The sequence below is a fragment of the Paenibacillus sp. tmac-D7 genome (assembly GCF_006519665.1).
Lineage (GTDB): Bacteria > Bacillota > Bacilli > Paenibacillales > NBRC-103111 > Paenibacillus_G > Paenibacillus_G validus.
The window spans coordinates 1-57,016 of sequence record NZ_VIDW01000023.1 but is presented as its reverse complement, the minus strand read 5'-3'; the positions used below and the strand labels follow the sequence as shown (position 1 = coordinate 57,016).

Genomic DNA, 57,016 nt, shown 5'->3' with positions numbered 1-57,016 from the left:
CGAAGCGCTGAAGAACGTCCCACGTTACATAACCGATATGAGGGGTCAGCACAACATTCGGGCAGTCCGCAAACGGATTAGACTTCAGCGGTTCTTCTTCAAACGTATCGATTCCCGCACCTCGAAGATGTCCTGACTTTAATAAGCCAACAAGCGCTTCGGTATCGACAAGGGCACCTCTTGAAGTATTGATAACTATACTTCCCTGCTTTAGTTGGCGAAGTCTCTCCCTATTCAACAAACCTTTTAAAGCAGGAACGAGACGGAGATGGACGGAAACCACATCCGAAGTTCCAAGGAGCTCATCGAGCTCTAACACCTGAACTCCATAGGAATTTTCATCCCCCTTGATCCCCGTCGGGCGCCAAGCTGTCACTTCCATACCGAGGGCGGAGGCAATTTTCGCCACCTCTTTGGCAATTTTGCCGAAGCCCAGCAGACCAAGCCGCTTTCCTTTTAATTCAAACCCCGGCGTTTGGATCCAGTTTCCTTCTTTTAAATGAGCCTGATGAACCGGGAAATGTCGTGAACAGGCGATCATCATACCGATTGTCAGTTCCGCAACAGACGAAATGGACAGGCCCGGCGAGGTGAATACTTGAATCCCTCTTTGGTTCACTGCATCCAGGTCAATATGAGACACTCCGGTACCGGCCTGCGAGATGGCCTTCAGCCGTGGCAGTTGCTTCAAGACATGGTCAGGAAGGGGAACCCTCTCTCGAACGAGAACAACGACATCGGCCTCCCGCATCAATTCCACGGCTTCGGCTTCTGTAACCGGATCGTGTGAGAACGTGATTTCAAACCCCCGCTCCCTACATGGGTTCGCATAAGGCGAAGTAGGGAAGACCTTTTCATAATCGCCTAAAACGGCCAATTTTTTTACAGCGTCCTGAGCACTCACTAGTTTTCATCCCCTTTTAACCTCTATAGTTCTCGAATCGCTTCAAACTGTTCGTGATAGGTCGACGGATCAATCTTAGCTTCTATGATGGAAGGCATGCCGTTAGTGGAGGCAAGTGCCTGACGGATAGCCAATCTGAGCTCGTCTTCCGTCTCGGCGCTCCACCCGTTAGCTCCTAAACTTTCGGCAAATTTGACGTAATCCGGTGCCACAAACTCGGTACCAAACGGCTTGCTGTAGCCTTTCTTAACCTGCTTAACATCCATCAGGCTCAACCTGCGGTCGGAGAATATAATTGAAATCACAGGCCATTTGTTTTGCACAGCGGTGGCGATTTCCGGCAATCGCATCATGAATCCCCCATCACCGGTTAGAGAAGCGACCACCTTATTGGGATAAACATGCTGCAGAGCCATTGCAGCAGGCAGCCCAAAGCCCATAGTTGCCAATCCGTTTGAGATAAAAAAGGACTGCGGGTTCATCGACTCCCACAATTCAATAACCAGCAGCTTGCTGGCTCCAACGTCGGCGGTCATCAAAACATCCTTGGGCAGTTCCTCCTGCGTGATCATGATGACCTTGTCTGCGGTGAGAGCAGGACCCGATGTCTCTAAGGTCACTCTTACCAGATTACGATAGCTGGCTACTTCATCCAGCTTCCATTGATTACTGCAGTCCGTCATATATTCACGAATGGAATGTAAGGTATTTCCAATGTCCCCCACCGCTTCCACAACGGCACGGTACATTTCTTGATCATTTGAATCATTGCTTATGTAGACAACGGGCTGCGTGTACCGCCATTTCTTAGGCAGCAGTTCAACAGGGTCAAGACCAATTCCAACAATCAAATCACATTTATCCATGATGGAAGTCTCGAGTCTTCCGCCCATGAATACACCTAGCGACAGTTCATGATAATCACTTAAAGACCCTTTAGCCTTAGCTGTTTTAAATGTTGGAATGCCAAATTGTTCGATAAACGCTTTTAAATGTTCGTACTGTTCCCCATTACCTGTATTAATGCTTAGACCCACAATAGCAACGGGGAATTTAGCTTTTTTAATGAGAGCGGCCGCAGCTTTCAAGCTGGCCTCATCAGCCGTCAGCCGATAAGCATCACGGCAGAAGCTGCCGGTGTCTTCGTCGACATCCTTGTTAATGATGTCATTCGGAACGTCGAAGTGTACAGGCCCTCTCTTGGGAGTCATGGAGACAGTGTATCCTCTATTTAACATGCTGCTCCAATTGGAAACCGACAGGCTGCTGGCGAGCTTGGTTAGCGGTTTAAAAGCCTCAATGTGGGACACCTTTTGCCGCAGCGCGTAATCTACGCTATCGTGACCATATCTGTCACTCAATGAGATTAACGGCGCACGGTCCAATAAGGCGTACGCAATACCCGTTGACATAGATAAGGCTCCCGGCCCGAGGTCAGAAAGGCATACGCCTGGCTTACCGGTGACCTCGCCGTACACACTTGCCATAATGGCGGCTGTAGTTTCGTTCTGAGTCAGTACAAATTCCATATCAAGATCACCCATATAACATAGCAAATCGGAACTGCTTCCCCCTCCAGGAAGGCCGAACACCGTATTGATTCCTGAATTTCCTAATTTCCTGGTAATCGCTTCTCCTAATTTCAAACTCGTCACCTCTCCACTATTCTGAGCTCACATTTGTATCGAGAACGGATCCCGCGTATCGTCGGATAAATTCAACATGATATTCTTGATCTGTGTGTATTCCAACAGCGCATGCCAGCCTCTTTCTCTCCCATGGCCGCTCAATTTTACCCCTCCGAACGGAGCTTGAGCTGCCGATGTCCTATATGTATTCACCCAAACGGTTCCCGCCTGAATTTGTCTGGCTAACCGGTGAACCCGCTTCACATTGGACGTCCATATCCCGGATGCCAAGCCATACTTGCTGTCATTGGCAATCTGTACAGCTTCGTCTTGATCTGTGAATGGAATAACAGACAGAACGGGTCCAAAAATTTCTTCCTGCGCAATCGTACTTTTATTATCAACATCGATGAATATCGCGGGGGCAATAAAATAGCCGTTCTTCAGCTCATGATCGGTTACTGCATGGCCTCCATAAACTAATTTTGCTCCCTCGTCTTTCCCCTTGCTGATCATCCCGAGAATCCGATCATACTGAGGCTTATTCGCGGCTGGGCCCATTTCCGTTAACGGATCTATAGGATTGCCTAATCGAATCGTTTTTGCTTTGTCCACAATCTTTTGAATCACTTCATCGTAAACGGAGTGCTGTACAAGCAGACGCGATCCGGCAATGCAGGTTTGGCCGCTTGCGCCATAGATGCCCGCTACCGCTCCGATTACAGCCGCATGAATATCCGCATCGTCGAAAATGATATTAGGGGATTTCCCTCCGAGTTCAAGGGTTACCGGAATCAAATTCTGGCTTGCATTGCGGGAAATGAGCTTACCGGTTTCCGTCCCGCCGGTAAAGCTGATCTTGTTTACGCCCGGGTGCTGCGTTAAGTAATTTCCTACCCTGCCGTCCCCTGTGACGATATTCACCACACCATCCGGAAAACCGGCCTTTTGAATCAGCTTGCCCAGCTCTAATGTAGTGGCGCTTGTGTGCTCAGAGGGCTTAATCACAACCGTGTTCCCTGCAGCCAGGGCCGGCGCAAGCTTGTTGGCCAATATGGCAATAGGCGAGTTCCACGAGGTGATAAGAACGACTACGCCGACGGCTTCCCTTAGGGTATAGTCGAACATCAACGGATTATCGAGCGGAATGACTTCGCCATATAATTTGTCGGCGTAACCTGCGAAGAAACGATAATTTCTAGCGGCAAAATGCATCTGATTTGTTGTTTCGCGAATCACTTTGCCGTTATCGGTTGTCTCCAGTGCGGCCATTCGCTCCGCATCTTCGTCTAATAGATCAGCGAATTTCATTAACAATCGGGCTCTCTCTAAACCGTTTACATGTTTCCAGGACGTATCAAACGTTGTACGCGCCGCTTCGATCGCTTCGTTCACATCCTCTTCCGAAGCTTGTGGAATCTCCGACCAAACTTCTTGATTGAACGGATTGATCGACGGGAAACGTTCCTTGGTTGAGCTGTCCACCCAGCGTCCCTTGATTAGCATTTGGTAATGAGCTGCCATGTTCCTGTTCACCCGCCTCTATATTGAAATGTCTTCTTTTTTAACAGATCTCTTTTTCAAAAATTGAAAAAGCATGTTGCCTACAAGAAGGGCTATCAAGCCTACAAGGACGATGGAGTACCCTCTGGAGACAAAAATGCTGTAACTGCCATCAGATAACATCAATGAGCGCCTTAAGCTTTTCTCCAGCATCGGGCCAAGCACGAATGCCAATATGAACGCGGGGAAAGAATAATCCAGCTTTAAAATAAAGAAGCTGACCACACCGACGATGATCGTAACCCACACATCAAAAAGGGAGCCCCTCGCGGCAAAAGCACCGATCAAAGCTGCAAAAAGGATGATCGGAATCAAAATATAGTTTGGAATGGTTAACGTTCTAGCCCACAAGGACGTAGTCCATTTGCCCAAATAATACATCGCAATCGTCGCAACCAGAAATCCCCAGAAAATCCCGTAGATCAGATTGGGATCATTCTTAAACACCTGCGGGCCGGGTTGAATGCCGTGAATCATAAATGCGGATAAAATCACGGCTGTAGCGGCTGACCCAGGAATCCCCAACGTTAATAAGGGAATTAAGGCTCCGCCCACAACCGCATTGTTGGCTGCTTCAGGGGCGGCAATTCCATTCGGTTCCCCCTTCCCGAATTTTTCCGGATTTTTCGAAGATCTTTTAGCATCCGTGTAGGCAAGCCACGAAGCCGGACCCGCTCCTAATCCCGGGATAATCCCCGCCAGAGTTCCGATAATCGATCCCTTCCATACACTTTTATTGACTGATTTATACTCCTTCCATGTTAAATTCGTCTTCAAATTCTGGTTGTCTGTTACGTAGCGCTTATTCAGATCATCTGTCAACATCGACAATACTTCCGAAATGGCGAACATCCCCGTCAGCATGGCAATCATCGAGAGTCCTTCCATCAAATCCATGCTTCCCATTGTAAATCTTTGAGATCCCGTAAAGACATCCATGCCGATCATGCCGAGAAGCAGCCCCAGCAGTACGGACACAGCGCTTTTCATCGCATCCTTCGAGCTTAAACTGATAATGCATACGAGTCCTAAAACCCCGATTAAGAAAAATTCCGGGTCGGCAAACTTGATGGTCAGTTTGGTTAAAGGGATGGCCAGCACCATCAATATTAAGGTTCCGAATAATCCCCCGATGGTGGATGAGGTTAAAGAATAGCCTAACGCCTTGCCTGGAAATCCTTGTTTCGCCATGGCGTTGCCGTCAAGTGTTGTCGCGACAGCCGCGGCATTACCCGGTATGCCTAGTACAATAGACGAAATGGAACCCCCATATTCAGCGGATTGATAGAGGGATACCAGCATGAGAATAGAAGCCAACGGGTCCATATTGTAGGTAAGCGGTAATAGCAGAGCGATGCCAACCGTGGGTCCGAGTCCTGGTAGAACTCCGATAAATAACCCGAATATGGCGCCAAAAATAATGGCGAACATATTTCCCCAAGTAAACAGAAGGGAGAAATCAAAGGAAAAAAACTCCATATACGAACCTCCATACCCGGTTTTTAGAAGGTGATGCCCAATAGAAGTTCAAAAGTTCCATACACCAGCAGCACCATTAGCAGTGAAATACCCATGGCTTTACATACTTTTATAAAAGAAGGTTTGGCTTGATCGTACAAATATATGAGAATGGCAAGAAAAACAAACGATACGATGTAAAACAAGCCCATCCATTCCCAAACAGCTGTAAATAAGGCGGACAGTACTATCGTCCAAATGATATAGCGAAGATTAGGCAGCGGGATGTGTTGGTCATTTTTCTTCATTGTCGTAAAAAAGCTGAGGATACAGCACAGAATGAGAAGGACACTCACTATGCCGGGAAAGTAGGCCGGCCCGATTTGCCCGCTGGATGACTTGGGCAATGTTTGAGAGGAGATGAAAAAAAACGCTCCAATGCCGATGAAAAAAAGCAAAGATATATAAGTTGCTAATTTATAGCCCATCCCTACGCCTCCGTTGCCATGTAATGGTTGGGGAATCAGCCTGTGCTAATCCCCCTTTCAATTAGTTGGGCAAGCCTTTGAATACTTCTTCCCCATCTTTCATAAATTGTTCAAAGTATTTGGCGAAATCGGCGCTGTTCTTGTAAAAGTCGATTTGGTTTTCTTTTTTCTGATATTCCTGCCACTCCGGATCCTTCATGGCCTGTTCAAACGCCTTTTCCAATTTTTCCAGTCTCTCTTTGGGAATGCCCGGCTTTCCGAAGAAACCTCTCCATATATTTTCATCTGCGATTTTCGTGAGACCGAGCTCTTTCAAGGTAGGAACGTCTTTACGGTTCGGAGCCCGCTCACCGCTGCTCACGGCTAACAAACGAAGGTCACCGGAATCGACCTGCGCATTCACAACCGAACTGGATCCTACCAGGACATCCACATTTCCTCCTAACAGTGCAAGCACCGACTTGTTTCCCCCGTCATAAGGAATATAGCTCGCTTGAATTCCAGCCTCTTTGAATATTTTTAAAGCGAGTACATGATTGGTTCCTTTAACCGTCGAGCCGGAAAACTTCAGCTTACCGGGATTTTCCTTGGCGAATTTCACCAGCTCCTCAAATGTTGTAAATGGGCTGTCTTTCTTTACGGCCACAGTTTGATAATCCGCGTTGATCGTTGCGATGGGAAGGATATCCTTCGATTTAAGAGAGACTTGGCCCGCTGCCATTGTGTAGGCAAAGGTCGAAGAGTGATAAACAATGGTGTAACCATCAGCCGGCTGCGCTAACATATGCGTTACGCCGATTGCGCCGCTTCCGCCCTCTTTATTGACGATAACGAGGGATTGTCCGAGGTATTTCTCGGCAATCTTGCCAAAGGTTCTGGAGAACACATCGCCGGGAGACCCGGCTGTGAAAGGAACTACCAAGTTGATGGCTTTGTGAGGGTAATCATCCGCTTTATTGGCTGAACCGGTATCCTTCGACATCACTTCCGTCGAATGGGTCGATCTCTGTGCACCGCAGGCCGCAAGTGCCAGTACCAGAAATAAAATAAAGATAGGAGAAACCGCTTTTTGAATTTTTTTCTTCAAACCAATTACCTCCCTAACCTCATAAATGTATTAGAAATACCGGTAACCGTCGTTATGGGTAGTCTCATCTAAGAAGAAAGCCTTGTTCCTTTAAAAAGGACTTCATGAACAATCTTCGGGATGGCTTGCGTTTCATGGTTTGCGTTTCTGTCCAAGTCTCAGATCGGCTGCCTTCGGTCCTGTTGAGATAATATTGTTTCATCACTTCGTCATATTTTCGAATATGTAGGGACGTATCTTCGATTCGTTTATACTCATTTTCAAAATAAAACGCTTTCAAAGGAAGCCGGGGCTTTTTTTCCGGGATTTCCTCGGGATAGCCGATACACATCCCAAAAACCGGGTAAACCCGCCTCGGTAAGTTCAACAGTTGCGTTACTTCATAGGGATAATTTCGCAGCCCTCCGGTATAAACAATCCCAAATCCAAGCGCTTCAGCGGAAACAGCGGTATTTTGCGCTGCGAGCGCGGCATCGATCGTTGAAATCAGAAACATCTCTGTAGTATCCAGCGATTCGGCCATATCCACCCCGCTGAGAAGCGAGATCTGTTCCAACCGATATAAGTCTGCACAGAAAACGAGGAACTCAGCGCAGGTTTTCACGTGAGTTTGATTGCCGGCATACACTGACAATTTACTTCTCTTCTTAGGATCGGTCACCCTAATAATCGAATAAGATTGGCCGTGGCTTGATGAGGAAGCTGCTTGGGCCGACCTAATGATGTGCTCCAAATCGGATTCAGCAATTTCTTTATTTATGAATTTACGTACGGATCGATGATTTTGTAATAGACGGATCACATCGGGATAATTTTCAGCATTCATCGAAGTTCATTCCCTCCCTCTTGGCACCTTTGTGCGATGGAAATAGCTTGATCTGCTCTTCATTTCAAAGCAGTAGATTCAAACCGAATGATAGCGCTTTCCTTTCTCTGTTCCTCATCACTTCCTTTTCCAGTTTTAGGCTTTCACTGCAAATTTACTATTATTTCAACATTTAGACAATTATTCACAAATTCCTTCTTTTACTTGTGCATCCCCCGGCATCCAGCTTCGAAGCAGTGCGGCTGGAACATGGGCATAGCCCTCCATTAATCTTCTGGCCGTCCGTCCATTCGCGGCCCTTGTCACTCTCCAGTTATTACCGTCTTGTACGACAACGGATTCCACTTCTAGGATTCCGGACGGATGGCCAATCTTTACCTCCGGGTTAGGCGAAGAAAATAATTGATTAGGAATCGTATCAGGGATTTTGGTAGCCGTGGCGAGAGCCATCGCACCACTGACCGCATAGGCCCTGTGCAGCGACCCCATCGAAATGTAACGGGATACGATATCGACTTCGGTTTCCTGGATCAGCTTGTTTTTATTTGTGGTATATTCACTCGATGAGGAGACTAAGGCTATTTTGGGAAGCGCATGAGTCGACGGGGACACTGCTGCCCGGTCTTCCTCCTTTATAACGCCAATTAATAGTCCACATTCCACCCTAATGTGTTCCAATGTGTCCAGCAGGTGTGGATGACCGTTAATTTCTGTTTCTGACTCAATACCCTTCAGCCCCAGATCTGTCGCCCGAACAAAAATCACAACATTCGCACAGTCAATAATCGTGACTTGAAAATCCCGCCCATCTTTAAGTTGGACTAGATCAACTGGATTTCCAGTGGGAAGAGTTCTGCCGGTAAATCCACCGCCCGAGTCCAAAAAGTTGATCATGATTCTCGATGATGCTCCGGAAACGCCGTCAATTACATAATCGCCCTCATATTGGATTTGCCCGTTCTTGACCGGTATTTCCGCAACTATGATTTTATTCGTATTCGTATTATAGATATGGACGTGAGTGGTGGGCTCCTTCAATTCCACGTAGCCCTCCTCTGCAGCATACAAGCCTACAGCAGTAACGAAATTCCCACAAGTTACGTTATAATCAATTCTTTTGCTCTTCAGGCTGACTTGACCAAATGTATAATCAATATCCGCATCCGGATGTGAGGGGCGTCCGACCAGCGCGAGTTTGCTTTGCAGAGGCGTACCTCCGCCAAGCCCATCAATTTGATTAATGTCAGGAGTACCGTATAATCGTATAATGACTTCATCCCGCAATGCAGGATCCCAAGGAAGATCTGAATTTCTCAGTACCAAACCTTTGCTGGTTCCCCCCCTCATGATGACGGCTGGAATTTTATGAATTTGGCCAAAATCGTACATAGCCTTACCTCCATTGGGTAAATTTGTTCATACAATTATGGTAGCACCCTGTGGAGAATAAAAAAAATACATTTATTCTTTGTTTATATATAAAAAAATTCGATGTTAACATGTCATGTTTCACTGTCTTACCTTTAACAGACAATCTACTGCGTAAGGCAGGACGGCTACAGTCGGTGGAGCGGAACATTTCATTTTCGCACTTTGAAATGCCTGTTCGATAGACTTCGAGGGATAGAAAAACATAGTTTTCAATTGTGACGGATCCAAATGATGCGATATAAAGTAGACATTATGCTTGAGTAAGGCGCGGGCATACATATAAGCTTTCGAAGAATGGTTATGGTTGTCAAAGCCGGACTGCTTAAACCGATCGATCACTTCCTGCGGATCTCTTGACTCTATCAATAATTTCCCAAACGATCCTATACCATCCGGACATTCAGCAACCAAAATAATCGAGCCGCCGGGTTTCGTTATGATTTCAGCAGATGCGAGAGCTTTTTGCGATTGATGCATGTCAAAATCTTTGGGATATCCTCCGGGAGAAACAATGGTAATGTCATATAGATGAGGCACTTCCAATTCCCAAGCCTGTCTGCAAATCGTTACTCCGGCTTCATGAGCTTCTTCCAGATCACCGGCAACAGTAGCTACAATTTCCCCGCGATGATTTTTGACAACATTAACGATGAAATCAACGCCTACGGTTCTCGCGGCCTCGACAGCTTCCTCATGAAACCTGTTGTTTTCGGTAATTCCCATAACGGGTTCTTCCGAACGTATTGGAAAAGAATGATGCTGCAGCAGGCTTGTCACGCCGGCTACACCCGGCACGATACTTTTTCTGCCGCCGCTAAAACCAGCCGTTTGATGTGGAGTGATAATTCCCGTAATAATCGTCAAATCCGCTTCTACTACCAAACGGTTGACTTCGATGTCCAAACCTCTTCTTGTTTGCCCGAGGTAAACCAGTTGGGAAGGATCCGATGCGTTGTGATTGACTATTAAAAATCTTTGGAAATTTTCATACCCTACCATCTCTTGGAGTTCTTCATTCGTGTTCGGGCGATGGTTCCCAGTTGCAACAAGCAAAGTAATCGATGTATCCGGGATCCCGCCTTCGTTTAACTCTTTTGTAATTTCCTCCACTAATAATTTAGTTGGAGTCGGTCTTGTAATGTCATTGATCACAATGACTGCGTTCTTTTTGCCTGCTGCAAGATCGGCCAAGCGCTCACTTCCAATCGGGCTGCGGACCGCTTTCCGAACCTCTTCCCTTTCGTCTAATACTTGGGCCAAAGATTTCACAGCCAGCTCAGCGACAGGAACTTCCAACTCAAAATGCAGTAATCCTTTTCCATAAGGAATTTGATAGATCATCGGTACTTTTCAACTCCCCGGATTATTTGTACTCTATCGCCTCCATTGCTTTCCCCCCATTTCATTGATCCTTTAGAGTTAGCGCTGATAGATTAACGATATCCTTCTCATCGTAAAATGACCCGTGCTGATGAAAATGATTGATATGGCGGCACGCTTTATCCAGCACGTTATGCATCGCCTCCACGGTTCCCCCTCCGATGTGCGGCGTGAGCACCATATTGGTCAATGTAGTAAAAGGATGTCCTCGTTCTATCGGCTCCTGCTCGAACACATCGAGACCGGCACCGAGAATGTGCTCGTCGAGTAAACATCTATACAAGGCCTCCTCATCCACGATCCCGCCTCTGCAGGTATTGATGAGAATGGATGCCGGCTTCATTAATTTAAGTTTGTGTTCGTTGATCAAATGGTACGTCTGCTCATTTAGCGGCGTATGCAGGGAGACGACATCGGACTCAGCCAGAAGCTGGTCCAGCTCCATATAACGAACGTTATTCTGTAACTCCTGTTCGTCGGTCAGACGGTACACATCGAAATAGCGAATATCACAATCAAACCCCTGCAATAGCTTAGCGACCTCCTTTCCAATGGCACCAAAACCAACCAAGCCCACTTTTTTGTGAGACAGCTCATAGGACCGATCCCGCAGTTCTGTCTTTAACCAGCTGCCCTTGTTTACAATTTCGTTATGGGCGATATTCATTTGCTTGAAGACCATCATCATCAAAGCAACGGCATGTTCCGCCACCGACCGGGCATTTCCCCCCTTTGTCATACTTACGGGAATCCCTCTGTTCGAAGCGGTTTCAAGATCAATGTTGTTTACACCGGCACCTAATTTTTGAATAAACCGGCAGGTTTCGGCTTGTTCCATCCATTCCTTAGAAATGCCTCTTGTAAAAGTAATGAGTACGTTAGCCGAAGAAATATGGTTGTGCACGTCGCGGTCATTTTCACAAAACACGATTTCAAAATCGGCGTGCAGCTTACTTCGAATTAAACTTTTCATGCGATCAGAAATTTTATCGAGCGAGACCACTTTGGCCTTCATCTTTCCCGTCACTCCTTCGTTGACTGGCGGATAAAATAAAAATAGTCCTCACTGCGCTGGCAGTTGAACTATCTTTATTGAAAAAAAATCTTTATTGAAAACGTTATTGGTTAACGATATCTTTCGTTTTCCCCCTTACATAACGGCTTGCGGAGGCTCCCGCGAATTTGCCGAAAACGGCACCTGACATCAGGCCGGATCCGCCGGGATAATTTTCATAGAATAAACCGCCAACCATTTCACCTGCTGCATAGAGCCCGGAAATAGGTGCACCCTCTTTGTCCAGCACCTCGCCGGTCGGATTCACATGCACACCGCCAAAGGTAAATGTAATGCCGCAAGTAACGGGAAACGCATAGAAAGGTCCCTGGTCCATACGCAGCGCCCAATTAGATTTCGGGGGCGTAATGCCCTTTGTTCCTTTACCGTCCTTCACTGTAGGATTATAATCGCCTTCCTGCACGGCTTGATTGTATGCCTCGATCGTTTGGAGGAATTGCTCCTTATCTATTTTAATAAGGTCCGCTAATTGTTCCAGGCTATCCGCTTTAAAGAAGGTGGCTTCCTCTAGGAAATACTCCTTGCGAAGCATGGGGTGCACCTGCGCATCGAAAATCTGATAGGCCATGTGGCCCGGCTGTTTTAAGACTTCCCGTCCATATTTCGCATACGTATAGTTTCTAAAATCCGCGCCCTCATCCACGAATCTATTCCCCTCATTATTAAAGATGAGTCCTAGCGGAAAAGAGGACTTTTTGAAGATGTCTCCCGGCTTCGTGAAATCTCCTACTTTAGGTGCGTTAAGGTCAGTTCCGATCGAATGACATCCAGACCAGTCGCCGTAAGCCTGAGCTCCGGCTTCTAACGCTATCTTAAGCCCGTCTCCAGTATTATATTCGGAGCCTCTGACAATTGCTGCATCCCATTGGGAGCCAAGATGCTCGGAACGCATCGTTTGGTTTGCCTCAAATCCGCCGCAGGCCAAAATAACACTACCCGTACGCACCGTTACAATGCCTTCCGGTTGTTCGATTTGAATGGCTGTTACTTGATGATTTTCCATCTCCAGCTTGATGGCACGTGATTCGTACCACACATCGATTCCGAGCTCTGCCACGCGCTCGTTCAATTGGGCAACAAGTCCCACGCCTTTATTTTTGGTTTTCAACGGAAGGCCGCCCCAGAAGTGTGTTTTGCCATCTTTCTCAAAAGATTGATTTTCGTTAAGCTCGAAAATTACTCCATTTTCGTACAGCCATTTAATCACTTTCATGGATTGGGATACTAGTTGTTTGGCTAATTGGGGATCACTTTTTCCTTCTGTTACCCTCATCAAATCATTGTAATAATCTTCTTCATTGTAGACAGGCATATAAATTCTCGCTGCTTCTTCATCCGTTATTCCGGGAAGCACCTCCCTCAGTTCCTCCAGATCACGATAGGCAGTACGTATAGCACCATCCGTGAAAAAGGAATTACCTCCCCGCTTTTGAATCGGCCCTTTTTCAAGTATCAATACTTTCGATCCATTTTCTTTAGCTGATATACCGGCACATAATGCGGCATTCCCTGCCCCTACAACAACCACATCGTAAGTTAAAAAATTTTCATCGGCCATATTTTTAACCTCCACAGTAGGAATAAGTTTATCTGCTTATAAGTGTAATACGGGCATAATCATAATCCAAATATTTAGTTTTTATGATTTAGTATAAGTAATTTTTATCATAAGGGTAGAAATAAAAGCTGTATCATTTTCATTTTGCAAAACAAATAAGCCCGCCATGGCTGGCAGGCTAGACCCTATTGTATATAACTTATTCCAACCGGGATAGCAGAAACACGACTAATTATGGAGTCACAGCAATTTTCTGTTGATCTCTTAGCGAGTCAGGTACATTTACGATAACCAGACTACCTGCTTCAAGTCCCTTTTTCACTTCGATAAAAGCCTCATTTTTGATGCCTGTCTCAATAGGAGTTCGGACTGCCCTTGTTCCTTGTGCCGTCCATACATAGCTTGTTCCGTCGTCGTTTTGCTTCACGGCGGCGTAAGGTACTTGCAAAGCGGATTCAGTTCGGCCGCTTACAAAGTTAACATCCACATTGTATCCGGGAAGCAGCTTAGCGGTGCTTTCGTCCAAGGACAATGTGACAGCGACGACAGCTTTTTTGCCCTGGTTATCTTGAGACGCCTTGGCAATAGGGGCCATTTTGATGACGCGTGCCTTGTATTGCTCTTCACCAAGAGCAGAGCCCTCAATAACGGCTGCTTGATTCATAAAGATTTGAGATATTTGTGCTTCCTTAACATCGGATATGATCTCTATTTGTGAAAGATCCGCTAAGGTCAGCAGCTCCCTGCCCCTTTCTACAATTTGACCCTCCTGTACTGTCAAATCTATAACGGTTCCACTCCTATTGGATACAACCTGCATATTCAAAAGATCCTTTTCCAGTTGTTCCTGTTGAAGTTGAATCTCTTTTACTTTCGCGTCGTACTTAGTTCTGTCTATCAGGCTTGGTCCTTGTTGTATTAAGGCAAGATTATTTTGGGCGGCATTTAAAGCAGATTGGGCCAGCTTCATTTCATCTTCTTTTTGCTGTAATTGCGTGTTAAGTGCTGTACCTGTATCATAATCATTCCTCAATTTATTCCATTCCCTTGTTATCATAGCTAATTTTATTTCTCCCTGATGAATGCTCTCTTCTAGTAGTTTCACTTCCTCCGGCTTTGGTCCTTCCTGCATTTTATTCCAATCAGCCTGCACTTGTTCGAGCTGAAGTTCGAGCTGCTGCAGCTTGAACTGGGTATCGGAAGGATCAATCTCTGCAAGCACTTGCTTCTCTCTTACTTTATCCCCGGCCTTTATGTATACATGAAGCAGTTTTCCATTTGTCTGGGCATAAAACTTACGCTCATCTTTCGGCTTCACCTTGCCGGTTGCCTGGACGTATTGGACCAGATCTGCCTGTGTAACGGATATTACTTTCACTTCCTCTCCTTTACTAAACATGTACAAGACTCCGCTAGCCGAAATTAACAGGACGGCCAGCAGCACGGCCCAAACCATCCGAATCGCCGTCATCCGCTTCCTCTAATGACAAGGGGATGCCTTTATCATAAAACGAATTCTCGAATCCGGATTATTTTATCCCATAATTTGATACAAACCGTATGAGCGTGAAAAAAGCCTGATAAAATCAGGCTTTTTTTGCATAGTTATTGAGAGTTTTAGGCCTGCAAAACTAACTTATCCCTCTCAATCGCATAATGATTGCGAAATCCTCCAAGTGCTCAACAATGGGTTATGCAGAATCTACTTCTAGCTTGCTTCCACTTCTCTTTTCCCGAATTAGGATATTATAGCCAAAAATAAATATCATTATTAGATATATTGAACAATGACTTTCCTTTGACCCAACCCTTATAATTTGGATAAAAAATACGAGATGTAACGAAACATTACACCAAACTAAAGATCGGGCCGGCAAACGCGTGTGGCGCTGTGCCAAGGGTCACTGGGAGGAACCGTTATGGAGGGTAAAGTCACATTCTCGCTGCATGACAAATGCGAAATCATAGAAAGCATTACTGAAGAAATCGAAGAATTCATGCTCTGGATGGGTTCTTTTGGAAAGCAGGAAGAAGGGGGCGTCACGCGCCTGTTGTACTCGGAAGCTTGGCGGGATGCCCAGCTTGCTTTAGCTGCTGCAATGGAACAAGCAGGTTTGGAGGCTTCCTTTGATTGGGTAGGCAATCTGTTTGGAAAACTGCCGGGAACGGAAACGAACAAGACGTCGATTATGACGGGCTCGCATGTGGATACTGTCAAAAACGGCGGGATGTACGATGGCACCTTCGGTATTGCGGCAGGCGTGATTGCCCTGAAATATTTGAAGCAACATTTCGGCATGCCGAAGCGGAGTCTGGAGGTCGTTTCCTTGTGCGAAGAAGAAGGGAGCCGGTTTCCGATGACCTACTGGGGCTCGGGGAGCATTACGGGCCGCAGACATGTTGAAGAAATCGCCTTATTGACCGATGAGAACGGCATTTCTTTTCGCGAAGCGATGGAAGCTGCAGGCTTCGGTTCCGGTACGTTACGGGACAGCCGCCGTCAAGATATCGGCGCGTTTATTGAACTTCATGTGGAGCAAGGCATCGTGCTGGAAAGAAATAACTTGAATATCGGGATTGTCGAGGCCATTGTGGGACAAAGACGCTACACGATCGAAGTAACGGGAGAAGCGAACCATGCCGGGACTACGCCTATGATGTGGAGAAAGGATGCTTTGGGCGGAGCTAGCGGGATGACTCAATATTTGCTGAATGCCGCAAGGGAACAGGGAGCGCCTTTGGTGGCGACGGTAGGCCGGTTTGAGGTCAAGCCCAATGTTGCGAATGTGATACCGGAGAAGGTCATTTTTACAGTAGATGTACGGCATCCGGATGCCACCGTTTTAGAAACGTTTTGTCATCGGTTTTTAACGGAATTCAGAAAAATTGCTGAAGAGCAGGAGCTTCATGTCCAAACCCATTTATGGATGAATGCTTCGCCCGTAAACATGGACAAAGAGTTGTCTGCAAAGATTGAGCGGATTTGCAAAAGCCATGATATTTCTCACCTTAGCATGGCCAGTGGCGCAGGACACGATGCTCAAATGTTTCAACACATCTGTCCGTCGGCCCTTATTTTTGTTCCAAGCCATTTGGGGATCAGCCATTCCCCACAAGAATACACGTCTCCCGCAGATTTGGCCGTCGGCACCGCCGTGTTGATCGAATTATTATATCTGCTGGGCTATAAGGAGGAGGAAATATGAAAATGTATAAGGATTTGTCCCCGTCCCTGCGTACGATCATGACACCCGGTCCTGTGGAAGTGGACCCCAGGGTTCTCAGAGCAATGTCCTTTCCGATCCTGGGCCAATTTGATCCTGAATTCACCGATTTAATGAACGAGACGATGGGGATGCTTCGTCAGGTGTTTCAAACCTCCAATCAGTGGGCATATCCCGTTGACGGGACCTCCCGCTCGGGAATTGAAGCGGCATTAACCAGTTTAATTGAACCCGGGGATAAAGTGCTTATACCGATTTACGGACGATTCGGGTATTTGCTTATGGAAATTGCCGAGCGCTGCGGCGCGGAAATAGCGACTCTGGAAACGGAATGGGGAAGCGTATTCGATCCGGAAGAAGTGATACGGGCCATTCACCGGGAAAAGCCGAAGCTCGTTGCGATCGTGCACGGTGAAACCTCTACGGGACGTATGCAGCCGCTTGCGGACATTGGTAAGGTGTGCAGGGAACTCGATATTTTGCTGGTCGTTGATGCTGTGGCCACGATTGGGGGAACACCGGTTGAGACCGACGCCTGGGGGCTTGATGTGGTCATCGGAGGAACGCAAAAATGTCTTTCCGTGCCTTCGGGCATGTCCCCGCTCACCTATAACAGCCGTGCGGAAGCGAAAATTTTACGAAGAAAAACAATCGAGAAAGGGTTACGCGATCCGATGTCCCAGACCCTTTCGGCAGGAACTGCGATTCGAAGCAATTATTTCGATTTGAGCCAGCTCCAGGATTATTGGAGCCCCGCCCGATTGAATCACCATACGGAAGCGACATCCATGCTTTACGCACTCAGGGAAGGGTTAAGAATTGTTTTGGAAGAAGGCCTGGAAGTTCGTTTTGCGAGACATGCACTAAACGAGAAGGCTTTAATGGCAGGAATTCAAAGCATGGGGCTGCAGCTGTACGGAGACCCGAAATGCAAATTGCCTATGGTTACCTGTATCCGGATTCCTGAAGGTATCGATGGCGAAGCGGTGAGAGCCATGCTGCTGGAGCAGTTCGGAATTGAAATTGCCAGCTCTTTCGGCCCGTTAAAGGGGAAAATATGGCGGATCGGTACGATGGGATTTAGCTGCAGAAAGAAAAATGTGCTGCATCTGCTCGGCGCTTTAGAGGCCGTCATGATCTGCTTCGGTGTGCCAATCCATGCAGCTGCAGGCGTTCAGGCGGCACTCCAGGTTTATCGGGAAGGAGAGGTTCCTGTTGAATAACATCATGCCGATGGGGCATCAAGGTATGGTCGCTTCCCCGCATTATATGGCCAGCACCGTCGGAAGCTTCGTCCTGCGCGAGGGAGGGAACGCTTTTGACGCTGCGGTTGCGGTTAGCGCAACCTTGGCCGTAGTCTATCCTCACATGACGGGAATCGGGGGCGATAGCTTTTTCTTAATGTATTCGGCGAAAGATCGAAAGGTCATCGGTCTTAACGGAAGCGGCCGTTCCGGCCGGGAGGTCTCTTCATCCCTGTTTAAGGATAAAGGGTTATCCCGTATTCCCGATCGCGGTGTTCTGAGCGCCATAACGGTACCCGGTATGGTCGATGCCTGGTGGGAGGTGTGGACCCGATTTGGCCGACTGCCTTGGGATAAGCTTATTGCCCCGGCTGTCCAATATGCCGAACAAGGCTTTCCGGTTTCCAGAGATCTGTATCGCTGGATGTGTAAAGACGAGCAATGGATCCGCGAGGATAAGACTCTGAAGGAAGTATTTATGGATGGAGGCCGATTAAAAAGCGAGGGTTCGCGTCTCGTTCAATCCGAATTGGCGGCGACCTTGCGTCTTCTGATGAAGGAAGGAAGGGATGCTTTTTATAAAGGGCCGTTCATGGAAGCTATGGTCCTGGCCATTCGGGCTGACGGGGGGCTTCTGACTGAAGAAGATTTCCTCTCCCATCGAAGCGATTGGGTCGAGCCATTGTCGACAACGTACAAAGGCGACCGGATTTACCAAATGCCGCCGAACTCCCAAGGATTTTCACTGCTGCTCATGATGAATATATTGGAGCATTTTGACCTGGCAGGCATTCCGCGAGATTCGGCCGCATTTTATCACCTGATGGTGGAGGTCGTCAAAAAGGCATTTCAATATCGGGATCGTTACTTGACGGATCCGGATTTTGCGCATATTCCTGTAGACCAACTGTTGTCAAAAGATTTCGCAAGGCAATTAAGCGAGCAAATATCATTAACGCCCATGGAAGCCAGCCCTTTTCTATCTTCGCCCATGGGGCAGGATACCGCTTATGCCGCTGTCGTGGACGATGAGGGGAACGCGGTCTCTTTCATCCAAAGCTTATACTATGATTTCGGGTCGGCCTACGTTCCGGAGGGTACAGGTGTGATTTTGCAAAATAGAGGTTCATTTTTTTCGCTGGATGCAGAGCACCCCAACGCCTTGCTTCCGAACAAACGCACCTTTCATACGTTGATGCCGGGGATGGTGCTGCGCGGGGAAAAGCCATACTTATTACTTGGAACCCAGGGCGGCGAAGGGCAGCCGCAAACACAGTTATCCATATTGACCGGTGTTTTGGATTATGGCTGCACGATTCAAGAAGCGATCGCTTTGCCGCGTTGGGTGTATGGGCGGACTTGGGGTCAAGCGAGCGATTCGCTGAAAATGGAAAACCGGAATTTGCAATCGGCCGCGGAGAAGCTCATGCAGTGGGGGCATCGCGTGGAACTCGTGTCCGGTTGGGACGGTATAGTAGGCCAGGCCCAAGGAATCTGTATCGATACGAACGGGGTTATGTACGGCGCCGCCGATCCCCGAGGAGATGGTCTTGCCATCGGTTGGTAAAGTTCGGCAATGAAAGGAATGAAGGAGCAGGATGATCAAGACGCTGTTGGATTTATTTATCGCTTTTGGGAGATCGACTATGCTGGGGTATGGCGGAGGCCCGTCGATTATTCCCTTGTACCAGAATGAAGTGGTGAACCGGTTTGGCTGGATGGGAAACGAGGAATTCGGACAAGCGCTTGCATTCGGCAATGCGCTTCCGGGTCCTATCGCAACCAAGCTTGCGGCCTATATCGGATTCAAGGTTGCGGGATGGAGCGGTGCTGTTGTTGCGGTCGGAGCCGTCGTGCTGCCGACCGCACTGCTCATGGTTTTGCTCGTGAATGTGATGTATAAATTGCAGAGCAATATTTATATTAAGGGTATGATCAAAGGGATTCAACCGGTCATTTTTGTCATGTTGGCCATGTTGGCGTTTGATTTTGCGAAGTTTGCTTTTCAAAAAGGAAGCGGGATGTTTTCTTTTCTGCCTTTTTTGATTGCAGCCCTTTTTTTTATTTCGGTGCACTATTTGGGGCTGAATCCGATCTGGGGGATTGTGGCTTCTCTGGTCATCGGCGCTATTTTCATGCATGGATAGACTGCTGATGAGGCAGCTGCCTAACGCCTGGCGATGACCATAACGCGTATGCCCCCCCTGTTATCCCCTTGGAATGTATGCTCCATAGCAAGCGGAATCCACGATAGCGTTCTTCCACGACTTTAATGGGCCGGGTACCTTGGCAGCCCGTTTTCTGTAAAGAAAAATGACATGCAGCCGTTGCCGGCTTGCATGTCATTTTCCGTTGTCCACCATTTTATGCCCGTTAGCCATACATGCAGCGCCGCACCTCAGATGATGAAAATGGTTAGAATCCGTCCATAATGCTACTACGGCTGGGAGAGGATCGATGGCTGACTTCATCCCTTTGTGCGACAGCAGTCGCTCGTCCTCGACGATCTGTTTGACAAGATTCAGTTATTCGCTCACCGAGCCTTCATGGTCAGGCAGCAGCTTCTTCTCGAGCTTCGGATGCCGCTTGACCACAACGCGAAGCAGACGCTTTGCCGCATCCCGCCGTACGTCGAGCGGACTTTGTTCCGGCTGTGCCAGCCTGCGTGCGGGTTTCTTGTACGATACGTTCGTCTGATAGATGGTACAGGATTTGCAATAACTGCAAACGAAACAGCAGATCCGGCTCATTTACCGATCTGCTGTAATACTTAACACAAGGATTGTTCTACCAGCTCGTGAATGAAACCAAAATCTTTCATGGGAGTTTTCATCCCCTCTTTTTTCACATGATATGCCGGGTCAGAACGCTTGCTTCTTAGTTGCATCGGCAAGGTTAGTTTCGCCGAGAGCATACGCAAGTCTGCCGTCAAGCACGTTTTCCGCCTGATGCTTATTAAGCAAGCCCTCCCAACGCGCAACGACGAAGGTGGCGACAGCATACCCAATAATATTGACTGTTGTCCGATAATTTCCCATGAATCGGTCAGGCGCAAGCATCAGGGCGACTGCGGCCATTGGTATGGAGCCTGTTGCCGCCGCGGTTGCTGACAGTGCAACAAATGCGGACCCCGGTATTCCGGCCATCCCCTTGGACGTTAACAGCAGAACTCCCAGAAGCACAAGCTGCTCGGCAATGCTCAAATGAGTGCCGGTCGCTTGGGCGAGAAAAACCAGTGCCAGCGATAAATAGATTGAGGCCCCGTCCAGATTGAACGAATATCCTGTAGGCACCACCAGTCCGACAACGGCGCGGTTGCAGCCGGCGTGCTCGAACTTATTCATCAGCTGCGGCATGACCGCTTCCGTCGAACCTGTTGCGAACGCGAGAAGAATCTCCTCGCGGACGTAGAGAATTAGTTTCCAGAGACTGAGACCAACGTATGCCCGCATGATGATGGCTAATATAATGAGAAAGGCAACACATGCGACGGTCATGGCAATAAACAGTTTACCGAATGAAAGGAGCGTGTTAATCCCGTACTGGCTGACCGCGAAGGCCAATGCGCCGAATGTCGCTAGCGCCGTAAGCTTCATGATATAGCTCATAATTTGAAACATGACTTTGTTGGCATGTTCGAAGAAATCGACCAGAACCTCCGACGTCCGTCCGCCAATATGGATGATTGCAAAACCGCACAAACAAGATATTAGCAATACTTGCAATATCGAATTGTTTGCGAACGCTCCGATGGCGCTTTCCGGGATCATATTCAGGAAGAAATCCGTCGTGCTGGGAAGCTGCGAGCCCTTGGTCGCTTTGGTGACTGCATCCGTTGATAGGGTAGCGGTATTGACATTCATTCCTGCACCGGGATTCATCAAGTTTGCAACTACCATGCCTATGATCAGCGCGATGGTCGTTACGATTTCGAAGTAGAGGATCGTTTTTCCTCCCATTCTTCCGACCGCTTTTATGTCACCGACCTTGGCAATACCAACGACAACAACTCCAAAAACAAGCGGTGCAATGATCATTTTGATCAGTTTGATGAAGCCATCGCCTAGCGGCTTCAGGGCAATGCCAATGGTCGGCCAAAAATAGCCCACTAAAATACCCGCGACGATCGATGCAATAATCTGAAAAAAAAGTCCTTTGTAAAAGGGCCTCTTTAATATCTCAGTTTGCGTTTGCGAATTCATACTCTCTTTCTCTCCTTCCAACCATTTAACGTGACCTTATATCACATATATTGTTTGTTTATATAACAGATTATAATGAATTTATTTGACTTATTCATCATACAGAATAAACAAAATTAAAATTCCCTTTGTTCATATTGCACAAAATCCGCCCTATGTGATATATTTTTGTTAAATTATATCACGCATAATGTAATGAAGGAGAGGTTGTCCATGATATTAGCGGATCTTCTGAAAATTCCCTGCTTGTCCACATCCAGAGTAATCGCCGGGGAAGAGGGGTTGAACCGCATCGTCTATTCTGTCAACATGATGGACGCTCCGGATATTATCGACTTTTTAAAACCTCAGGAGCTGCTGCTAACCACAGCATATGTCATAAAGGATCGTCCGGAAGCACTGGAATCTCTGGTCTCCAATATGGCCAATGTCGGCTGCGCCGGACTCATGATCAAGACGAAGCGCTTTTTACCGGCAATCCCTATTCGTGTTGTAGAAGTCGCCAATAAGCTGAACTTTCCCATCATTGAGCTTCCTCTGGATTTTTCTCTTGGAGAAATTATGAACCAGTCGCTCAGCTATATTCTCGAAAAAAGTGCCGACGAGCTGCGATACGCTTTAGAAAGCCACAGACATTTCACCAGTATCGTGCTGGAGGGAAAAAGCATTCCGGAGATTGTGCAAGAGCTCTCCAAGTTGCTGGATTCCCCTACACTGCTGTTAAATCATAAACTGGAGCTCATTTCTTCATCCCGACATTTTCAAAGCGCACCTTATATGGCGTTGCTGCCCGTCATCCAGCATGCATTAACGGCCTTGCCGGCCACCCGCTCCACCCAATCTTTGTCCTTGGTGGCGGATGCCGATTCACCATGCCGAAACGTAGCCGTTCACCCTATTCAAACCTATCAGCCTCAAGGATTCCTGATTTCGTTCATTGACAATCCGCCAACCAATAAACATCCCTTCATGGCAATGGAGCAAGCGGCCAACGTGATCAGCTTCGAAATGCTGAAACAGCAGGCGGTAAAGGAACGCTCAAGAAGGTACAAGAATGAATTTTTTTCGGATTTGGTGGAAGGGTTCGTAACCTCCGAACAGGAAGTGATTCATCGGGGAAAAAGATACGGTCTAAACGAACACAGCACCTCTTTGTGTATCGCAGCCAAAAAAGACGCGCCGGCGGAATCAAACGGCATAAACCCCGCTTCGCTTGAAGACAGCAGATTTACGGAGCGCGAGGAACTCTATCAATTAATTAAAAAAGGATTTACGGATCATGGAACGCCCTTTGTCATTTTCACGAAAAACGACCTGTTTGTTGTCATCCTTTCCTATAATCCGAATGAGCCTTATCTTCAAGAAACGGAAATGGAACTGGCGGAGCTATTAAAAAAGATTGCCGATGAGATCTATAAGAGGACTCAGATTGCCGTCTCCTTCGGAGTTGGTAATCCCGTGCAAAAGCTCTTGGATATTTCCGTCACCTACAAAGAAGCGTTCGATGCCCTGCAAACCGGATATCTCAGTAAGAAAAGGATGTTTGTCCAATTCAATCACATTAAAGAATTGGCGGATTTATTACGAATGGTTCCCATAGGAGAGTTGAAGAAATTTTACTTGGACACCTTTCAAGATCTGAAAGGACTGGAGGAAAAAGAACGAAAAGAACTGATGAGAACACTGATGGTCTTTTATGAGAATCATTGCCAAATCGCTGAAACCGCCAAACAGCTTTTTGTTCATCGAAATACCGTTATCTACCGATTGGACAAGTGCGAGCAATTAACAGGACGGAGTTTGCGCACCCCAAGCGATAGTCTTCGCTTCCGGGTCGCTTATCTGATTGAACCTCTACTCCATTAGCTTGATAGAGAAGAACGTTCTCTTTTGCGTTGTATCGAAAGGTTTCTTAACATCTTAAAATCCGAATTCTTATACACACAGGAATTTGAGAGTATTGAACCATTCAAAGTGGAACTAGAAAAATAGATACTACTATAATCACAAACGAATTAAGACAAAACTAAAAGGCATGAGCCCAGTACAGTACCGAACTCATGCCTTAAAGGCAGCTTAACTATATCGTGTCTTGAGGATTACGATTAAACTCCAGGTCCCCAAGGATCTCTTTGTCCTCAACGTTGTCGCGGATAACTTTCTGCACACCGATAGCGCTGTACGAGATAAGGAGAACCACGGCAATGTAGTATCCTTTGACGTTCAATTCAAAGGGCGCATTATATAGTCCAATAAAGAACATTGCATAGCCAATCAATAAACCGATATATGACATGCCAGTAAAGGCTGTCGTATTACGCATTTTATGCTTTGGGTTATCTTGCTGCAAAAATTTGTCTTCTGCGTTGTCTCGGGCAACCTTCTGCACCACAATACAGGTCATCGTTATGAGAACCACACAAAGGATATAGTACCCTTTGACATTAAGCTGCCAATCCGCGTTATAAACCCCAATTGCAAATAAAAACAATCCTGCTGCAAAAGCGAAGTAAGATACAGCTGTAAAAGCAGGTGTATTCCTTCTTTGATATTTTTGATGATTCATATGCGTTTATCCTCCATAGCAACCATTTTTGGTTAATACTTGAACTACTTATAATTTAAATAATTTACCAATATCCTACAAGTACTATCTTTTTTTAGTACCACACTAAGGCCCAGGACAAGCAAAATCAACTCATTGAAAACACTTGCTCTTTGCATTTGGTTGTCGGTGTAGATATTGCCCAGGAGGCTCACGTTGCTCGTTCGGTCAGCTATTGGGGAATTGCACTGGGATCGCCGCTGGAGTTCGGCAACCATGACGAGGGCTTTCAACTGTTCGGTCGTTGGATTCAAGATCTGCTCAAGTCTTACAAGTTGACCAAAGTCATCGTCGGCATGGAACCTCCCCACCTATCGGGATATGTTGCGCAAAATGGACCCGTTCCGTTAGAAAAACCGACCTCCACCCCTTAGTTAGATGTGACGAAGCATGTAAGGGCATAGACCCGTTGAGACATGGGAGGGAGAATCGCTAGGGCTACGTGGAGACGTGCACAATATGGAACAACTTGGGTGTTGGACACCACACCTTTGTTCTCGCATGCCCTTTCTACGGATCTAGCCACCGGCTCCTCCGTGTGACTCTCTTCTCTCATCTTACACAGGGTGAAATCCTGCGAATTCATGAGTCTCAGTGAGGAAACTGAATCATATTGAGGGAGCGTAATAAACTGGAGTTTGAAATTGACGTGAGAAAATAAATTTCATGCCGATGTTATTAGGAATCCCGGGAGGCCACAAGCATCAATTCAAAAAAAACAGACCATTGGCATGGTCTGCGTGATAGCATTAACGGGTATCACCGTTTAAGCATTGAATCCACTCAAGTCTAATCGAGTCACGGACGTGCCGATGTCCCGTCCGGCAAACGGGCCAACGTCCATTTTGGAAGTACGTTCGTACACGGATACTTCTTTGCTTTTTCTTCATCGATATCGATGCCGAGTCCTGGAAGGTCATTCGGATATACATATCCGTCTTTTTCTACGGGGCATCCGGAGAATACTTCGTAAACTTCTTCCTTGAATCCGTTCCACTCCTGAATACCGAAATTGATGCTGCTTATGTCCAAATGCACGTTTGCGGCATGACCTACCGGAGAAACATCTCCCGGCCCGTGCCACGCAGTGCGGATGCCGAAAGCCTCTGCCATGGACGTCATTTTTTTAGCCGGAGTTATTCCGCCTACTTGGCTAACGTGCACACGGATAAAGTCAATCAAGCGATTGGACATAAGCGGAAGCCATTCATTCGGATTGTTAAACAGTTCCCCCATGGCGATTGGAGTCACCGTATGCTGACGAATCGTGCGATACCATTCGATTTGTTCCGGCGGCAGCGCGTCCTCCAGATAAAACAGCCGGAATGGTTCCATCTGCTTAGCGAACGCGACCGCGTCTATAGGAGACAGCCGTTCATGAACATCGTGCAAAAATTCGATTTCCCAGCCAAGCTTGCCACGCAAGTGCTCGAACAATTCGACGATCCCTCTCATATAAGCCTTCGGATCGTAATAAACGCCGTCCAATGCGTTCTCAGGTTTGATAATTTTTTGGTCCCGACCGCCATATAGCCCCATCTGACAGCGCACATAACGGACGCCCTGTTCCATATAAGACCTTACATTTTCTTCTACCTCTTCTTTGCACGATCCGTCAGCATGCTTGTATATTGCAGCGCCTTCGCGGCATTTGCCGCCAAGCAGCTGATACACCGGTAAACCGGCAATTTTCCCTTTTATATCCCATAACGCCATATCGACGCCCGAAAGAGCATTGTTAAACTCCGGACCATTGCGCCAATAGCCGCTTACCATCGCAGTCTGCCAAATATCCTCGATACGGTGTGCGTCTTTTCCGATTAGAAAAGGCTTTAAGTAATCCTCGATAGCTGAGGCAACAGTCAAATATCTTTGGGTAAACGTAGCGCATCCCAAGCCATACAAGCCGGGTTCCGACGTTTCGACTTTGACCACCACCAGGTTGATTCCCTCCGGGGCAGTCAGTATCGTTTTCACATCGCGTATAGTAATCATCTTCGCTGCTCCTATCCGAACATACTCTATTGTTTTACGGCTCCTGCCGTCAGACTGCTGATAAAATACTTTTGCAGGAAAATAAACAGGATGATTAGGGGCAAGCTTGATACAATGGAAGCCGCCATCAAATCGTTCCACACAATCTTATAAAACCCGTTCAATTGACCGATGCCGATCGGCAAAGTTTTCATCTTCTCTGAGGTCGTCAAAATAAACGCAAACATGTATTCGTTCCAACCTACGATGAATGAGTAAATCGCCGTAGCCGCCAAGCCGGGTAACGACAAGGGAAGAATAATCTGCACAAACGTGCGGACCCGGCCGCATCCGTCGATTGTCGCCGCCTCATCCAGCTCCTTAGGTATCCCTTGAAAAAAGCCAAGCATTAACCATGTGCAGAACGGGACTGAAAATGAGATGTACACCAAAATCAAACCCCAATGGGTGTCTACCAGACCAAGCGTTTTCAAAACCTTATAGAACGGAATCAGCAGCATGATAGACGGAAACATTTGCGTAACGAGCAAAAAGGTCAGGAACGCCCCCTTCCCGCGGAATTGAAAGCGAGATGCCCCGTATCCTGCCAGTGCGGAGAATACTAGGGAGATTCCGGTAGAAACCAGCACAACGATAATACTATTGTAGAAATAAGTACCGAACGGATAATCCTTCCAAATTCGAGAGAAAGCTTCAAAAGTGATGTGTTCCGGGATCCATCTGGGCGGAGTAACCATAACTTCATCCATCGGCTTGAGTGCTGTCGACAGCATCCACAACGTCGGAACCAATACGCATAAGGAAGCAATTGCCAATATTAGATACATGAGCAGGTTGAACAAGCGTCCGTTTCCATTAGTCGTTGTCATTGCCGAACAGCCTCCTGTATAAAAATCCGATTAAGAAGCACACAAAGAACACGATCACTGCCATTGCCGCAGCTTTGCCAAAATCGAAGAACTGGAAGGCTTGCTTGAAAATATCGATGCTGACAACGTTTGTGGCGTCCCCCGGGCCCCCCTCCGTCAGCAGCCAAATCATGGTGAAGTGTTTGAACCACCAGACGGTATCAAGGATCAGTGTGACCACGAGCACCGGAAGCAGACCGGGCAGCGTGACGTAACGGAACGACTGAACCCGATTACAGCCATCGATCTTGGCCGCTTCATACGTGTCCTGCGATATCGACTGAAGCCCGGCGAGGACCATCATCATAACCATCGGGTAACCCTTCCATACGCAAACGATGACGATCGCGATAAAAGCGTAAGATGCGTCACCCAACCAGGAAACCGGACTATCAATCACATGAAGACGCATCAGGATATCGTTGAAGAGGCCGTACATCGGGTTGAACAACCACTTCCACAACAATCCGACTACTACTTCCGGGAGCAGCCAAGGGAGGATTAGAATTGTCCGAAAAATTGTTATGCCCGGCAACTTCATATTCAGTATGAGCCCAAGCACCAGTCCGATCGCGAAGTGACCGATAACGGTAAACAACGTATATTTCAACGTGACTACAATATTTCCGACAAACTGAATGTTTGAAAAAATGCTTACATAATTGTTCAGTGCAACAAAGTCCCATTTGTTGACCAAATTGGTATTAAAAAAGCTAATGTATGCGCCATACAGTAGAGGATACGTAACCAACAACAAGAGCGTAATGGCAGCCGGCAAAATGAAACCATATGCGGCCCACCACTCTTTTTTGACGATTGCGTTCTTCACTGTCCCCCCTCCTTTCTTTTCATGATGCCGCCAGCTTTCTGAAGAAGGAACTCCCTTCCTCAGAAAGCCATCGGTGTAATTTGTATGCTTACTTGCCTTCTTTTGCAATCAATTCATTTGCACGTGCAGCCGCTTTTTTCATGGCTTCGTCAGCCGTTACTTTCGAATTCGAAGCCAAGAGGACTTGATAAGATTCGGCTACGATATCATAGAATTGCGAATACGTAGAAATGGTCGGTGCATGATAAGCGTACTGCAGCGCTTTTACGAATCCGGCCTTATCCGGAGCGCTCAGCGACGGGCTTGATGCCAATTGGGCTTTAGTCGGCAGCGGGCCGGTTGCTTCAGTGAATTTCAGTGCATTTTCATTGTTAAGGAGATACTTCAGGTAATCTGCAGCCACTTCCTTGTTTTTGCTTGTTGCCGAAATGGAATATCCCAGCAGCCCGAATGTTGCAGAGTGCTTTTCTTTCATCGGTATAGGAGCGCTGTACAGTTTTCCTTTCATATCCGGATTTTGCGAGATGATGGTGCCGAGAGCATTCGGTCCGCTGATCAGCATGGCCGCTTTACCGGAGGCGAGCATGCTGGCCGCTTCCGGGAAGCCGGTTTCCGTTACGCCCGGAGGAACCACACCGTATTTATTGTTCAGATCGGTATAAAATTGCAGGGCATCCTTAGCTTTCGCAGTGTCCAAATCAGTTACCCATTTGCCGTTCGCATCTTTGCGGACTTCTTCCGCGCCGAAAGAGCGAAGCACAGGCAGGAAGCGGGTTCCTCCAGATGTATTGCGGGTACCGATCATAGCGAAGCCCCATTGATCCGGTTTGCCGTCGCCGTTAGTATCCTTTGTAAGCTTTTGAGCCGCAGCGAGAAAATCGTCCCAAGTTTCCGGAGCCTTCAGCCCTTCCTTCTCGAACAAGTCCCCCCGATAAATCAATGCTTGAGGCGTCGAGGTCCAAGGAATGAACTGCAGCTTGCCGTCTATGCTGGATTCCTCAATGACATTCGGATAAAATTCCTTCAGATAATCCACCCCGAGGAGCTTGCTCAAATCCTCCGTGGCATTCATTTGATAAACGTTGTACATAAATTCCGGCGTGTTTGTAAAGACGTCCGGCATTTGATTGGCAGCGGCAAGTACAGATATCTTTTTGTACATGTCGTTCATCGATACACCCATGAATTCAATTTTTACATTCGGGTGCTCTTTCATATAAGCTTCCGCTATTTGCTTCTCAATGTCTCCCCCGGGTTTTTCCGTTTGGACAGCGGACATAATGGTCAAAGTAGTTTGCTTAGATCCTGTTCCCGCCGCTCCCGACTCGGAATTCTCCGCTTTTGACGAACAACCGATCATGCTTGCGGTTAAGGCCAAGGTGAGAGTTGCTGTAGTAATGCCTTTCAATTTCATAGTTTACCCTCCAACTTGTTGTCATTTATTTGTTCAAAACGGGGTTGCCTTTATGTAGGAACAGGCAGCGGACCGCTTAAAACCAAATTTAGGTAAAGTCATAACACATATCATGTCATACAAGTATAAAGAAAAAAATCAAAAATGATTTTTTAATTGCGCGATTTTTCGGCGGTTCTCTTCCATCCCGATAGCGATCAGCTCTTTCGCTTTTCCTGCGTCTTTATTACGGATTGCTTCATACTGGGCAATATGCCCCTGCAGGCTTTCTTCGTTAACCCCAAAGACGCGATTTAACTCTTCGAGATAGTAATAGTACGCATCCTTAACTGCATTCATAAGTTTGAGGAACAACTCGTTTTTGGAAGCCCTTACAATTGCGAAGTGAAATTCCAGATCACTCTGGGAATATTTTACAAAGTCATCTTTGTTCGCAATCATTTTCTGCAAGGCTTGACCGATTTGCTGAATATCCTTCTCCTCCGCCCTCTCAACGGCCAAATCAATACACTTGAACTCAATCGTCTCACGAAATTCCATCATGTCCAAAAATTCTTGTTCGCTTAAGTTCATGACAGGGATGAAGCTATTGAGAATGCTTTCATTTATGGAAGGAGACACAAAGGAGCCCTTTCCATGGTGCGTGGTAATGATACCGACAGCCCTTAGCTTTTGAATAGCGCTTCTGACACTAACGCGGCTGACATTAAACATTTGGCACAGTTCGTTTTCAGACGGTATCTTGTCGCCAGGCTTCCATTTTGCGGTGATAATGTTGCTTTTGATCTGATCATAAACCTCATCTACCACATTTTGCTTTTCAATGGCCTTTATAATTATTATCCACCACCGATCTTGTAACTTGTGATACAAGTCTAACAAAAAATTCGAATTCGCACAATATGTATTTTCATGTTTGGTACTTCAGACCTATTAAAACCGTCCTGATTTTAAGTTCTTCTTAACGCCATTAGCGTTTCCGCTGAAGGTTTACTTTTCCCCTTTTCGATCTCACTTAAATTGCCTTGTGATATACCAAGCGAAGCAGCAAATTCAACTTGATTTAGTCTGTTTAGTTTTTCTTAGAACACAAATTTTATCCCCAATCATACAGCACCGTACCTTAATCGTATTTTCACTAATGATGACAAAAAATAGCCCGACAAATCAAGGTTTTTTGACTCATCGGGCTATCTTACTTATGACAAATCTACGTTCCAAACCCGTGACAAACAACGTTCCAATCAGTGCCAAACTGAATTACAACTCACAACAACAGAATAATCGTTCACTTACCCCAGCCGCTGCCGCATCGCCTCAAACAGCACAACCGTCGCCGCCATCGCAGCGTTCAACGACTCGGCCCTTCCGGCCATCGGAATAAGCACGCGCTGCGACGCCAGCCGGTCGACTTCGGGCGACACGCCCTGGCCTTCGTTGCCGATCACGAACCAGGTCGGCGGCCGGAAGTCGCAGTCATAGAGCGGAACAGCGCCCGCCAGGCTCGTACTCGCCACTTGAATGCCGGCGGCCGCGGCTTGCGGCAGCCATTCCCCGAGATCGCCCTGCGCAATCGGAAGATGGAAGAGCGATCCCATCGTGGAGCGCACAGTTTTCGGATTGTACAAATCGACCGTGCCTTTGCCAAGCAATACGCCCGTTGCGCCGACAGCGTCCGCGCTGCGAATGATCGTCCCCAAGTTGCCGGGATCTTGAACGCCGTCGATGACGACAACGAGCCCGTCCGGCAAGCTGGCCCTCATCAAGTCCGCCGGCCGCCATGGCAGCTTGGGAACGACGGCGAATACAGGCTGCGGCGTCTGAGTGTCAGTGCACTTCGCCAGCACCTGTTCCGTCACGGGGACGCACTCGACTCCCGCCGCTTTCGCCTTCCGCAGGAGCGGCGAAACGACGTCGAACCTTTCCGCCGTATACACTAGCGTCTCCGGCATCGACTCGGAGCTCAAAGCCTCCTCCACCAAATGGAGCCCTTCGATCACGAAGCGGCCGATTTTATCCCGCCCTTTGCGGCTTAACAGTTCCGCCCACTGTTTCACGCGCGGGTTTTGCGCCGAACGGATCGTGTCTGCCGCGGCAGCGTTTTGTTCATAATATGATGTCAATTCGAGCAACCTCTATTCCGCGAACGTCTTTTCAAAATGCTGCAGGTCGGTATTTTTGCCGACAATGACGAGTATGTCATTCGCTTGAATTAAATCTTCGGCATGCGGCGCAATATTCATTTTCTCTCCGGTTTTGATCGCCATGACGTTGCAGCCATATTTGGCCCGAATATCCAGCTGCCGCAAGCTGCGCCCGATCATCCTTCCCGAGGCCGCAATTTCAACAATGCTGTAATCTTCGGAAATTTCGATATGATCGATAATATTGGATGAAATCAGATGATGGGCCACGCGTTGTCCCATGTCCCGTTCAGGATAAATCACCTTGTCCGCCCCGACCTTGCGCAGTACCTTGCCTTGAAGCTCGGTTTGGGCCTTCACAATTAAGCGCGGGACCCCGATTTCCTTCACAATAATGGTTGTCAGAATGCTCGCCTGAATGTCTTGGCCGATCGCCACCACGACAACGTCGAAATTGCGCAAGCCCAAGGAACGGAGCGCTTCCTCGTCCGTCGAATCGGCCTGCACCACGTGAGTCACGAGGTTAGCGACCTCTTGTATACGCTGTTCGCTGCTGTCAATGGCCAATACTTCAAAACCAAGGTTGGATAACGTCACAGCTACGCTGGAACCGAAGCGTCCCATGCCGATAACAGCAAATTGTTTTTTCATGCGTTTCCGCCTCCACCGTGCGATTCTGAATCTAAACCTGAGCCTTACTTTCATTATAAATATAAATGCAAACCGAAGTCCAATCGTTCAACGTCCTGCTGAAAAAGGCATGAATCCGAACGATTCGGAGCATATTAATGAAAGTGAAATCGAACGAAAAGCGGAGGGCGGGCATGAATTTGAACTTGAGACAAGCCATCGTACAACGGATGCACGATAAATCGAACGAGGAGCTGATGGGGGTAATCGAGGATTCGATCGACGGGGAAGAACGCGTGCTTCCAGGCCTCGGAGTGCTGTTTGAAATCATTTGGAAAAACAGCGAAACCGAAGTGCAGACCCAACTCATCTCAACGTTAAAAGAGCACTTGGCCTAGCCGGTTATAGCTCTTGCCGGGAATGGAAGCAGCCCGACTTTCGCCGTTGCGGCAAAGCCGGGCTCTATGCGTTTAGAACCGCGTTCCCTCAAGCCGGCACGAACGGCGGACGACAAGCCGGGTATCGAGCTTCACCCCGATTGGTTTCATCCGCACGTTATCGTCCGCGTTCAGGCGGCCGATCACTTGTTCGGCCGCGATCCGTCCCATTTCGAAGAAAGGAACGGCCACACTGGAGAGCGGAGGATCGGTCACGCGGGCTGCATCCGAATCGTCGTACCCGATAATCGCATAATCCCGTCCGGGCTGAAACCCATGCTCCCGCAGCCCTTGTATCAACCCGATCGCCATCCGGTCGTTGGAAGCGAATACCGCATCGATCCGCTCCATATGCGGCGCCATAGCCGAGGCGGCTTTGTACCCGCTTGTCCGGCTGTAATTGCCTTCGTAATACAAGCCGGCCGGCATCTCGGCAGGGATGTTCACATGCGCTTCCAGCAGGCCTGCTTCCTTCATCGCTCGAAGATACCCCAACCACCGGTCCCCGCTGTTCGAATACTGAACGGAGCCGTTCAAGAAGGCGATATGCCGGCAGTTCCCTGCAATCAAATGTCGAACCGCCTGATAGCTCCCCTCCACATGATCGGCATCCACCAGATTAAATTCGGCTCCCGGAAAATGCTGATTCACCACGCAATAAGGAAATCCGTTCTCGTGCAGCTTGGCAAGCTCCGCCCGTTCCTGCGCCGTATCCGTGGCGCCTAGCAGAATACAAGCATCCACCTTGTGCGATCGGAACAACCGGCTGTAATCGTTCTCCTCGCCGGGAGTACGGAACATTAACAGCATGTCGTAGCCGGAGTTCCTCGCCTGCTCCCCGATGCCGCTAAGCACCTCGGCAAAATAATAAGTCGAAAAAATATGCACTTTGGGCACATACGGAAGCACGACGCCGATGTTCCCGCTGCGCCTTCTGGCGAAGTTTTGGGCAATCGCGTTCGGATGATAATTGAGCGTCTCGGCCGCTTCCAGTACGCGCTGCTTCGTCTTCTCCCTCATCGGTCCGACCCCGTTGAATACCCGGGAAACCGTTGCTTCCGAGACCCCCGCCAGTATGGCGACTTCTTTGCGGGTTACGATGTAGACCACCCCCGTTCTTTATCGCGCTACGCCAGTTGCGCTCATTATCTCTCGCGCGGCCCGCACTGTCAACCTCAATCGTCCGCTCAGGTCCCTCTTCACCGCTTGCCCTGCTACACTATCAATATGCTTGACAGTACGTTACGGCCGTCTGAATCGGTCCTGCCCAGCCCCCCGGATAAACCAAAAAAACCTTTCGCCAACCGCTCTTAAAGCAGCGGGGGACGAAAGGTTTTGGCAGATACGCCGTCCCTTACGGGGCCGTCTCCAAAAACTTCAAATTCGGATTTTTCTCCATCGCCGTACGAAGCGCATACTCGTTCTCGAACAGCGCTACATAGTTGTCCTTCTTGTCCTTCACGAGCTGCGAATTGATCCGGAATTTGCCCGGATCGATATCGTCGCCGACGAGCCAGCGAGCGAACTGATACGTCATGCGGGAGAGCTGTACGTCAACCCCGTACTCGCCTTTCATCCGGTACTCGAACACCTCGAACTGGAGCTGCCCGACGACGCCGAGGATCAGATCCTCGAAGCCGATCGTTTTGAACACTTGAATCGTGCCTTCCTCCGTCAGCTGATCCACGCCTTTTTGGAACTGCTTGTGCTTCAAGGCGTTCTTGACCGTCACCTTCGAGAACAGCTCCGGCGAGAACGTCGGCAGCTCGTCGAACTCCAGTCCCGGGGTTTGGCTCAGCGTATCGCCGATGCGGAAGATGCCCGGGTCGAACAGCCCGATAATGTCGCCGGGGTACGCATCCTCGACGATATCGCGGTCCTGTGCGAGAAATTGCTGCGGCTGCGACAGCTTGATGTCTTTACCGACCCGCACGTGCTTGACGCTCATCCCGCGCTCGAATTTGCCTGAGCAAATGCGGAGGAAGGCGATCCGATCACGGTGCGCCGGGTTCATGTTCGCTTGAATTTTGAAAATGTAGCCCGAAAATTTCTCATTCAGCGGATCGATCTCGCCTACGTTGCTTTTGCGCGATGTCGGTATCGGTGCAAGCTGCAGGAAGTTTTCCAGGAACGTCTGCACCCCGAAGTTGTTGATCGCGCTCCCGAAGAATACCGGGGTCAGTTCGCCGGTACGCACCTTCTCCATATCGAACTCGTCGCCCGCAACATCGAGCAGCTCCAAATCCTGCACGAGCTGCTCGTAGAAAAATTCGCCCGCAATCTCCTTCACGATCGGATCGTCGTAACCGCTGACAGGCTGAACCTGAATTTCACGGTGATCATCGCCCTGGAACAGCTCGACCTGCGTCAGCTTCCGGTCGTACACGCCGCTGAATTGTTTGCCCGAGCCAATCGGCCAGTTCATCGGATAAGAGCGAATGCCGAGCAGGTTCTCCAGCTCCTCGAGCAGCTCAAACGGATTGCGCCCTTCGCGGTCCATCTTGTTAATGAACGTAAAGATCGGAATGCCCCGCTTCCGGCACACCTGGAACAGCTTCTTCGTCTGGGCCTCGACCCCTTTGGCCGAGTCGATCAGCATGACCGCGCTGTCCGCCGCCGTCAGCGTCCGATACGTGTCTTCGCTGAAGTCCTGGTGACCCGGCGTATCCAGAATGTTGACGCGATGACCCTCATAATCGAACTGCATCACGGACGAAGTGACGGAGATTCCGCGCTGCTTCTCGATCTCCATCCAGTCGCTTGTCGCGTGGCGGCTCGCTTTGCGCCCTTTGACCGTACCGGCCAGCCGAATCGCTCCCCCGAATAAGAGCAGCTTCTCGGTTAATGTCGTTTTCCCGGCATCCGGGTGAGAGATGATCGCGAACGTCCGGCGTTTGCGGACTTCCTCCGCTATTTTTCCTTGATTATCGGTACTCATGTCGAATGTAATTCCTTCCTCATTTCGCAAAGTTACAGATGTTTCTTACGCCTTCGTCAGCGGAACCGTCCAATCGGCTTCCTTCAGCCATTGCTTCCCGGTGAAATCCCGGCCGCGAAGCGTGACGCGATCCCGATACACTTGCACATACAAGCCTTGCGACTTCTCTTTATCCACGGTCTCGTATTTGCGGTTCATGACGCGGCCGACCGATGAATTATGAAAATAATGAAAGCTTTCCCTCACATAATGTTCAATAGTCCCTTGAAAATCCTGATGACTGTGCCCGCAGAATACGAATACGTTCTTATAAGGCTTCAATATTTCACGAAAACGATTCGCAGGAATCAGCTGATGCGTTTTGCCGTCGCGGCCTGCTGGCGGAAGCGGCTGATGCGTCATAATGAACACCGGCTTGCCGTCCTTGTGTGCGGCCAGACGCTCCTCCAGCCAGGCGAGCTGCTCCTCGGAATACCAAGCGCCCTCGCCGACCTCCGGTTTCTCCTGCACATACGTTTCCTGCGACAGCAGAATGACGTGATGTCCCTGCACCCACACGTCATGGTACGGCTTAGACAAGCCGAAGAACGCTTGAAACCGCTCGCGCGACTGCCAATCGGTTTTGCCGTTCGGCATCGTATCTTTATTAAATCGGCCGAATCGATCAATCCAAACGTCATAGTAATCGTGGTTGCCCATGTTAGCGTACAGAGGCGGCAGCTTGTACGCCGAGAGCAGCTTGCTTAGCCCCTTATACTCTTTCTCGCTGCCGTACTCGGTCAAGTCGCCCGTAAGCGCGATCGCGTCAACCGGCCCCCCGAGCTCCTGAATGTCTTCGAGCGCTTTCTTCAAATTCCGGATCGTATGCGGATCGGCTTCCGAAACATGCAAATCGCTCAGCACCATCAACGAAAACAGCGGCGCATTCGGATCGCCCCCCGCTTGCGGCTCCGGCTTGCCCGTTTGAGGGGCGTCCACCGAACCTTTCGCGGCTCCCGGCGCTCTGGACGCTTCTTGCGTGGCAACAACCTTCTGCAGCAGCTTGACGAGCCCAGCGAGCGCCGTCGCAATCAGAGCGAGCATGGCGAGCATCCACCCGATAAAAGCGCGTCTGGACACGCAGAACCCCCCTTACCTAACGTCAACACTTACTCTCCATCATAACATACTTCACGAAATGAAAAAAAGAGACTGCCTGGCGCGAAGCTTCCCCGCAGCCTGACAGCCTGTCCTTCGTTTATACTGTAGCAAAAATGTCCGCGCCGGCGTCTCCCCGGGTATCTGGAGAGCTCCAAGGGCGTCCGTACGAACCCCTATGTCCGGGTCCGGCGCTCCACCGGCCTCGGACAAGTTCATTTCCGTTGTGGCGCTGCTTGCTTAACGCTGTACGAATTCCCAAGCCACTTCGCCTTCGTCTTGACCGTTGACCGGCCACCAGCGGAAACCGTCTTCTTCGACCAGCTTCCGGCCGCGTTCCGGTCCCCATGTGCCGGCCGGGTACGACTGCAGGTCATCGGACCGTTCGCTCCATGCTTGCGCAATCTGGTCGACGTACTTCCAGGCGAGCGCCACTTCATCCCAACGAGTGAAGTAGGTGGAGTCTCCGCGGGCGGCGTCATGCAATAGACGCTCATACGCTTCCGGAGTATTCAAGCCGACTTGGCAGCTTTGGCAGAAGTCCATCGCCACCGGCACGATCGTGCCCTCCGAGCCCGGTTGTTTGGCGTTCATTTTGAAATAAATGCCTTCCATCGGGTTGACGCGGAACACGAGCAGGTTCGGCTCCAGCTTGTGCTTCTTGGCCAAATATACATTATTCGGCACATTCTTGAACTCGACCACAACTTCAGTCGTTTTCACGGGAAGCCGCTTGCCTGTACGAATGTAGAACGGCACGCCGGCCCATCGGAAATTATCCACGAACACGCGCGCGGCAAAATACGTTTCGGTATTCGAATGCGGATTTACTTTGTCCTCCTCGCGGTAACCGGGGAGCGCCTGTCCTTTCAGCGTTCCCGCCGCATATTGACCGCGGACGGTATGGGCGCGCACCTCATCGGACGATTCAAATCCCCGCAAGCTGCGAAGTACCTTCACCTTCTCGTCCCGGATACTTTCCGGGTGCATCCGTCCCGGGGGCTCCATGGCCATGATCGCAAGCATTTGGAGCATATGATTCTGACCCATGTCGCGCAGTGCGCCGGAACGGTCGTAGTAACCGCCGCGCTCTTCCACCCCGACCGTTTCGCTCAGCGTAATTTGAATGTTGGCAATATATTTATTGTTCCACAGCGGCTCGAAGAACGCATTCGCGAACCGAACCACGTTGATATTCTGCACCATTTCTTTTCCGAGGTAGTGGTCAATGCGGTAAATATCCTTCTCATCGAACACTTGGCGGATTTCGGCGTTCAGCTTCTCGGCGGATTTCAAGTCGTAGCCGAACGGCTTCTCGATGACCAGCCGGTGCCAGCCGCCGGTTTCCTGCAGGCCGCCGGCCTTCAGGTTATGCGACACGCTGCCGAACAGTTCCGGCGACAGCGCCAGGTACGATAACCGGTTGCCGCCGATTTCGAATTTGGCGTCGAGCTTATCGGTCAGGCTGCGCAGCTCGCGAAACCCTTCCACGTTGTTGATGTCGAGCGACATGTATTCGAAATGCTCGGCGAAGGACTCCCACTGCTCGTCCTTCGTTACATTGTAGCGCGCGAACTCTTTGATCGAATCCAGCACGTCTTGACGGAATTCCGCATTGGAACGCGGACGGCGTGCGAGGCCGACGACGGCGAATTTATCGCCCAGCTTCCGCTCGCGGTATAAACTGTAGAAAGCCGGGAACAGCTTACGACGAGCCAAATCCCCAGTCGCTCCAAAAATTAAAAACACAGCATTCGTCATAATTTCCCTCATTCTTTCTCTTAGTATATAGGGTGGAAAAAACGCCTATCCTGCTTTTCCCTTTAGCATAACCAAAATGAGAACGAGTTTCAATACTCTGTCGTAATGACAGGTGTGCCGAGCGTCAGCCGCCAGTCGCCCGATTGCGAATCGCAGCGCAGGGCCGCCTGCAGATGAAGCTTCCGATCGCCGCTCCAGACGAATTCGTTCAGCTCCGGCGACGCGTACGAGACGCTGACCGTGCCTCTGTCCTCGTAACGCTCCTCCGCCTTCGCTGCCAGCTCCCGCTCCACCGTGCGGAGCGCGGCTTCCGCGCCTTGCGCGCTCGGGTCGGCAAGGCCGCCCTGCACCATTACGTTCCATGAGGCATCCCATTCCAGCCCCTCTACAGCGGCGTCCAATCGCTGCTGGAGAGCGACCGCTTCCGCGGCTCCGGCCGCAGGGAGCGTCTCACATTCCGTCTTCACGATCGCGTAAAACTCGCCGGCATTCAGCGAGGTAAGCAGCAGCGTCTGCTTGCAGCCGCCCGCTGCACCCTCCTGGCGGTATACGGCGTGCCCTTGCTGCTCTGTGAGGGCGGCGGCTGGAGTCATGCCAAGCCGTTCGCTCCACAATTGCCCGTCGGCGAGCAGATCGGCTTCGCCGGATACGGGGAGGTAAGCGCCTGTCTTTTTCATCGTCAGCTTGACGGTTGCTGCAGGATCCATGACTTGCTTCGCAGTCGTCAAGAGCTTGATAGTGTCGGCATAGGTCCCCGCCTTGCCCGCCGTCCCCGCTGCCGGCAGCGCCGCCTGCGTGCGCAGTACCGCCAAACATCCGATTGCCGCCAACGCCAGCAGAGCCATCATCCCGAACTTCCGCATCGCATATCCCGTCCTTTTGTTCCGAATCTATCAATCTATTGACCAGCATGGCCGGAATCCATAGATTGTATACCCCGCGCCCGCAAAAATAGGCAGTCGCCCCCGGGCATTCGTCTAGGACAGCGGTACAAAAGCCGCATAGTCTGAAGTGTAGGCTTCCAGCAAGCCATGACGGAGGTGAATGTACGCATGAAACCGATCTATCCGATAGGCGAAGCGGGGTGCAGGCCGCATTACGGCAAGCCGGTCTGCGTGATTTTGAAGAACGGTACCGAAATCTTCGGGACGCTGATCGGCGTCAAGAAAGGCGAGCTAATTCTCAGTTACGACGAAGAAGAGGCGGTCGCTCCAGCTTCCGGCCCAACCAGGAGCAGCCGACGCTCGCCGAAGAAGAAAGCCCCCGCTTCCGGCAAAAGAGCCGGGAAAGGAACCGCCGCCGAGCATATCGCGCAGGCATCCGCTCATCCGTTCGGCCCATCCCCTTACCCGGCGTATCCCGTTTCCGTTCTTCAGCACGGCCGCCGAGTCGTTCTCGACATTGGACTGGTTGGGCTGTTATTCACACTCGCTTAATTGCAAAAAACCAAGTCTCCGAGGCTCGCAAGCGAAGCGAACGGCAGACTTGGTTTTTCATTACATTGACTTCCTCATCAAGAAACAACGCATATGCGGATCGTAATAAATCGACGTGTACCCTAACCGTTCATAGAAGCCCCGGGCCCGCCCGTTCGCTTCGTCGACCCACAGGGTCACTTCGGGCAGTCCCAATTCCTGCGCCTTCCGTTCCACGTATAACATTAAACGTTTGCCAATCCCCTTTCCCTGATACCGGGGATCGACTGCGAGCATATCGACCGACAACCGTTCGCGGTCTGCTATTAGCGCGATAAATCCGACCGGAACGCGTCCGGCCGTTGTTTCCACGTACGTCACGCCCTGGCTCAGCCGCTTTCGCAGAAGAGATCGACTGATTCGAGCGCTCGGTAGCGTCTGTTTGGCGAAAGGTAGCAGCTCTTTCTGGACAAGCTGATAAATCACGCCGTCGTCGCGCCGAGGAATTCGTTTGCGGATCATCCGTCAAACCGCCTTTCCCTAGCTGAAGCTTTTCCTCCATCGTATGTAGGGAACGGAAGAAAGGTTAGGGCGGACGACCCGTTTATTTTTTATACTTTTTGCCTACGAATCGCAGGAACGCAACACAAATCACCAACACGCCCGCTATCACGATCACTTGTACCGCATTCATCCGAACGAGCTCCTTTTGACCGAAATTTGATTTTTTATGTTACTCCAATTACTCGGCCGGTGTCAAGTGAAATGATTTACGAGCAAAGCGCCAATGGTTTATAATGGAAATAAGCATCTGGAGGGATAGGGGGGCCGGACATGATTACACCACCAATTACACGAGTATTCCGTCCGTATGAGGTGCATGCCCAGTGGTATGCGTACGAACAGTCGCAGTCCAAAGCCGTCGGCTCGGCGAAGCCGAAACCGCCGGGCTTGCCCGTTATGCTTTGGCCCCAGCATCGATTCGAGCAATTCGCGCGAAGGACGGCCGCCGATCTCGCGAACGTGTTGACCGCGGCCGGGAAAGCCGGACAAGCCGTCGAGGCGGCCAAACAAGCCGCGACCACGACGGAACCTGACGGCTTGCCGGAAGCCGCCGAGCATATGGTCGAGGGATTCAATCGACTGTCCGGCGCTTTAAGCGATGCCGGCAGCCTGTTAAAGCCGGCTGTCCGCAAATGGGCGTCCCGCCTCCCGTTCGGCGACCTGGAGCGCATCGGCATCGTCCGGCAGCCGGACGGCTCGCTGCGAATCGATGCGGAACTACTCGCCGAGCAATTGCAGCGGCAGCCGGACGTCGTTGCCGGCACGCTGACCGGCAGCGGCGGCTTCGCCGATCGGCTGGCAGCAGCGGCTGACCGTCTGCAATCGCTCGCCGCGTCGAGCCTGATTGACCGGCAGCAGGACGAATACCGCGCGTTCAGCAGCTACACGGTCAGCCCGGACAGCGGCTTGCAGACGTATTTATCCGTGCCGCTAACCGGCACGCTGTTGGATGTGTCCAGGTAAGGAGAGCCCTTGCGCCCGCCTCGCGATCAGAGGCGGGACGCTCCGTCAGGCGCCTGTCGCCCCTGCCGCCGCTTGGCGCACGCGCAGCGCATGCCGGATCGTCTCCTTTTTCACACGGTCGGCTTTATCCGCTTCAGCCTCCATAAAGAAATCGTCGGATTGATATAAGGAAAGCAGCGTGTTCTCGGCTGCCCGTCTCGCGGCGTCCTCCCGCTGCAGCAAATAATGCGCAATTTGATAACTGTATACCTCGTAACGCTTCAATACTTCCGCCTTCTCCCCGAACGACAGCCGTTTCGTCGGTTGGTGTCGTTTCTGTGCAGCCAAGCCTTTCATTTTCGGCAAGTCATCTCCTCTCCAAGCCGCAAAGAACGCATTCGTCCTCTAAGTAATATGACGAATGAGCGGCTGGAAAGCATTCACTTCTAAAGAAATCTTAAGAAATACAGAAGCCCCGACGGCATTTGTTCCGTCAGGGCTTCCTATTGTTATGCAACATGGTTACCGGCCGCATCTTGTCTCATTTTACCCAATCTATCGACCACGCTTCAATACCGCGAATGACAGGTTCCAGGGCGCGCCCCTTCTCCGTTAATGAATATTCGATGCGAACCGGCGTTTCCGGGAATACTTCCCGTAACACGATTCCTTCCTGCTCCAAATCCTTTAGCCTTTCGGACAGCAGTCTTCCGCTGATGGGCAATGCCGCTTCAATCGTGCAAAACCGCTGACGGCCCGAAAGCAGCTGATAAATGATGAGCACGGCCCACCGTTTACTGAGGATTTGCGACGCTTTTTCCATCCGGGGACATAACGTCGACTCGTTCATAAGGCTTCACCTCACTCTTAGTACTAGTATAACCGAAATAAACTAAAAATTATATAGTTAAACTTCATTAATTAGTTACTTGACATATTTAAGTTATTATCTTAAACTAACTTACATAAAGTAACCTAAAACGAACGCACTTGAAGGAGGTCCCCTTAATGGTACCATCGTTATTTTTAGCCCACGGTTCACCGATGCTGGCCATCGAGCAAACCGAATACGCTGCATTTCTCGCTCAACTGGCCCAGCGCATCCGTCCGAAAGCTATCGTTATTTTCACCGCGCATTGGGAAACTGAAGTGACGACGATTTCCTCGTCGGACGACGTATACGACACCATCTACGATTTCTACGGCTTCCCCGACGAACTGTACAAGATTCGTTATTTAGCCAGAGGCTCCTCCATCGTTGCTGCGAACGTGAAGGAGCGGCTGGAAAAGAACGGCATCGCCGTACAAACCGACACGACGCGCGGCCTCGACCACGGCTCCTGGACGCTGCTGCACCGGATGTACCCCGAAGCTGACATACCGGTCGTACAGGTTTCGGTCAATCCGTACACCGCGCCCCGCGAGCAATACCGGATCGGTGAAGCGCTCCGCGGCCTCGGCGACGAAGACATCCTCGTGATCGGCAGCGGTGTCACCGTGCATAACCTTCGCATCATCAAGTGGGGCCAAACGACACCCGAGCCTTGGGCTGTCGAATTCGACGAGTGGCTGCTCGGACGCCTGGAGCAAGACGATCAGGAAGCGCTGTTCGACTATGCCGCGCAAGCCCCTCACGCCCGCCTCGCTGTTCCGCGCGCGGAGCATTTCGTGCCCTTCTACATCGCATGGGGCAGCGGAAATCCGCAAAGAAAGCCGTCGGTCATTCACCGCAGCTACGATTTGGGCACGCTCAGTTATTTGAGCCTTGAATTTTAATCCTAAGGGAGAGAAACAGTCATGAATAGAAATGTCGAAATCGGACAACTCATTTTACGCATAGGCTTGGGCCTCACCTTCATGATCCACGGTTACTTGAAATTTGCCGGAGGCATCGCCAATGTTTCCGGCTGGTTCGAAAGCATCAGTCTCCCTGGCTTCATGGCCTATGTGGTTGCTTTGGTCGAGCTGATCGGCGGCTTCGCGGTGATCCTCGGACTTGGAACCCGAATCATTTCCGCGCTGTTCACGATCATTATGCTGGTCGCCCTGTTTAAAGTAAAGCTTGCCGCAGGCTTTACGGGCAGTGCTCAAGCGACCGGATATGAGCTTGAAATCGTACTGCTGGCCATGTCCGCAGCACTTGCCTTCAGCGGCAGCCAGTTGCTCTCCGTCGAGAGATTGCTCCTGAAAACGATGTTCGGCGATCAGTTCGAAGATCGCCGCGCCGCTTAAGCCAACAGCAAATCCCCGTTCCTGCAGCCTCCGCGCTGACGGATACGGGGATTTTTGTGTGTTTGCTATTCCACCAGGCCCTGCTTAAACGCATAGATGGCCGCTTGAGTCCGATCCTCGACGTCGAGCTTAGCGAGTATATTCGTCACATGAAACTTCACCGTTTTCACGCCGATGAACAGCTCGTCTGCGACATCCTGGTTCGATTTGCCCGAAGCGATCAGCCGCAGCACTTCCATCTCGCGATCGGTCAGCTCCTCGTGCGGCATCGCCGCCTGCTTCGGCTGCCGGAACCGGTTCATCAGTTTGGAAGCGACTTGTGATTCAAGCACCGACTGCCCTTTAACGGCCGACCGGATAGCTTGGGCGATTTCTGCCGCGCGCGACGTTTTGAGCAAATAGCTGAACGCTCCCGCTTCTATGACCGGATAAATTTTCTCGTCGTCGATAAAGCTCGTCAGCACGATCACTTTACAATCCGGGTGCTGCTCCAGCAGACGGCGCGTCGTTTCGATCCCGTCCATCCCGTCCATCACCAAATCCATCAGCACCACATCAGGACGGTATTCGAGCGCCAGCCGAATGCCTTCCTGACCGCTGCTTGCCTCGCCCACCACCTCGATATCGTCTTCCGTACCGAGCACGGCCGCTAGCCCGATCCGCACCATCTCATGGTCGTCGACTAGCAGCACTTTAATCGTCGTCTCTTCCATTCTGAGTCCCTCCCTCCGCCATAATCGGAATTCTGATCTCGATCCGCGTGCCTTTGCCCGGCGCCGTCAATAAATTCATCGAGCCGCCGATTTCGTTCACGCGTTCATTCATCGTAACTATACCATAGGACGCTTGCTTCCTCATATCCAAATCGAAGCCGACGCCATTATCCCGGATCAGCAGCCGCACCGCATCGGCGGAAGGCTGCGTGAGCCGTACTTCAAGCTTCGTCGCCTTCGAGTGGCGCAGCGCATTCGACATCGCTTCCTGGGCGATCCGGAACAGATGGTCCTCGATGCCCTTGGGCAGCTTAATATCGTCCGACAGCTCCCAATCCATCTCCATCGGCACTTTCGCCGCGAGCTCCTGCATCAGCTCGACCAGTCCCTCCGACAAGCGCTTGCCCTCCAGGTGAACGGGCCGCAAATGCAGCAGCAGCGCGCGCATCTCCGATTGGGCAACCGACGCCATCTCTTCAATAAGATGGATCTGCCGCTGCGCTTTGTCGAAATCTTTATCCAGCGTCCGCCCGACCGCCGTCGCCGTCATCGAGATTGCGAACAGCTGCTGGCTGACCGCATCGTGCAGTTCGCGTGCCAGCCTCTGCCTTTCCTCGACGATAGCCGAATATTTAGCCTTTTGCGCCAATTGGGCGTTGTTGTTGGACAGCCGCTGCAGCGAAGAGACCTGCTCTTCCCATTTCTTCGTTATTTGATTAAGCTGCTCCCCGAGGCGTCCGATCTCGTCCTCGCCTAACGGCGGCACCGCGCGGCTCAAGTTTCCTTTTTCCAGCAGCAGCATCACTTCCCGAAGCTGTTCGAGCCTGCGGTTGATACGCGTAGAGTACCACAGCCCGTAAGAGCCGCCGAGGATGATCGTAATGGAGATCAACGTCAAACTGAGGCTCACGCCTTCTTTCCACGACTCAAAAGGACGAATATACCCGTTCGCCTGGAGAAAGTACACGATAACGGCAAACAAAATAAGGCTGAGCCCGATGGACTCCGCCATACTTCGCCATATCATGTTGGTCAGACGTTTCTCATGTCCGTCCATGCCGCTTCCTCCACGCTACACGATTTTGATATCGATATCCGCAATAACATAAGACATTTCGATCTTCACTTGACGATCCGCCGTCCAATAGTTCGGCGACTGCCATACGAGCTTGTTCAGCACGCCCGCTTCCTTATCATACCCGATGCTCGTTTGACCGAAAAGCACAGAAGCCGTCACGGATAACCCGACATCCTCCGGCACGATGAAATCGATGTCCCCGATCACGCCCTGCAGGACGATGGTCGTCTCCTTCTGCTCGGGTATCGCATACGTCAAATCCATATGAATCTCGCCAAGCACGTTCCAAATCGACATATTGCGCAGCATCCAGGGATCTCGGCCCCAACGAATGCTGTCGATGATGCTTTGCTTCCGGTAATGACGATCGTCCCGGTCTATCTTTCGTGATTTGTGATAAAAAAATCCTAGAGAAATCAGTACGACCGCAATCACGAGCGGCATATTTCCGCCCAAGAGCAGCAGCAGGCCGATAATCATCAGCACATACCCTTTGCGCCCGGTTCCCGAACGAACTTTATACACGCCGAATAACAGTAAAAAGAGGGCGACCACCGTGATGAAGCTCATGTGATCGTGCGCCAACAAAAAAATGCCCGCTCCGATCAAAACGAGTGCGATATTGCGGTTTCGTTTACGGTACATGTGTGCCGCCCCCTTTCGTCGGTCTAGTTGATAGCGTGAAACAAAAGCCATAGCGGCTGCATAATGGCCCTCCATGGCTTTTGCCCTACCTAGCATATCATAACTGCCGGGTTCGCTCCACTAGCATTTTCACGGCTGCTGCGAATGCTTATTTAGGCTCGGAAGAAATTTTTTCTTTCAGAAGGTTCAACTGCTCGTCGAGCTTTTGCTGTTTCGCCGGATCGACGTTCGCGCCAAGACCGTAAGCCGAACCCGTATAAGAGGCCGTGCCGACAAAAGGCTTGCGTGCGATCTCCGCCTCCACTTCGAGCGTCATGATTTTCTCTTCCATGCGGCGGAAGCCCTTCACGGCACTGCCGCCTTCGATAACGTTGTTCGCCGTCACTTCGGCCATTTGCTTCTTAGCCTTGGCCAGCTGTGCGCGGGAAATCAGCTCGCTGCGCTTGTTGCGCATTTGATAGAACGAATCTTTCATTTCATGCAGCTGTTGTACCAGCTCGGCCGCTTGCCCCTTGGCCTGCTCATGCAGCTCGGTGTATTCGGTAATTTTCCCTTCGTGATACAGCTTTTGTTCGAGTGCTTGGCGTGCCGCCAGCTCCTGATCGTTCTTGAGCGCTTCCTTCGCTTGCGCTTCGAATTGCGCCGTCAGACGAACCGCTTCATCCAGACGTTCCTTCAGCTTACGTTCACTGGCGATTTGACGGGCGACCGTCACTTCGGCCTGTGCGATTTCCTCTTCCATGTCGCGGATATATTGGTTCAGCATAATGATCGGATCTTCGACCTTATCCAACAGCTCGTGCAGCGACGCTTTCGTCATATCTTTAATTCTGGAAAATACTCCCATGATTATATCTCTCCTTTAGTTTGGTTTTGTTGTTGTTTTTCGTATTGCGCGACTTTGGCGCGGAGTTCTTCAATTTCTTTCCACATCGCTTTTTTCTCGATGTCTTTCATCATATCGTCAAGGTCGCTGCCGGCCGTGCCCGCCGCTTGCGCTTGGCTTGCCGCATACTCGGCTTCGTAACCTCCCGCTTGCTGCGGGCTGCCCCAGCCGTAACGCTGCGCTTTACGGTAGTGCCTCTCGGCGCGCTTCCAATCTTTCCAGCTGCAGAATTGATGATCCCACTTGCCGCCATACGGATTCGCCCCTCCGCCGTAGCCGGGACCTGGACCGTGAGGCCCGCCGTGCCAAGGCTCGCTCGGGATCACCAGCGCCGCCAATACATAGATAGCGATGACGACTCCGCCGGAGAACAGCGTCGTGATGACCACCAGGAGACGAAGCAGCGTCGCATCGAATCCCAGCGTTTCTGCAAGACCTCCGCATAAGCCGGTAATCTTACGATCGGTTCGGGAACGGTATAATTTCGTCATGGTCGATTCCAGCCCTCCTGTTGCAGTTTACTGCGAAGTTTTGCGAGTTCTTGGTCCAGCGCTTGCGAAGCGGCGCCGCTGGCGGCAGTCCATGCGTCACGGACATGGCCGCGAACCTCGCGAAGCGTTCTCGCCGTCAGTTCCATGTCGGATACGCGCTCTTCCAATCGTTCGAACATGCGTGGCGACGGTCCTGCGCCCATCGAACGCATTCGTTCGTTCATGCGCTGCTGCAGCCGGACAGATTCCAGTCTGGCGATATAATAGCTCCGTTTCGATGCGATTTCATCGAAATCGGCTTTTAATTGCTGCACTTGCTCCTCGAGCTCGACGATGCCCAGTTTGCTTTGCTCATACAAGGCTTTGTACTGCGCCGCTTTTTCTTCCTGCGCCATCTTCTCCTGCAGCGCCATCCGGGCGACTTCATCCTCGCCGGCACGCAGCGCCAGCATCGCTTGCTGCTCGCGGCGCTCCTTCAGCTGCTCGGCTGCCGCGTACTGATGGCGGAGCGACGCGGCGTGGCTTAAACATTGCTGCAGCAGCTTCTCCGATTCGCGGATCTGCTCCGACTGCGAAGCCAAATATTTATCGATCAAGCGAACCGGGTCTTCCGAATTTTCCAGCATCTCATTGAAATGGGCGACCGTGATGTCACGGAATCGTTTGCCTAAACTCATGCTTCGTTCAACCACCTTTTCTTCCAGGATTCGTTATGTGTGTTAGTAAACCGATTTTTTGCAGCGCAGCATCGAGACACCGTAACCGATCAATCCGATCGCCACCAGCAATCCGATCAATCCGGACAGCTTGCCGAGCAGAATCAAACCGCCGATACCGATCAAGATCCAGCCGATAATGCTCTTACCGTTCTTCAGTCCGACGAATCCGAGGCCGACCATAGCTGCGGGGAATAGGATGCTCATGACATGATGCCCGATGTGAAAACCCGTCTTGTTCAGCAGGATCAGCGCTCCGAAGAAAATCAACAGCACCGCGAGTCCGGTATGTTTATTCATTCTCATGAATTCGTTTCACCGCCTTTCGTTTGTTTCTCGTTTGCTTATGTCTTTATTCTAGGGAAAAACCGCTCCACCCAAAACGAACCAGCGGCGGGTTTTGAAACTCGACTAAAGTCCAGTGAACTGCCCGACTGGCGGATTCGGCAGCCGCAACTAAAAAACCTCAGCATCCCCAATAAGGGTGCTGAGGTTTCATTTAAAAGTAATCCGCCAAATACACCGGGCGCGGCGGAATAAGCCGTTCCAGCGTTTCCACCGCTTCCGCCGTGCCCTGCAGCCTGCCGATCTCATGCAATAAGGCCGGGCGCCGGTAACCGAGCATCAGCACAGCCAGCGTTTGAATGCTGCAGGACGCGAACGGGAGGCATCCTGACGACGCGCTGTCCGCTTCCCGCACGACAGCCGTCCCGGACTCGTCCACAGAGAGCCGCCACACCCCGTTGTTCCACGCGGCATGCGTGTCCTCGACGCGCAGCAGCAGTGTGCTTTCCACACCGGAGGCGAACGGAAATTTTGCCAAAAACGCGGGCACATCGACGATTCTGGCCATAAATGTAGGCGAGAGCTCCTGCTTGATGCGCGGATGGTCGAGCAGGAACGCCAGATCGTCCTCGGCCGGAGCTGACAGCGTGAGACGATCGATCATCGAATCGTGATCGGCCAGAAACCGCCATAGCGCCGTCCGAGCTTGGTGATCGAGATATACAAGCTCGTGCACCTTCAATACCCGCTCCTTCACCTGATACATCACATATCCTGCAGCACGCCCCGAAGAGTCGTAGTACACGGCTGCCGTCCCCGGCTTATTTCGGAATACGCGATACTCCCACCAGCCCTCCTCCCGGACCAGCATCCCGTTGTATCGCTCGGCATAGGCTGTGTACACCGGCTCCAACAGCTCACGCTGCCCGCCGGTACGTACGATCTTCCCTGTGCCGGCCGGCCAATGGGGGAGCAGCGCCGCCGGGATATCGTATATTTTCTGCTCCGCGCACATTTCCCAGCCGAACTTCCGGTAGAAAGGGAATTGAAACGGGTATAGGAACGACAGTGTCTGTCCCTGTTCCTTCATGGTCATCAACGCATGCGCCAGCAGCTTCGTCACAAGCCCGCCCCGCCGGTACTCCGGCCAAGTGGCAACGCCTGCGATGCCGCCCAGGGCGAATTTCTTGCCATGCATCCAGGTTTCGAAGCCGTGGATCGTCAGCTTGGCCGCCAAGCGGCCATCCACATAAGCGCCCCACAGCTCCTCGGTGCGCATCAAAGCTTCGCGATGATAACGGTCTTCCTCTGTCAGTACATACTGAAAAGCGAAAGCAGACAAATCCATCGACTCTTGAAACTGCTCCTTGGGGATATTGCGAATCACCGGCTGTTCACTCATCGCACAACTACCTTTCTTTTCCTCGTCGTCTCTACTTTTTAACCCGGCTGCAAAAAACGCATTCCAGTCCGGCTGATTGCCTCGCGGCCGAGCGTTCTCCCGCTTGCTGTACGTTCGGTCCATCCGTTTCGTGCAATCTTGAAAACTCATTTTCTCGCTTTATCGAGGCAATCCTCATATACTTGCGTCTTGCGTATGCGCCTAAGTAAAAGACAAAAGACATGCTGCTGCCATTGTAACCCAGAATATCGGGAAATTCCATGTTTCTACCATGAATAAAATGCTAGTCAATTGGATGTAAATCAGTAGCAGCGAGCTTTGAGCGAGCATCTCCGGCCCTGTTCTCCCGCGGAATTAACTGTTTTTTTCCTGTCTCGGTCATAAGTCCATACCAAAATTATATAAAGGCCATATAGTATAATATGACTTCTGAAAGGGGGATGTCACATGAGCGCTGTCGGATTTTTTACAACAACTGGTGTAATTCTTGTATTGTTCATCTTGCTCGTAATTGTTTTACGTGCACTCATCATCTAATCTCTTAATGCCGAAAAACCCCCTGTAAAGCTACTAAGTAGCTTTCAGGGGGTTTTTCATGTATAAGGGCCACCCTCCGATTTGCGGCATGCGGCGTCCCGTCGGCTTATGAGTTCGCTTGTCGCTCAAGAGCGCCTTCGAAGCATGCAAAAAGGCTCGAACCTTCACGGTCCAAGCCTTCGGAATTAATTTAAATAACCCATAATAATGCCCGCTGTTTCCTCGATTGCCTTATCGGTCACATTAATGATCAGACTGCCCACTTGCTTCATTAGCGTTTGCGCGTATTGCAGTTCCTCATCGATCCGTTCCATCGTCGCATACTTCGCTCCGAACGGCAGGCCGACCGCCTTCAGCCGCTCAGTCCGAATCTTGTACAACTTCTCGGCGTCCATCGTGAGTCCGACGATCCGGCTGCCGGGAACGAGAAACAGCTCCTTGGGCGGCTTCACTTCCGGCACCAACGGTAAATTCGATACCTTGATGCCCTTATGCGCCAGAAAAATGCTCAGTGGCGTCTTCGATGTCCGCGAAACCCCGATCAGCACCAGGTTCGCCTTCAACAGCGAGCTTGTATCCCGGCCATCGTCGCACTTCACTGCAAACTCGACCGCTTCCACGCGGCGGAAATAATCCTCGTCGAGCCGGTGCAGCAGCCCCGGCTCTCGCTTCGGCGCGTCGTTGAACGTATCGACGAACGCTTCCATCATCGGCCCCATAATGTCCACGGCGCGTACGCCGAGCCGGAGCGCTTCTTCCTTCATCGTTTCCCTGAGCTCGGGCTGCACGAGCGTATACGCAATGAATCCGCCCCGCTGCGCCGCTTCTTCGACGATGGCGCGCACTTCATCTTCCTTCTTAATATGGCCGATCCGCTTCGTCCTTACCTGATGAGCATCGAACTGCCGGATCGTCGCTCTGACGACGGCTTCTGCCGTTTCCCCAACCGAATCAGAGCAAATCGTAATTTCATAATGTTGTTCTTCCCTCATTCGGTTCCTTCTCCTTATTTTTCAGATCATGATTAGCGGTCTATGGCCAAATCCAGCAGTATTTTCGTCATAATCGTTTTTGTCACGCGTCCTACTACTTCCCAACGGGTCCGCCCGCCCGCCTCTTCGCTTTTCACCGGCACGACCACCGGCAAGCTGTCCACTTGGTGGTGAATCATTTTGTTCGCCGCATCGATCACCGATTCCTCCGGCGTTACATGAATGACATTGGGCTCTCGCGTCATGACCATACTCACCGGCATGGAAGAAGCGCTGGCGTTGCCGAACGTAAATTTCAGCAGATCCTTACGGGAAATGATGCCGGACAAACAACCGTCCTCCCCGACTACAATCAAGCTGCCGACGTTCTCCAGAAACAACGCCACAACCGCATCGTGCACCGACGCCTGGTCCCGGACAACGACAGGAATCGCCTGAACGTCCCGCACTTTCAGCCCCAGCAGCTTGCGTGAAGCCTGTGATCCCGTATTCACCGATGAACCTGGCGTGTATCCGACCTTCGGCTTGGCGTCAACCAGCCCCAGCATAACAAGCAGCGCCAGGTCAGAGCGCAGCGTCGGTCGGCTTAACCCGAGCATTTCCGCTATTTGTTCGCCGGTAATCGGCGCATTCGCTTTCACTAATTCAACGATCTGTAATTGGCGCGCACTCAGTTCGATGACCGGTCCCTCCTTGTTTCGCCAGCTCTTATCCGCATCTTTTCCATATGATTGTATCAAAAATAGTCTCTTTCTCAAAGAACCGTTTTGAGTCTACGTCCTTATTGTCGCAATATTATCGCGCTTCTCGAATAATTATTGCGTACTATATAGTTATTCATTATACTATATTCAGATTAAATGTACCATTCATATTCAGGGAGTGAGAGCAGATGGAAAGAGAATTGGCATTGGAAATCGTTCGCGTCACCGAGCTCGCGGCGCTATCGGCGGCAAGCTGGATGGGCCGTGGAGATAAAAATCAGGCTGACGGCGCCGCTACGACGGCCATGCGCGCCATGTTCGATTCCGTTTCCATCCGTGGAACCGTCGTTATTGGTGAAGGGGAAATGGACGAAGCCCCGATGCTTTATATCGGAGAAGCAGTCGGCAACGGACAAGGACCGGAGGTCGACGTCGCGGTGGATCCGCTTGAGGGCACAGAGCTCGTTGCCAAAGGTTTAAACAACGCCTTGGCAGTCATCGCCATTGCGGGCAAGGGGCAGCTGCTTCACGCTCCGGATATGTATATGGAGAAGCTGGCCGTCGGACCGGCATTAGCCGGTAAATTAAGTCTCGACGATCCACTCGAGACAACCTTGGAACGCGCCGCCGACTTGTTAGGCAAGCCATTGAGCAATTTAACCGTCATGATCTTGGATCGTGATCGGCACCGTGAACGTATTCATACACTGCGCCGCGTTGGCGTGCGCATTAAATTTCTGAGCGACGGCGACGTCGCGGGAGCAATGGCACCTGCTCTGTCTGAATCGGGCATCGATTTGTACGTCGGTTCCGGAGGAGCTCCCGAGGGCGTGCTCGCCGCCGCTGCGCTGCGTTGTCTCGGTGGCGAGCTGATCGGCAGACTCATGCCGGGCAACGAGGAAGAATTCACCCGCTGCCGCGAGATGGGCATTGACGATCCGTACAAAATATTGAGCATGGACGATATGGTCGGTAACGGGGACGTTATCTTTGCGGCTACCGGCATTACCCCAGGCGAATTTCTAAGCGGCGTGCGCTATACGAACGATCACCGTGCGGAGACCCACTCGATCGTCATGCGAGCCAAAACGCGCACAATACGCTTCATTCAATCGAGTCACTACTTGCCGAACAAACAGTTGCTCAGCGATATTTTGAACGCCCAGGATTGAACTTCATCGTTTCTATGTTAATATTTATTTACATTAAATATTAACATGGAGGAAGGTTATCTCATGAGCTTTTTGTTTTTTACCGCCGTCGGCCTGATCGCAGCTACCTTCGGTAGCCTTGTCGGTCTCGGCGGCGGTATTATTATTGTGCCTGCACTCGTTTATTTAGGCCCATTGTTCGTCGGGCAGACGATATCCGTCTCCACGGCGGTCGGCACTTCGCTTGCCGTACTTATATTTACCGCGCTTTCTTCAACCTTAGCGTTCTTGAAGCAGAAGCGCGTGGATTTTAGAAGCGGCTTGCTTTATTTCATGACATGCGGGCCCGCAGCCATGCTGGGCTCCTACGTGACGCAATTCGTTGATGCGCAATCGTTTCAGTTGTACTTCGGTTTCTTTATGATGTTCATGGCCATACTGCTCATCCTTCGTGATTATATCAAACCGATCAATGTCCGCTGGAGCGTTCAGCGCACTTACATAGATGCTTCAGGACAAACGTTCGAGTACGGTTACAGCCTGATTCCAGCACTGGCCATCGGCTCGGCCGTCGGCTTTATTTCAGGTCTGTTCGGAATCGGCGGAGGCTCGTTGTTCGTTCCTGCCATGGTACTCCTGTTTCGTTATCCGCCGCATGTCGCTACCGCCACTTCGATGTTCGTGATTTTGCTATCTTCGGTGATGGGCACCGTGACGAAGCTGAGTCTTGGAGAGGTGGACCTATGGATGGTCCTTTGCCTGGCTCCTACGGCGGTGCTCGGCGGTTGGTTAGGCGCTCAAATCGCCAGCCGTCTAAGCAGCAAGAAACTGCTATGGGTGCTACGCATCTCCTTCGTATTGATCGCTTCCAAAATGATCCTCGAAGGCCTCAACATCATCTAACAACACCGCATAATTCTCCTCCTCCTATCCAACACTAAGATAACTTTATGGATAAGGGGGAGGCACCGTGTATCCTCGTATAGGAATGAATCTCGCTTGGACGACGATGCTCAGCATCGCGTTGACGTCCTGTTCGGCACAACCCCATCCTCATACAACACCGCAAGCGTCCCCTTGGACAAGTCAAGGGAATTCAAAACAGGCCCAGGCGTCCAACGATACACCTTCAACACGAAATACGGGTTCCACATCGTCCCCCCATACACGTATCGAAAGCTTGACTCCGTCCATTCCCGACAAAGTCCCTGCTGCGCCCGTTAAGCCGACACCGGAAGTTCATACGGAAACCGTCCCGGCGCCTGCCCAGCAGCAGGTTGTCCCTAAGAAGGCAGCTAAGACGCAAGCTCCGCCAAAAACCGTATCCGCCAAAACCGGTAAACAGAAACAAACGAACCACACGACGGCTGCAGCGCAAAACCAGCGTCTAACGCTCTCTCAGCTTGTAAAAAAGTATCCCCAGCTTTTACGATTACGCGGTTCTTCGACCGGTAAAAAAGTCGCTCTTACCTTTGACGATGCGCCTGATCTTAAGTTTACCCCCCAAGTGCTTGATATTTTGAAAAAATATCACGTGCAGGCGACCTTCTTCATTGTCGGTTCACAAGCCGAGAAGCATCCGGAAGTCGTGAAACGCATCGTCAATGAAGGACATGTTATCGGCAATCATTCCTATTCGCATCCGCTGTTCACCAAACTGGACGAGCAATCCTTTCAGCATCAGATTCTGCAAACGCAAGACACCTTGCACAGCTTAATTGGCTACAGACCGAGACTAATCCGTCCACCCTACGGTGAAATCAGCGAGAATCAACTTCTATGGACTTCGGATCGTGGTTACCTTGTTGTCAATTGGAACGTTGATTCGATGGACTGGAAGCAATTAAATGAGCCTCAAGTGACTTCCAATATCTTGCATCACACCAAAGCCGGTTCAATTGTTCTTCAACATTCCGGGGGTGGCTCTACCCAAGATTTAAGCGGCACCGTTCGCGCATTGCCTCATGTTATCGAGAAGTTACAAGGCCAAGGTTATCGTCTTGTCACTTTACCGGAATTGCTTAACGTCCCGAAAGGAAAATAAAAGAAAAACACATATAAAAAAAGCATAGAGAGCGAATAATTCGCTCTCTATGCTTTGATGCCGGTAGAGGGACTTGAACCCCCACGGTTTCCCTCACGATTTTGAGTCGCGCGCGTCTGCCAATTCCGCCATACCGGCTGGTGGCGTGCCCTAAGAGATTCGAACTCCTGACCTTTTGATTCGTAGTCAAACGCTCTATCCAGCTGAGCTAAGGGCACATAAAACATTTAGATTGGAGTGGTGCCGAAGACCAGACTTGAACTGGTACGGTAGTCACCTACCGCAGGATTTTAAGTCCTGTGCGTCTGCCGATTCCGCCACTCCGGCGTAAGATTGGAGGCGCCACCCAGACTCGAACTGGGGGTAAAGCTTTTGCAGAGCTCTGCCTTACCACTTGGCTATGGCGCCACACAGCTATAAAATTGGAGCGGAAGACGGGACTCGAACCCGCGACCCTCGCCTTGGCAAGGCGATGCTCTACCACTGAGCCACTTCCGCAAGAATGTAACTGGGGATCTAGGATTCGAACCTAGGCATGACGGAGTCAAAGTCCGTTGCCTTACCGCTTGGCTAATCCCCAATGTGAGTTTAGAAAAATGGGGCGATCGATGGGACTTGAACCCACGAATGCTGGAGCCACAGACCAGTGCGTTAACCCCTTCGCCACGACCGCCATATGAAATTTGTTTGGCAGGGGCAGCAGGAATCGAACCCACACCAAAGGTTTTGGAGACCTTTGTTCTACCTTTAAACTATGCCCCTATGAAAATGGTGGAGGCTGATGGATTCGAACCACCGAACTCGTCAGAGAACAGATTTACAGTCTGCTGCGTTTGGCCACTTCGCTAAGCCTCCATATGAAACTGTGGTGCCGCCGAGAGGACTTGAACCCCCAACCTACTGATTACAAGTCAGTTGCTCTACCAATTGAGCTACAGCGGCATAATGGTGGCTCGGGACGGAATCGAACCGCCGACACGAGGATTTTCAGTCCTCTGCTCTACCGACTGAGCTACCGAGCCTAACCTTACAAATCCATTCATAGTTTAAATAATGGCGGAGCCGACGGGATTCGAACCCGCGGTCTCCTGCGTGACAGGCAGGCATGTTAGGCCTCTACACCACGGCTCCACACTATGTATTCAATATCGAAGCTATGATCTCCGAGATGAATTTGGTTGCGGGGGCAGGATTTGAACCTGCGGCCTTCGGGTTATGAGCCCGACGAGCTACCGGGCTGCTCCACCCCGCGTCGTTAAACAAAAAGTAATTATGGTGGAGGCTGACGGGATCGAACCGCCGACCCTCTGCTTGTAAGGCAGATGCTCTCCCAGCTGAGCTAAGCCTCCATAA

The 57,016-nt window shown here is 50.5% G+C and carries 52 protein-coding genes, 14 tRNA genes and 4 pseudogenes (1 of these 70 cut by a window edge); 15 read left to right on the top strand and 55 right to left on the bottom strand.

The window, feature by feature from the left end:
• From FKP33_RS16520 to FKP33_RS16465, 12 genes are all read right to left on the bottom strand, one after another.
• Positions 1–877, bottom strand: the 5' portion of a protein-coding gene (locus tag FKP33_RS16520; protein WP_181410185.1) for a 2-hydroxyacid dehydrogenase. Its footprint begins 50 nt before the window's first position; the window shows 877 of its 927 coding nt (coding positions 1–877); the start codon lies at positions 875–877; its stop codon lies beyond the left edge, outside the window.
• 50 nt (positions 878–927) lie between these two features.
• On the bottom strand, positions 928–2,550 hold the full coding sequence (locus FKP33_RS16515) for a thiamine pyrophosphate-binding protein (protein ID WP_181410184.1): 1,623 nt from the start codon (positions 2,548–2,550) through the stop codon (positions 928–930).
• 27 nt (positions 2,551–2,577) lie between these two features.
• Positions 2,578–4,056 carry an aldehyde dehydrogenase gene (locus FKP33_RS16510; RefSeq protein WP_141335795.1) on the bottom strand — a complete coding sequence of 493 codons (1,479 nt, stop codon included), beginning with the start codon at positions 4,054–4,056 and terminating at the stop codon, positions 2,578–2,580.
• 18 nt (positions 4,057–4,074) lie between these two features.
• The gene (locus FKP33_RS16505) at positions 4,075–5,574 is read right to left on the bottom strand and encodes a tripartite tricarboxylate transporter permease (protein ID WP_141335794.1); all 1,500 of its coding nucleotides are present in this window, start codon (positions 5,572–5,574) and stop codon (positions 4,075–4,077) included.
• A 23-nt stretch (positions 5,575–5,597) separates the two neighbouring features.
• Complete coding sequence (locus FKP33_RS16500; protein ID WP_127608169.1) at positions 5,598–6,041, bottom strand: tripartite tricarboxylate transporter TctB family protein; 444 nt, start codon at positions 6,039–6,041, stop codon at positions 5,598–5,600.
• A gap of 61 nt (positions 6,042–6,102) precedes the next feature.
• Positions 6,103–7,128 carry a tripartite tricarboxylate transporter substrate binding protein gene (locus FKP33_RS16495; RefSeq protein WP_127608170.1) on the bottom strand — a complete coding sequence of 342 codons (1,026 nt, stop codon included), beginning with the start codon at positions 7,126–7,128 and terminating at the stop codon, positions 6,103–6,105.
• Positions 7,129–7,192: 64 nt separating this feature from the next.
• Positions 7,193–7,954 (bottom strand): oxygen-insensitive NADPH nitroreductase, encoded by a 762-nt coding sequence (nfsA, locus tag FKP33_RS16490; RefSeq protein ID WP_141335793.1) that lies wholly within the window; start codon positions 7,952–7,954, stop codon positions 7,193–7,195.
• Between the two features lie 180 nt (positions 7,955–8,134).
• On the bottom strand, positions 8,135–9,343 hold the full coding sequence (locus FKP33_RS16485; RefSeq protein WP_127608172.1) for a 2-methylaconitate cis-trans isomerase PrpF family protein: 1,209 nt from the start codon (positions 9,341–9,343) through the stop codon (positions 8,135–8,137).
• A gap of 120 nt (positions 9,344–9,463) precedes the next feature.
• Positions 9,464–10,726 (bottom strand): nickel-dependent lactate racemase family protein, encoded by a 1,263-nt coding sequence (locus tag FKP33_RS16480; protein WP_141335792.1) that lies wholly within the window; start codon positions 10,724–10,726, stop codon positions 9,464–9,466.
• 61 nt (positions 10,727–10,787) lie between these two features.
• The gene (locus FKP33_RS16475; RefSeq protein ID WP_127608174.1) at positions 10,788–11,780 is read right to left on the bottom strand and encodes a 2-hydroxyacid dehydrogenase; all 993 of its coding nucleotides are present in this window, start codon (positions 11,778–11,780) and stop codon (positions 10,788–10,790) included.
• A gap of 103 nt (positions 11,781–11,883) precedes the next feature.
• A complete protein-coding gene (tcuA, locus tag FKP33_RS16470; protein WP_141335791.1) occupies positions 11,884–13,398 on the bottom strand; it encodes an FAD-dependent tricarballylate dehydrogenase TcuA in 1,515 nt (504 codons plus the stop codon).
• Between the two features lie 232 nt (positions 13,399–13,630).
• Positions 13,631–14,797: an efflux RND transporter periplasmic adaptor subunit gene (locus tag FKP33_RS16465; protein WP_181410183.1), complete on the bottom strand. Its 1,167-nt coding sequence runs from the start codon at positions 14,795–14,797 to the stop codon at positions 13,631–13,633.
• A gap of 520 nt (positions 14,798–15,317) precedes the next feature.
• Here FKP33_RS16465 and allC point away from each other — a divergent pair.
• The 4 genes from allC to FKP33_RS16445 are packed head-to-tail and all read left to right on the top strand — an operon-like array spanning position 15,318 to position 20,013.
• Positions 15,318–16,604 (top strand): allantoate deiminase, encoded by a 1,287-nt coding sequence (gene allC / locus FKP33_RS16460; RefSeq protein WP_141335789.1) that lies wholly within the window; start codon positions 15,318–15,320, stop codon positions 16,602–16,604.
• On the top strand, positions 16,601–17,845 hold the full coding sequence (locus FKP33_RS16455) for a pyridoxal-phosphate-dependent aminotransferase family protein (protein WP_127608178.1): 1,245 nt from the start codon (positions 16,601–16,603) through the stop codon (positions 17,843–17,845). Before allC ends, FKP33_RS16455 begins: the two co-directional genes overlap by 4 nt.
• A gap of 4 nt (positions 17,846–17,849) precedes the next feature.
• Complete coding sequence (gene ggt / locus FKP33_RS16450) at positions 17,850–19,433, top strand: gamma-glutamyltransferase (protein WP_373423902.1); 1,584 nt, start codon at positions 17,850–17,852, stop codon at positions 19,431–19,433.
• A gap of 31 nt (positions 19,434–19,464) precedes the next feature.
• Positions 19,465–20,013, top strand: a complete 549-nt coding sequence (locus FKP33_RS16445) for a chromate transporter (RefSeq protein WP_141335787.1) — start codon at positions 19,465–19,467, stop codon at positions 20,011–20,013.
• Between the two features lie 303 nt (positions 20,014–20,316).
• On the opposite strand, the pseudogene FKP33_RS27735 reads toward FKP33_RS16445, so the two are convergent.
• Both FKP33_RS27735 and dctA read right to left on the bottom strand, forming a co-directional pair.
• Positions 20,317–20,669 (bottom strand): annotated as a pseudogene (locus FKP33_RS27735) (hypothetical protein); the annotation flags it as partial.
• A gap of 58 nt (positions 20,670–20,727) precedes the next feature.
• Positions 20,728–22,068: a C4-dicarboxylate transporter DctA gene (dctA, locus tag FKP33_RS16435; RefSeq protein ID WP_141335786.1), complete on the bottom strand. Its 1,341-nt coding sequence runs from the start codon at positions 22,066–22,068 to the stop codon at positions 20,728–20,730.
• 213 nt (positions 22,069–22,281) lie between these two features.
• On the opposite strand from dctA, the gene FKP33_RS16430 reads away from it, so the two are divergent.
• Both FKP33_RS16430 and FKP33_RS16425 read left to right on the top strand, forming a co-directional pair.
• Positions 22,282–23,934, top strand: a complete 1,653-nt coding sequence (locus FKP33_RS16430) for a PucR family transcriptional regulator (protein ID WP_181410181.1) — start codon at positions 22,282–22,284, stop codon at positions 23,932–23,934.
• A gap of 33 nt (positions 23,935–23,967) precedes the next feature.
• A pseudogene (locus FKP33_RS16425) lies at positions 23,968–24,148 on the top strand (IS3 family transposase); the annotation flags it as partial.
• Here FKP33_RS16425 and FKP33_RS16420 read toward each other — a convergent pair.
• Positions 24,149–24,634 (bottom strand): YiaA/YiaB family inner membrane protein, encoded by a 486-nt coding sequence (locus FKP33_RS16420; RefSeq protein ID WP_127608183.1) that lies wholly within the window; start codon positions 24,632–24,634, stop codon positions 24,149–24,151.
• A 134-nt stretch (positions 24,635–24,768) separates the two neighbouring features.
• On the opposite strand from FKP33_RS16420, the pseudogene FKP33_RS16415 reads away from it, so the two are divergent.
• Positions 24,769–24,978: pseudogene (locus tag FKP33_RS16415) on the top strand (IS110 family RNA-guided transposase); the annotation flags it as partial.
• 493 nt (positions 24,979–25,471) lie between these two features.
• On the opposite strand, the gene FKP33_RS16410 reads toward FKP33_RS16415, so the two are convergent.
• The 8 genes and pseudogenes from FKP33_RS16410 to FKP33_RS16375 form a co-directional block, all read right to left on the bottom strand.
• Positions 25,472–26,668, bottom strand: a complete 1,197-nt coding sequence (locus FKP33_RS16410; protein ID WP_141335784.1) for an enolase C-terminal domain-like protein — start codon at positions 26,666–26,668, stop codon at positions 25,472–25,474.
• Between the two features lie 26 nt (positions 26,669–26,694).
• Complete coding sequence (locus FKP33_RS16405) at positions 26,695–27,537, bottom strand: carbohydrate ABC transporter permease (protein WP_127608185.1); 843 nt, start codon at positions 27,535–27,537, stop codon at positions 26,695–26,697.
• Positions 27,524–28,405 carry a carbohydrate ABC transporter permease gene (locus tag FKP33_RS16400; RefSeq protein WP_127608186.1) on the bottom strand — a complete coding sequence of 294 codons (882 nt, stop codon included), beginning with the start codon at positions 28,403–28,405 and terminating at the stop codon, positions 27,524–27,526. Before FKP33_RS16400 ends, FKP33_RS16405 begins: the two co-directional genes overlap by 14 nt.
• An 88-nt stretch (positions 28,406–28,493) precedes the next feature.
• Positions 28,494–29,819, bottom strand: a complete 1,326-nt coding sequence (locus FKP33_RS16395) for an ABC transporter substrate-binding protein (RefSeq protein WP_141335783.1) — start codon at positions 29,817–29,819, stop codon at positions 28,494–28,496.
• 138 nt (positions 29,820–29,957) lie between these two features.
• Positions 29,958–30,701 (bottom strand): FadR/GntR family transcriptional regulator, encoded by a 744-nt coding sequence (locus FKP33_RS16390; protein WP_236595790.1) that lies wholly within the window; start codon positions 30,699–30,701, stop codon positions 29,958–29,960.
• 68 nt (positions 30,702–30,769) lie between these two features.
• Positions 30,770–30,877 (bottom strand): annotated as a pseudogene (locus FKP33_RS16385) (helix-turn-helix domain-containing protein); the annotation flags it as partial.
• A 234-nt stretch (positions 30,878–31,111) separates the two neighbouring features.
• Complete coding sequence (locus FKP33_RS16380) at positions 31,112–31,942, bottom strand: TrmH family RNA methyltransferase (protein ID WP_141335782.1); 831 nt, start codon at positions 31,940–31,942, stop codon at positions 31,112–31,114.
• Positions 31,943–31,954: 12 nt separating this feature from the next.
• Entirely contained in the window at positions 31,955–32,614 is a 660-nt protein-coding gene (locus FKP33_RS16375; protein ID WP_127608189.1) for a potassium channel family protein, read from the bottom strand.
• A 173-nt stretch (positions 32,615–32,787) separates the two neighbouring features.
• On the opposite strand from FKP33_RS16375, the gene sspI reads away from it, so the two are divergent.
• Positions 32,788–32,991: a small acid-soluble spore protein SspI gene (gene sspI / locus FKP33_RS16370; RefSeq protein ID WP_054796194.1), complete on the top strand. Its 204-nt coding sequence runs from the start codon at positions 32,788–32,790 to the stop codon at positions 32,989–32,991.
• A gap of 72 nt (positions 32,992–33,063) precedes the next feature.
• On the opposite strand, the gene FKP33_RS16365 is transcribed toward sspI, so the two are convergent.
• From FKP33_RS16365 to FKP33_RS16345, 5 genes are all read right to left on the bottom strand, one after another.
• Positions 33,064–34,131 carry a LacI family DNA-binding transcriptional regulator gene (locus tag FKP33_RS16365; RefSeq protein WP_141335812.1) on the bottom strand — a complete coding sequence of 356 codons (1,068 nt, stop codon included), beginning with the start codon at positions 34,129–34,131 and terminating at the stop codon, positions 33,064–33,066.
• A gap of 253 nt (positions 34,132–34,384) precedes the next feature.
• The gene (locus FKP33_RS16360) at positions 34,385–35,968 is read right to left on the bottom strand and encodes a peptide chain release factor 3 (protein ID WP_127608190.1); all 1,584 of its coding nucleotides are present in this window, start codon (positions 35,966–35,968) and stop codon (positions 34,385–34,387) included.
• A 45-nt stretch (positions 35,969–36,013) separates the two neighbouring features.
• Positions 36,014–37,087: a metallophosphoesterase family protein gene (locus FKP33_RS16355; RefSeq protein ID WP_236595788.1), complete on the bottom strand. Its 1,074-nt coding sequence runs from the start codon at positions 37,085–37,087 to the stop codon at positions 36,014–36,016.
• A 258-nt stretch (positions 37,088–37,345) separates the two neighbouring features.
• A complete protein-coding gene (gene zwf / locus FKP33_RS16350) occupies positions 37,346–38,866 on the bottom strand; it encodes a glucose-6-phosphate dehydrogenase (protein ID WP_127608191.1) in 1,521 nt (506 codons plus the stop codon).
• Positions 38,867–38,955: 89 nt separating this feature from the next.
• Complete coding sequence (locus FKP33_RS16345) at positions 38,956–39,729, bottom strand: YwmB family TATA-box binding protein (protein WP_141335781.1); 774 nt, start codon at positions 39,727–39,729, stop codon at positions 38,956–38,958.
• A 189-nt stretch (positions 39,730–39,918) separates the two neighbouring features.
• Here FKP33_RS16345 and FKP33_RS16340 point away from each other — a divergent pair, with 189 nt between their 5' ends.
• A complete protein-coding gene (locus FKP33_RS16340; RefSeq protein WP_054796158.1) occupies positions 39,919–40,302 on the top strand; it encodes an LSm family protein in 384 nt (127 codons plus the stop codon).
• A gap of 60 nt (positions 40,303–40,362) precedes the next feature.
• Here FKP33_RS16340 and FKP33_RS16335 read toward each other — a convergent pair whose 3' ends face one another.
• Complete coding sequence (locus FKP33_RS16335) at positions 40,363–40,803, bottom strand: GNAT family N-acetyltransferase (protein ID WP_141335780.1); 441 nt, start codon at positions 40,801–40,803, stop codon at positions 40,363–40,365.
• Positions 40,804–41,115: 312 nt separating this feature from the next.
• On the opposite strand from FKP33_RS16335, the gene FKP33_RS16330 reads away from it, so the two are divergent.
• Positions 41,116–41,808 (top strand): hypothetical protein, encoded by a 693-nt coding sequence (locus FKP33_RS16330; protein WP_141335779.1) that lies wholly within the window; start codon positions 41,116–41,118, stop codon positions 41,806–41,808.
• Positions 41,809–41,853: 45 nt separating this feature from the next.
• Here FKP33_RS16330 and FKP33_RS16325 read toward each other — a convergent pair whose 3' ends face one another.
• Together FKP33_RS16325 and FKP33_RS16320 are read right to left on the bottom strand one after the other, a co-directional pair.
• Positions 41,854–42,144, bottom strand: coding sequence for a hypothetical protein (locus FKP33_RS16325; RefSeq protein WP_127608211.1), 291 nt, complete (start codon positions 42,142–42,144; stop codon positions 41,854–41,856).
• A 184-nt stretch (positions 42,145–42,328) separates the two neighbouring features.
• Complete coding sequence (locus FKP33_RS16320) at positions 42,329–42,637, bottom strand: winged helix-turn-helix transcriptional regulator (RefSeq protein WP_054796155.1); 309 nt, start codon at positions 42,635–42,637, stop codon at positions 42,329–42,331.
• Between the two features lie 158 nt (positions 42,638–42,795).
• Here FKP33_RS16320 and FKP33_RS16315 point away from each other — a divergent pair, with 158 nt between their 5' ends.
• Entirely contained in the window at positions 42,796–43,563 is a 768-nt protein-coding gene (locus FKP33_RS16315; protein WP_054796154.1) for a DODA-type extradiol aromatic ring-opening family dioxygenase, read from the top strand.
• A 21-nt stretch (positions 43,564–43,584) separates the two neighbouring features.
• Complete coding sequence (locus FKP33_RS16310) at positions 43,585–44,019, top strand: DoxX family protein (protein WP_141335778.1); 435 nt, start codon at positions 43,585–43,587, stop codon at positions 44,017–44,019.
• Positions 44,020–44,084: 65 nt separating this feature from the next.
• Here FKP33_RS16310 and FKP33_RS16305 read toward each other — a convergent pair whose 3' ends face one another.
• The 10 genes from FKP33_RS16305 to FKP33_RS16255 form a co-directional block, all read right to left on the bottom strand.
• A complete protein-coding gene (locus FKP33_RS16305) occupies positions 44,085–44,732 on the bottom strand; it encodes a response regulator (protein WP_141335777.1) in 648 nt (215 codons plus the stop codon).
• Positions 44,713–45,789: a HAMP domain-containing sensor histidine kinase gene (locus tag FKP33_RS16300; RefSeq protein WP_127608194.1), complete on the bottom strand. Its 1,077-nt coding sequence runs from the start codon at positions 45,787–45,789 to the stop codon at positions 44,713–44,715. Before FKP33_RS16300 ends, FKP33_RS16305 begins: the two co-directional genes overlap by 20 nt.
• A 15-nt stretch (positions 45,790–45,804) precedes the next feature.
• Positions 45,805–46,455 carry a cell wall-active antibiotics response protein LiaF gene (gene liaF / locus FKP33_RS16295; RefSeq protein WP_141335776.1) on the bottom strand — a complete coding sequence of 217 codons (651 nt, stop codon included), beginning with the start codon at positions 46,453–46,455 and terminating at the stop codon, positions 45,805–45,807.
• A gap of 148 nt (positions 46,456–46,603) precedes the next feature.
• Positions 46,604–47,302 carry a PspA/IM30 family protein gene (locus FKP33_RS16290; protein ID WP_127608196.1) on the bottom strand — a complete coding sequence of 233 codons (699 nt, stop codon included), beginning with the start codon at positions 47,300–47,302 and terminating at the stop codon, positions 46,604–46,606.
• A gap of 2 nt (positions 47,303–47,304) precedes the next feature.
• The gene (locus FKP33_RS16285; RefSeq protein WP_127608197.1) at positions 47,305–47,832 is read right to left on the bottom strand and encodes a PspC domain-containing protein; all 528 of its coding nucleotides are present in this window, start codon (positions 47,830–47,832) and stop codon (positions 47,305–47,307) included.
• A complete protein-coding gene (locus FKP33_RS16280; RefSeq protein ID WP_054796150.1) occupies positions 47,829–48,509 on the bottom strand; it encodes a PspA/IM30 family protein in 681 nt (226 codons plus the stop codon). The genes FKP33_RS16285 and FKP33_RS16280 overlap by 4 nt, the downstream gene beginning before the upstream one ends.
• Before the next feature lie 42 nt (positions 48,510–48,551).
• A complete protein-coding gene (locus tag FKP33_RS16275) occupies positions 48,552–48,854 on the bottom strand; it encodes a LiaF transmembrane domain-containing protein (protein ID WP_127608198.1) in 303 nt (100 codons plus the stop codon).
• A gap of 193 nt (positions 48,855–49,047) precedes the next feature.
• Complete coding sequence (locus FKP33_RS16270; protein WP_141335810.1) at positions 49,048–50,235, bottom strand: GNAT family N-acetyltransferase; 1,188 nt, start codon at positions 50,233–50,235, stop codon at positions 49,048–49,050.
• Positions 50,236–50,957: 722 nt separating this feature from the next.
• Positions 50,958–51,764 carry a pyruvate, water dikinase regulatory protein gene (locus FKP33_RS16260; protein ID WP_127608200.1) on the bottom strand — a complete coding sequence of 269 codons (807 nt, stop codon included), beginning with the start codon at positions 51,762–51,764 and terminating at the stop codon, positions 50,958–50,960.
• Between the two features lie 32 nt (positions 51,765–51,796).
• Positions 51,797–52,444 carry a helix-turn-helix transcriptional regulator gene (locus FKP33_RS16255; protein ID WP_127608213.1) on the bottom strand — a complete coding sequence of 216 codons (648 nt, stop codon included), beginning with the start codon at positions 52,442–52,444 and terminating at the stop codon, positions 51,797–51,799.
• Positions 52,445–52,656: 212 nt separating this feature from the next.
• On the opposite strand from FKP33_RS16255, the gene glpX reads away from it, so the two are divergent.
• The 3 genes from glpX to FKP33_RS16240 all read left to right on the top strand — a co-directional run bounded on the left by glpX (position 52,657) and on the right by FKP33_RS16240 (position 55,663).
• Positions 52,657–53,640, top strand: a complete 984-nt coding sequence (glpX, locus tag FKP33_RS16250) for a class II fructose-bisphosphatase (protein WP_141335775.1) — start codon at positions 52,657–52,659, stop codon at positions 53,638–53,640.
• Between the two features lie 63 nt (positions 53,641–53,703).
• Positions 53,704–54,522, top strand: coding sequence for a sulfite exporter TauE/SafE family protein (locus FKP33_RS16245; RefSeq protein ID WP_127608202.1), 819 nt, complete (start codon positions 53,704–53,706; stop codon positions 54,520–54,522).
• Positions 54,523–54,628: 106 nt separating this feature from the next.
• Entirely contained in the window at positions 54,629–55,663 is a 1,035-nt protein-coding gene (locus FKP33_RS16240; RefSeq protein WP_141335774.1) for a polysaccharide deacetylase family protein, read from the top strand.
• 58 nt (positions 55,664–55,721) lie between these two features.
• Here the strand turns inward: FKP33_RS16240 and FKP33_RS16235 are convergent.
• The 14 genes from FKP33_RS16235 to FKP33_RS16170 form a co-directional block, all read right to left on the bottom strand.
• Positions 55,722–55,801: transfer RNA gene (locus tag FKP33_RS16235), tRNA-Leu, on the bottom strand.
• A gap of 3 nt (positions 55,802–55,804) precedes the next feature.
• Positions 55,805–55,881: transfer RNA gene (locus FKP33_RS16230), tRNA-Arg, on the bottom strand.
• A 20-nt stretch (positions 55,882–55,901) separates the two neighbouring features.
• A tRNA-Leu gene (locus FKP33_RS16225) sits at positions 55,902–55,990 on the bottom strand.
• 7 nt (positions 55,991–55,997) lie between these two features.
• A tRNA-Cys gene (locus FKP33_RS16220) sits at positions 55,998–56,071 on the bottom strand.
• A gap of 15 nt (positions 56,072–56,086) precedes the next feature.
• Positions 56,087–56,161 (bottom strand) — tRNA-Gly (locus FKP33_RS16215).
• Between the two features lie 10 nt (positions 56,162–56,171).
• Positions 56,172–56,243, bottom strand: a tRNA-Gln gene (locus FKP33_RS16210).
• Between the two features lie 17 nt (positions 56,244–56,260).
• A tRNA-His gene (locus FKP33_RS16205) sits at positions 56,261–56,336 on the bottom strand.
• Between the two features lie 15 nt (positions 56,337–56,351).
• A tRNA-Trp gene (locus tag FKP33_RS16200) sits at positions 56,352–56,425 on the bottom strand.
• 7 nt (positions 56,426–56,432) lie between these two features.
• A tRNA-Tyr gene (locus FKP33_RS16195) sits at positions 56,433–56,518 on the bottom strand.
• Positions 56,519–56,529: 11 nt separating this feature from the next.
• Positions 56,530–56,605: transfer RNA gene (locus tag FKP33_RS16190), tRNA-Thr, on the bottom strand.
• Between the two features lie 4 nt (positions 56,606–56,609).
• Positions 56,610–56,685 (bottom strand) — tRNA-Phe (locus FKP33_RS16185).
• Positions 56,686–56,717: 32 nt separating this feature from the next.
• A tRNA-Asp gene (locus tag FKP33_RS16180) sits at positions 56,718–56,794 on the bottom strand.
• Positions 56,795–56,838: 44 nt separating this feature from the next.
• Positions 56,839–56,915 (bottom strand) — tRNA-Met (locus FKP33_RS16175).
• 21 nt (positions 56,916–56,936) lie between these two features.
• Positions 56,937–57,012, bottom strand: a tRNA-Val gene (locus tag FKP33_RS16170).
• Positions 57,013–57,016 lie beyond the last annotated feature (4 nt).

Excerpts from the sequence above, each read along its gene's own strand:
- FKP33_RS16510 (WP_141335795.1), bottom strand. The coding sequence starts at position 4,056 with ATGGCAGCTCATTACCAAATGCTAATCAAGGGACGCTGGGTGGACAGC.
- FKP33_RS16505 (WP_141335794.1), bottom strand. The coding sequence starts at position 5,574 with ATGGAGTTTTTTTCCTTTGATTTCTCCCTTCTGTTTACTTGGGGAAAT.
- FKP33_RS16500 (WP_127608169.1), bottom strand. The coding sequence starts at position 6,041 with ATGGGCTATAAATTAGCAACTTATATATCTTTGCTTTTTTTCATCGGC.
- nfsA (WP_141335793.1), bottom strand. The coding sequence starts at position 7,954 with ATGAATGCTGAAAATTATCCCGATGTGATCCGTCTATTACAAAATCAT.
- FKP33_RS16485 (WP_127608172.1), bottom strand. The coding sequence starts at position 9,343 with ATGTACGATTTTGGCCAAATTCATAAAATTCCAGCCGTCATCATGAGG.
- FKP33_RS16480 (WP_141335792.1), bottom strand. The coding sequence starts at position 10,726 with ATGATCTATCAAATTCCTTATGGAAAAGGATTACTGCATTTTGAGTTG.
- FKP33_RS16475 (WP_127608174.1), bottom strand. The coding sequence starts at position 11,780 with ATGAAGGCCAAAGTGGTCTCGCTCGATAAAATTTCTGATCGCATGAAA.
- tcuA (WP_141335791.1), bottom strand. The coding sequence starts at position 13,398 with ATGGCCGATGAAAATTTTTTAACTTACGATGTGGTTGTTGTAGGGGCA.
- FKP33_RS16465 (WP_181410183.1), bottom strand. The coding sequence starts at position 14,797 with ATGTTTAGTAAAGGAGAGGAAGTGAAAGTAATATCCGTTACACAGGCA.
- allC (WP_141335789.1), top strand. The coding sequence starts at position 15,318 with ATGGAGGGTAAAGTCACATTCTCGCTGCATGACAAATGCGAAATCATA.
- FKP33_RS16455 (WP_127608178.1), top strand. The coding sequence starts at position 16,601 with ATGAAAATGTATAAGGATTTGTCCCCGTCCCTGCGTACGATCATGACA.
- ggt (WP_373423902.1), top strand. The coding sequence starts at position 17,850 with ATGCCGATGGGGCATCAAGGTATGGTCGCTTCCCCGCATTATATGGCC.
- FKP33_RS16445 (WP_141335787.1), top strand. The coding sequence starts at position 19,465 with ATGATCAAGACGCTGTTGGATTTATTTATCGCTTTTGGGAGATCGACT.
- dctA (WP_141335786.1), bottom strand. The coding sequence starts at position 22,068 with ATGAATTCGCAAACGCAAACTGAGATATTAAAGAGGCCCTTTTACAAA.
- FKP33_RS16430 (WP_181410181.1), top strand. The coding sequence starts at position 22,282 with ATGATATTAGCGGATCTTCTGAAAATTCCCTGCTTGTCCACATCCAGA.
- FKP33_RS16420 (WP_127608183.1), bottom strand. The coding sequence starts at position 24,634 with ATGAATCATCAAAAATATCAAAGAAGGAATACACCTGCTTTTACAGCT.
- FKP33_RS16410 (WP_141335784.1), bottom strand. The coding sequence starts at position 26,668 with ATGATTACTATACGCGATGTGAAAACGATACTGACTGCCCCGGAGGGA.
- FKP33_RS16405 (WP_127608185.1), bottom strand. The coding sequence starts at position 27,537 with ATGACAACGACTAATGGAAACGGACGCTTGTTCAACCTGCTCATGTAT.
- FKP33_RS16395 (WP_141335783.1), bottom strand. The coding sequence starts at position 29,819 with ATGAAATTGAAAGGCATTACTACAGCAACTCTCACCTTGGCCTTAACC.
- FKP33_RS16375 (WP_127608189.1), bottom strand. The coding sequence starts at position 32,614 with ATGAAAAAACAATTTGCTGTTATCGGCATGGGACGCTTCGGTTCCAGC.
- sspI (WP_054796194.1), top strand. The coding sequence starts at position 32,788 with ATGAATTTGAACTTGAGACAAGCCATCGTACAACGGATGCACGATAAA.
- FKP33_RS16360 (WP_127608190.1), bottom strand. The coding sequence starts at position 35,968 with ATGAGTACCGATAATCAAGGAAAAATAGCGGAGGAAGTCCGCAAACGC.
- zwf (WP_127608191.1), bottom strand. The coding sequence starts at position 38,866 with ATGACGAATGCTGTGTTTTTAATTTTTGGAGCGACTGGGGATTTGGCT.
- FKP33_RS16345 (WP_141335781.1), bottom strand. The coding sequence starts at position 39,729 with ATGCGGAAGTTCGGGATGATGGCTCTGCTGGCGTTGGCGGCAATCGGA.
- FKP33_RS16340 (WP_054796158.1), top strand. The coding sequence starts at position 39,919 with ATGAAACCGATCTATCCGATAGGCGAAGCGGGGTGCAGGCCGCATTAC.
- FKP33_RS16335 (WP_141335780.1), bottom strand. The coding sequence starts at position 40,803 with ATGATCCGCAAACGAATTCCTCGGCGCGACGACGGCGTGATTTATCAG.
- FKP33_RS16330 (WP_141335779.1), top strand. The coding sequence starts at position 41,116 with ATGATTACACCACCAATTACACGAGTATTCCGTCCGTATGAGGTGCAT.
- FKP33_RS16325 (WP_127608211.1), bottom strand. The coding sequence starts at position 42,144 with ATGAAAGGCTTGGCTGCACAGAAACGACACCAACCGACGAAACGGCTG.
- FKP33_RS16320 (WP_054796155.1), bottom strand. The coding sequence starts at position 42,637 with ATGAACGAGTCGACGTTATGTCCCCGGATGGAAAAAGCGTCGCAAATC.
- FKP33_RS16315 (WP_054796154.1), top strand. The coding sequence starts at position 42,796 with ATGGTACCATCGTTATTTTTAGCCCACGGTTCACCGATGCTGGCCATC.
- FKP33_RS16310 (WP_141335778.1), top strand. The coding sequence starts at position 43,585 with ATGAATAGAAATGTCGAAATCGGACAACTCATTTTACGCATAGGCTTG.
- FKP33_RS16305 (WP_141335777.1), bottom strand. The coding sequence starts at position 44,732 with ATGGAAGAGACGACGATTAAAGTGCTGCTAGTCGACGACCATGAGATG.
- FKP33_RS16300 (WP_127608194.1), bottom strand. The coding sequence starts at position 45,789 with ATGGACGGACATGAGAAACGTCTGACCAACATGATATGGCGAAGTATG.
- liaF (WP_141335776.1), bottom strand. The coding sequence starts at position 46,455 with ATGTACCGTAAACGAAACCGCAATATCGCACTCGTTTTGATCGGAGCG.
- FKP33_RS16290 (WP_127608196.1), bottom strand. The coding sequence starts at position 47,302 with ATGGGAGTATTTTCCAGAATTAAAGATATGACGAAAGCGTCGCTGCAC.
- FKP33_RS16285 (WP_127608197.1), bottom strand. The coding sequence starts at position 47,832 with ATGACGAAATTATACCGTTCCCGAACCGATCGTAAGATTACCGGCTTA.
- FKP33_RS16280 (WP_054796150.1), bottom strand. The coding sequence starts at position 48,509 with ATGAGTTTAGGCAAACGATTCCGTGACATCACGGTCGCCCATTTCAAT.
- FKP33_RS16275 (WP_127608198.1), bottom strand. The coding sequence starts at position 48,854 with ATGAGAATGAATAAACATACCGGACTCGCGGTGCTGTTGATTTTCTTC.
- FKP33_RS16270 (WP_141335810.1), bottom strand. The coding sequence starts at position 50,235 with ATGAGTGAACAGCCGGTGATTCGCAATATCCCCAAGGAGCAGTTTCAA.
- FKP33_RS16260 (WP_127608200.1), bottom strand. The coding sequence starts at position 51,764 with ATGAGGGAAGAACAACATTATGAAATTACGATTTGCTCTGATTCGGTT.
- glpX (WP_141335775.1), top strand. The coding sequence starts at position 52,657 with ATGGAAAGAGAATTGGCATTGGAAATCGTTCGCGTCACCGAGCTCGCG.
- FKP33_RS16245 (WP_127608202.1), top strand. The coding sequence starts at position 53,704 with ATGAGCTTTTTGTTTTTTACCGCCGTCGGCCTGATCGCAGCTACCTTC.
- FKP33_RS16240 (WP_141335774.1), top strand. The coding sequence starts at position 54,629 with ATGCTCAGCATCGCGTTGACGTCCTGTTCGGCACAACCCCATCCTCAT.